Origin of the sequence: Butyrivibrio sp. WCE2006, assembly GCF_000701985.1 — a bacterium.
In the GTDB taxonomy this organism is placed as follows: domain Bacteria; phylum Bacillota; class Clostridia; order Lachnospirales; family Lachnospiraceae; genus Butyrivibrio.
The window spans coordinates 1-44,961 of the sequence record NZ_JNKH01000026.1; the positions used below are offsets into that span (position 1 = coordinate 1).

A 44,961-nucleotide genomic window follows, 5' to 3' on the forward strand; every position below is an offset into this window, starting at 1 on the left:
AAAAAATATATAGAAAGCCAGCGCACGGATGACCACAAAAGAAAATATGAAAAAACCGGGCGATACAGCAAAGTAAAGCGCTGAGGGTCAGCGATTCATCCCCCACCGACTATGTCGGAAGGAGTTTTCTCGCTGATACATCATAAAAATATAAGGCGAAATATCTTGTAAAATTAAATTATTCTTGCTACAATTTCTTGCATCAAACGTAAATATGTACCATAACTTTTTGGTACTTTTCACTATTATAGTAACAGGAGGATTTAAAATGAGCGAACAGATTATTAGCCCTGATATGCTTGTGGGTGAAATCATTACAAAGCACCCGCTTGCATCACAGTTTCTTATGGAGTGTGGTATGGGTTGCATCCACTGCCCTGCTTCTCAGATGGAATCATTAGCAGAAGCTTGTGCAGTACACGGTATTGATGGTGATGAGATCACCGATGCTTTAAACGATTATCTCGCTGAGCACAACGCCTAAAAGTATTAAAGGGCTGTCACTTTAGTGACAGCCCCTTTTTGATGCTCTGCCCCTCAGGCGTCTGCACTGAAATGCTTGTTTTACTCCACTTGAAATAAACCTTCTTACCATCTATTTTTTGTCTGTACGAATTATCACATAGAACTTTATGCCAGACTTTAGCTTTTTAATCGTCTTTGATGTTTTTGTATTCTTTTTAATGTTCAGAGATTTAACATTCTTCTTGAACTTCTTGTCAGAACTATATAGTATCTCTTATCCTCAATCAGAAATTGAATATGTATCGTGAAAAATGATATAATATTTAAAGCATTGGGGACATTATTGTCCCCTTTTTTGTTTTCTTATGAGGAAAGTAAAGAGGATTATCAAATGAATAAGAAAAATATTGTTACTCTGTTATTAGTAATAACGTTATTTGCGCTATTATTCATCAGGAAAGAAGTAATAGCTGCCAATGTCGTCGATAGTAAAACAGAAGGTACTATTACATGGACTCTCTATACTGATGGTACTCTTAATATTGTAGGAAGCGGCGAGATAACATCAAACTTGTCATACAATAATTTCAAGTCAAATGTAAAGGAAATTGTTATTGGAAACGGAATATCAATGATTGGTAGTAGTGCTTTTTCTGATTTCCAGAATCTCGAACATATTACAATTCCGTCGTCTGTAACAATTATAAAAGAGTATTCTTTTCATGATTGCAAAAGTCTTAAAAATCTAGTTATTCCTAATTCTGTTACTGACATTTTTTATGATGCTTTTTTGGGATGCAAAGCTCTCGAAACAGTAAGTTTATCGAATTCATTAACTTCTTTAGGTCATGGCATATTCCTCTCTTGCAGCAGCCTAAACAATATTACAATTCCTACTTCAATAAAATCAATAGAACAACGTGCGTTTGAGAGATGTATAAACTTAGACAACATTTCAATCCCTCAAAACGTTACTTCAATTGGAGATAGAGCATTTTACGATTGTCAGAAACTAAATACGGTCAGTATATCAGAGTCTCTTTTAAGCAAAATAAATATAGATGAGGTATTTTATGGTACTGCCTGGTTATTATCCAAGAAAGCACCTATTAAAGGTTCCATAGGAAGTAACTTCTATGAAATAGATAAGGATATGAATCTAATAATATATGGAAATAGTAAATTTGAAAGAATTATTGAAGGTGATTTATATTCGTTTCAAAACCTTATCAAAACCGTTACTTTTTCTGGAAATATTACAGATATATCATTAAGAGACAATACTGATTATTATTGCTTTGATAATATATTTATAAATCTAATGAAAATTACTAATAACACATCTCAAAGCATCCCCTTGTGTTCTGCCTTAAATCATGAGAGCTACCATGCTTTTTCTTGGTGTGATGTTTCCGATAAAACCGAACCTGTTTATTATATAAAGCCTAACAGCTCTGTTGTAAAGGTCTCACCGAAACTAAAAAAGCATTACAAGATTATTTTTGATGGTAATGGTGCTACATCAGGCACAATGAATCCTACAGAATATGAAGTAGATAAGCAAGTTACAATACCTAAGGAATGCCTTTAGTCTAGATAAGCATGAATTCGATAAGTGGGAAGTGTATAAGAAGTCAGAACCAGATAACGCCTTTATGACTTACTGGTATGGTGGTTATTTCGAATATTCCCTTGGTGAAGCAATAGAATGCGACGAACTCATCTTCAAAGCTATATGGAAGGAACTCCCTAAAGTAAATATTAACTTTATATCTATGGGAGGAACTGGGGTAATGGAATCTGTAATCGTATATCTAGGTGATAGTTATACATTACCTGTATGTACATTTACGTCTCCTATAAACAAGGAATTTGAGGGATGGTTAATCAACGGCGCACTGTATTCTCCTGGTGATGTAATAAATGTTGGTTATCCAAGAGTAGATGTATGTGCTGCATGGAAAGATGTAATATCTAAAAATGATGGCGAAGAAGTAACTTTAAGACCAGATGAAGAGATAAATCTATCCTCCGTAACATATAAAGCTTCTTCAAATGCCCAATATGTTTCTGTTACTTCTTCAAAGAATAATAAGAGTGTAAAGATTGCATCAACAATTAAAGTAAATAGAAAAGAATATAAAGTAACTGAGCTTGCTAAGAAATCAATTAGTGGTAAAAAAATCAAAAAAGTTACTATTGATGCTACAAACCTTAAAAAGGTACATAAGAATACTTTCAAAGGATCTAAAAAGCTAGAAAAGGTAACCATTAAAGGCACAAAGAAAAACTCCAAAATTGCTAAGCAGATCGAAAAAGCCGCTAGGAGAGTTAATAAAAAAGTGAAGATTGTATATATGAAGTAAATTATCTTATTAATTTAATGGACATATCATATTCCAAGGCAGATATGATAACTCAAACTAACATCTTTGTATACCCAGGGGCTGTGCCCTAAAAATATGTACACTGTTGATGTGCACTGTCATGCTGCCAATCATCTTAAAAACCATTTCTTCCATAGATTCTGTATTTGTAGTTCATTTACAAAGCTGGATTTTTATAGAAAAGAGACAACGAACTATGAAAAATTTTCGGTTACTTTCAGTTATTGTGGCTCTGTTTGTACTTCTCATTATTATGTTACCAGTACCAGCACAGGCAAAAGCAAAGAAGCCTAAACTGTCTGCTCAAACAGTAAAGATGATAAACGACAAGAATGATGAGCAGCAGGTAACATTAAAAAACCTGAACGGTGCTCCTGTAAAGTGGAAATCATCCAACCAAGATATTGTTAAGATAAAGAAGATCAAAACTACAAAGAATAAGAGTGTTGTCACGTTTTTCCCGAGAGATGAAGGGAATGCAACACTGACAGCTATAGTAGGAAAGAAAAAGTATAAGGTCAAAGTAACTGTATATTCCAAAGAAATAAAATTTAATAAATACAATACGTCCATATTCAGCCGCGAATCCATGACAATTACAGCAATCCATCCTTTGCTTAAAGAGCTTGAAACTGTTACTGTAAGTTCCTCTGTTGCAGAAGCGGAGTTAAAAGGAATGGACGTAAATATTTTTACACTTGAGCTTGGCAGTTTTAATTTACGTGTCACAGGAAAATACAGGACAAAAAAAGGTAAGGAAATCACCCTGACGGGAGAGACCAATTCTATCACAATAACGAATCGGATAATATCGGAATATTTTGATGATTCTGCATGCAGACAACCAAAAGACATGTCTGGATATTGCATGGATAACGTATTGGTTTCAGTAAGATACAATTACGAACAGGGCGCAACGAGAAGCTACATGCCGGTAAAGATTACTTTCCTTACATCGCTTTATAGCGGATATTCCAATGATATGGAAATGAGACCGCTCACTACTGCTGATGGGGTTCCGCAGAAAGTATTTATTGATATGATCCTTGACGGTGTGGTGATAGAAACATACTCAGCTACTGCCAACGAGGCTGGAGAGTATAATATGATGTACATTGAGTTTTCACATATAACACAGATAGATACAAATAAAAAGCATATAGTATCTTTTGATGTGAGAATCGGATAAAAACTGCTGATCCAGATCAATTCCAAAGGATAATCATATATCTAGAGGTAAGACATATTTAATGTTAGAGATGTATATCCATTATTATAAGGATCTAAATTATATCTGTGTTTTAATAGAATAGTTAGCGCACGAAGGTAAAATTTCCTTGTTCACCATGTCTTTGAAGCTAGTTGAGGCACTCCGCTATAGATGTGCACTCCCAAAATTTCGCAAGCGAAATTCTTATTCTATACCTCTTCTATGTAATTAACGTAATCAAGTTCATTAAACAGTTGGAGAATTTCGTTGTGAGATCTCTGTCGGTCAAGTTCTAAGTCTATGATAAGTCCTGCATCCGAGGATTGCAGCGTCTTTTCCTTTGTCTTGGTGAGGCTCATGATTATGAAGCCCTGTTCTGAAATCATCTTTGAAAGCTTGGTAACTCCATGATTTTTGGTAACTTCTATGTAAATACTCATGTACTGGCTGTGCTCTTCAACATTTTTACTGGCGCGAAGAAGTACCAGATTGGAAAAGGCGATAAGCAAAAACGAAACAAATCCCACAATCAGATATCCAGCACCAATAGCCATGCCCATGCAGGCTGTGACCCAAAGTGAAGCGGCTGTGGATAGTCCCTTTATCTGCTTCTTACCGGTAACAAGAATTGTTCCAGCTCCCAAAAAGCCGATGCCGCTTACCACGCTGGCAGGAATACGGCTCACATCAGCAGCAAAGCCCGGCATCATTGCCAAATACACATTAAGGGCAGTAGCAACGGCGGAACCAAGGCTTACAAGCGCAAAGGTCCTTATACCGGCGCTGTGATGCCTCATAAGGCGCTCCCAGCCCACAATACTTCCAAGGAATGTTGCCATGGCAAGTCTTATCGCCACCGCCAGGTCATTTGTACTTTGTAAAAAATCCTTAATTTCACTATAACTCATACTTTATACCCTTTAATGTGGTGTATTCAAAAAACATTTATTTCTCTCCCTTATTTTTTAGTAGTGAAACTACTGCGTCATAATTATCAGGTTCATGGGGAAAAGTACAGTTAATGCAGCTCTTTATCTTCCGATCACCTTTATCAACAATTTTAAAATTCCCCGGACACTTTAAATTATAAAGCGGGCAATAACAAAAGAGGCAGTTTATGTCATTTTCACTCTCATGACACGGGTAGTATTCACATTCTTTGTTCGCAAAAAATCTACTTGAGTTTTTCATCTTTTACCGCTCTCATTCTCCCTATAAATATTTTAATAAATTCCGGATTGGAATTGTAGTAAAAATGAGGAAATCCCCATATCCCATTATTTTGTGAAATCATGCAGTTCCACCTGATATCCTTACCGGGTTTTCGTGCAACTAAGGCATCTCCATTATTTGAGCTATCGTAATAATGAAATTCATGCCCCTTCATACCTACAAGGCTGCGTCTGAGAATATCTTCATCAAATTCATGCTCTTTCATACCTACATGGCTGCATCTGAGAATATCTTCGTCAAAATCACTTCCCTCTTCCTTTTTAGAAAAGGCTATATTATTTATATCGGAATCTGAGCCTGAATCATGACTCTCCGATTCAATTTCCATATATCCAAACCTCACAAGATGACCTGTGTAGTGGCATTCCCCATCTATTTCAGAAACCATCTCATAGCTGTTTCCATCTATATCAGTGATGGTTTTATGAAGATACATAAAACCGCCACATTCTGCCAGACTCGGAATTCCTCTATCAAGCGCAGCTTTTATAGATCTGCGCATAGACTCATTATGGCTTAATTCCTCAAGATGGTTTTCAGGATACCCGCCGCCAAGCAGGATTCCGTCAGCATCAGCAGGAAGCTCTTTATCTTTCAAGGGAGAAAACATTTTGAGTTTTACTCCGTATTCTTCAAATAGCTCAAAATTGTCTTTGTAATAAAAGCAAAAGGCATCATCATAGGCTATGGCAAGTGTCAGCCCTTCTCCAATCTTAGAGTCATACCGGGTATCATCTCCGGTGAAACCATCACTTTGTTTGTACTCTTTTTCAATTTCCCTATTGGAATCATTATTATGTTCTTCTGCAAGCTTAATTAACTCATTTAAATCAACGTTTTTTTGAAGGTTCTCTGCTGCCGCAGAAATTTTTTTCTTTATATCCTCCATTTCCTCAGGCAGCTTTAACCCCAAATGTCTGCTCTCTATAACAATGTCCTTATTCTTTGGAAAGAAACCGAGGAGCTTTACGTCGCTCCTCATGGAAGATATTTCTTTCTCAAAAACCGGCTTAAGGTTATTATAAAAATTCTCGCTTATCTTGTTTAAAATAACTCCTTTTATCAATTTATTCGTATCATCAATAAGCATGCCCTTTACCAGAGAAATAATTGTTCTCCCAACCCCTGATGCATCAACTATAAGGACAATTGGCAGGTTCAGGGCTTTTGCAATTTCATAAGAAGATCCTTCAAGTCCTCCAGCATTCATGCCATCGTAGAGGCCCATCACACCCTCCACAACAGCTATGTCTGCCTCGCACTTTGAAAATGAAGCTGCCACTTTCTTTGCACCTGCAAAAAAAGTATCCAGATTTCTTCCTTCAATTCCCAAAGCCTTTTTATGAAAAAGCGGATCGATATAATCCGGTCCGCATTTAAAGGACACCGTTTTCAGGCCTTTTTTCTTTAAAGCCTTCAAAAGTGCGCAGGTAATTGTAGTTTTTCCGCTGCCACTAAGAGGTGCAGCAAGCATTATACCTTTTGTTTTTTCTCTACTCATTCCCTGTTCCTCATCTATGTAGTAATAATATCCTCAAATAGTGAATGAGAAAATCCATATAGGATTTTGCCCTTGCAGCATATGGTAAGATGCGAGTTTTTTTACATCACTTATGGAGATCATTATCGTTTCCTCATCGGCAGGCTCATACTCATTTATGATTTCTCTGACTTCACACATTGTTTCAAGACTGACAGCGTTAATGACATATCTTATACCGCTTCCTTTAGCCTTAAGGAGTTCAATTATATATTTAAGTTTCCCGCCGCTTCCGCCAATGAAAACACAATCGGGCTTCTCCATGCCGGCAAGGACTTCCTCAGCTGCGCCTTCTATCACTGTCACATTAGATAATCTTTTGTTCAGAACATTTTTCCTGATAAGTTCTGCTGCCTGAGGCTTCCTCTCTATGGTGTAAACCTTAAGGCTTGGGCTTAGCTGCGCCGCCTCAATTGCGACTGAACCTGTTCCTCCTCCTATATCGTAAAAGACATCTCTCTCTTTCAAGTTAAGCCGGATAATGCTCTCATGGCGGATAACCTCCTTTGTCATAGGTATCTCACCTCTAATAAAATCTGTATCCCTCGCCACATTAATCAAAGGCCGCTTTAAGGGATTATAATTAACCACAAGAGCAGTCAGAACTCCATCAGCACAATATTCTTCTCCCTCTTTAAAGGTCATTTCACAGATTTTCTCACTTTCATAGGAAAAATCTGCTCCCACCACGATTTTTCCTTCAAGCCCTGACTCTTCCAGCCTTTTTGAAAGCCTCTGAACATCCTTAGAATCTGACAACAGAATGAAAACCTTTTTGCTGTATTTTATTTTCTCTAAAAGAGTTTCTAATTCTTCAGCATTCTTCCTGCCGTGTATGCTAAAAAGGCAGGCATCGTCGTAGCTCTCCCCAAGCTTTGCAGCAAAATATGAAATAGATGAAATTCCGGGAATCACCTTTACATCAGCATCATCTTTCCAGTTCTTAAGAGCCTTAAACATCTTTTTGGCGCCGCTGTAAAAACCGGTATCTCCCGAAAAGATAATAGCTGCTTTTTCTGGCTTTTTTCTTTCAAGAACAGGAATGATATCCTCAGCCCTGTACATCTCATATTTAACCGGCGCTTCAATATCCTTTATAAGCCGCTTTGCACCAAAGACCACATCAGAATTCGCAATAATATCAATGGCTTCTTTAGTCATAAATTCTGCCCTGCCCATGCCAAGTCCAACAAGAGATATCCTCATTGCAAATCTGCCTTCATCATTATTATCACTACAAAAAGGCTCTTCTGACAAAATAAGTTTACAGGCACCATCAAGGCTTATTCCCTTATCGTCTGGACGTTCTATCATATGAAGCTTTATTCCTGAAGTTTCTGCCGCTTCAACCTTTTTTGCAAATCCACCTGATGCCCCGCTTTCCTTTGTAATAAGATGCTTTATGTCATACTGTCTTATCACAGCTTCATTCAGCTCTTTGGAAAAAGGGCCTTGCATGGCTACAATATGATCCGGAGCAATATTCTCATCCTCACAAAGCTTAAGGCTTTGAACAGATGGCAAAACTCTGACATAGGTTCTGTTTTTGGTATCCTCAGATACATTTTCGCAGTATATATGAAGTTCTTTACTGCCGGTAGTAAGGAGTATATTTCCTTCAGTGCTATCCATTGAAGCTGCACATTTCTCAATATCATGATATACAACAGCATCCTTAGGGAGCCTGGCTTCAATGCTCCTGCTGACTCTGAGATATTTAACTCCAAGAGATTTTGCAGCCTTCCTGATGTTCTTTGTGACCTCAACAGCGTATGGGTGAGTTGCGTCAATTATGAGATATTTCAAGGATTTCTCTTCTGAATCCTTCCTACCGCCATCAAATACCTCTGACAAAAATAATTCCATTTCCTCAGCATCCATACGTCCTACATGGACTTTTGCATACTCATTTTCGTCCATCATTTCTTTTCCGTACTCTGTTGCAACACAGACGGTGTGCCGGATTTTTGCTTTGGAAAGTCGCTCAGATAAGGTTCTTCCTTCAGTTGTTCCTGAAAAAATAACTATATTACTCATAGCTCATATCCTCTGGGGGTTATAAGTTTGCCGTCCAATATTCTGGTCATTGAGTTGCCTATGAAAACTGTAGTAAACATGTCCACCTTCTCCTGTGAAAGCTCCTTAAGAGTGCAGACCTTTTTCTCACATCCATCTCTTCCGATGTTTCTGACATATCCGCAGGCAGTATCCTCAGGGAGTTTTTCCAGCAGGATTTCACAGGCTCTTTGCAAATAGTCTGCCCTCTTGTGGCTTGAGGGGTTATAAATGGCAATACAAAAATCTCCCTCCGCCGCACATCTTAGCCTCTTTTCAATCACTTCAAAGGGTGTAAGAAGATCACTCATACTTATTATGCAAAAATCATGACTTAAAGGCGCTCCAAGAACCGCTCCACCACTTAGGGCTGCAGTCACTCCGGGGATTACCTCCACTTCATGAAAATCTTCTCTGTCTGCGATTTCCAAAAGCGGTGAAGACATTCCATATACTCCTGCATCACCGCTGCAGATAAGCGCTACCGATTTTCCTTCTTTCGCAAGTTCAACACACTTTTCACAGCGCTGAATCTCTCCGCGCATTCCGTTTTCATAAAACTCCTTTTCAGGAAAGCTGCCCCTTACGAGTTCAATATAGGTCTTGTAGCCCACAATAATATCGCTTCTTTTAAGCGCTTCCATGGCTTCAATAGTCATCATTCCCATGCTTCCGGGACCAATTCCAACTACACATATTTTACCCAATTATATTCACCTCAAAATCCTATTCCAGGAGAGTTTCTCCTGGCGATTGCGATTGTCATACCATTATGAGCCTGCTTTTTAAGGACCAGTTCAGCCATAGGCCCTGCCCCTGCAACTGCCGCCCGCTCGCATACATTGTCCACACCGACTGTGTTTTTTACAAAATCAGAGGCTTCAAAATTCCCCTGCACCTTGTTTAATATTTCTTTATCAAAAGACAGCACAGGTATCCTGAATCTGTCCCTTAAATCAGTTATTGCTTCTTCATCTTCCTTCAGATCAATGGTGCAAATAGCGTAAACTTCGCTGGTTTCTATACCGATGTTTTCAAGGGTCTTAAGAAAAAAATCAAGCACCGCTTTCTTATCTTTATCTTTTTTCATCCCGAGACCAACTGTGTATTTTTTGGGTTTTAGTAAAAGTGAACACTCAGCATCCGTATCATCACTAACCGCCACGTCCACCTTTTCCTTTGGAGGATAATTCTTTATGGATAAGGTTACCTTCTTATTTTCAATCGCCTTTACTGAAACCCTTTTTATTCCGTCCCTATTGGCAATCGTTAGCCTGTTTTCCACAGCAAATGTATCAACTGAAAAAGAATCATTAACATCAGTTGAAGTGGTTATAACGGGTATGGCTCCAAGAAGCTCTGAAAGAATCACCGCAAGCTTGTTTGCACCGCCTGCATGCCCGGAGAGCAAGGGAATCACAAACTGACCGTTGTCATCTATTACAATAACAGGGCAGTCACCCAGCTTATCCTTTGGAAGACCTGAAATTGCTCTTACTGCAATCCCGGTGGCGCCAATGAAGATAAGTGCATTACTTGTCTGAAAAACTTCCCTGGTCCACTCACCTATCTTTTTCCCAGTCTTTTTGAATGACTTTGGAAAATCATCGGAGTCCATGCAGACATAGCAGTCCGGTGCTTCGATTCCATTCTTTACGCATCCTTCATTTATTTTTTCTAAAATACCCGCGCCGGGTTTCGTAAAGCATACAGCTATCTTCTTCATTTGTAATACCTGATTTTCTTTTCCTGAATTCCGTTGAGAACTCAGGATCATAAAGCTTTGATCTGTCATAACTGCTGTGGCTTATAGCATCTCCCACAAGAACTATTGCTGTCTTTGTGATATTTTCTTCGGATGCTTTTTCTGCAAGATTTTCAAGGGTACAGATAATCTTCTTCTCCTCAGGCCAGGTGGCCTTATACACGATTGCACAAGGAGTATCCTTGGAATAGCCGCCGCTTATAAGTCTGTCCGACAATTCCTTAAGCATTCCTGCACTAAGATAAATAGCCATGGATGCACCGTGTTGTGATAACAGCTCCATCTGCTCCTTTTCCGGGACCTTTGTTTTTCCTTCAAGTCTCGTTATTATTAAAGTCTGTGAAACGTCAGGAAGTGTGTACTCGATATTTAGAGCTGCAGCAGCGCCAAAACATGCACTGACTCCGGGGCAGGACGCATAGGGTATTTTCTCCTTATCAAGCTCGTCCATCTGCTCACGAACTGCACCGTAAATGCTGGGCTCTCCTGTATGAAGTCTCACCACTTCTTTGCCTTCTTTATGAGCATTTATCATCACCGCCATGACCTCTTCAAGGGTCATGACTGCGCTGTTATATATTTTGGCTTCCTTCCTGGTGTATGTAAGGATTTCAGGATTCACAAGGCTTCCCGCATATATCACAACATCTGCTTTTTTCAGAAGTTCCATTCCTCTTACAGTTATAAGATCCACTGCCCCGGGACCTGCTCCTACGAAATTTACCATCTATATATCCTCGTCTTAAAAAATATCCTTTTAGAAATCTTTGTTCTGAAAAATGTCCTCAGCATTTTCAGTTTTTCCCAAAAGTCCCTCTTTATTGGAATACATTATGCACTCTGTCTGAATCTGACCTGCTCCTCTTTTGCTTAGATAAAAAGCGATTTTCTCCATAATGTAATCAAAGCATTCTTTTTCTATGCCCTCTCTAAAATAAATATCAAGAGCCTCCTCGGTGGACACACAGCCAAGGATTTCCTGTAAAACTTCAGTTGATGCTCCGCACTTTATGGCAGCTGCTGCCAAAAGCTCCATTCTGCAGTCTGCCTCTCTTGAGTGGGTGTTCATGATACCACCGGAGACCTTTATCAGTTTCCCGATATGTCCGCAAAGCACCAGCTTTTCAAAGCCCAGTTCCTTTGCCATATCTATGGTCTCCCCGATATAATTCGAGCACTTAACCGCCGCATCGAGGTCATATCCATATTTTTCCTTCATAAACTCTCTGCCATAATTGCCGGGTGAAACTATGGCGCAGCAATCGCCCATGGCTCTCTTTTGCCGAAGCTCCACAAGGATAGTATCAAGAAGGGCTTTGGTACTCATGGGCTCCACAATGCCTGTGGTACCGATGATAGATATCCCGCCTTCGATTCCGAGTCTTGGATTAAAAGTTTTTTCAGCAAGTGCCTCACCATCAGGAACTGATATTTCTATGAAAAGTGAACCATCATAGTCATAAAGATCCATGACCTGCCTCACTTCTTTTTCAATCATTTGCCTGGGCACAGAATTTATCGCAGCATTACCTACAGGCTGATCAAGCCCCGGACGGGTTACCCTTCCGACACCTTTTCCGCCATCTATTAAAACTCTGCCTTCCTCATCCTTTGGATCAATGCAGGAAACTTTAGCATAAACCAGAATTCCGTTGGTGATATCAGGGTCATCCCCGGACTGTTTTCTCACCGCGCAGCTTGCATAGCCGCTATCAAGCTGTATGTCTTCAAGCTCGGGACTGTACTTAATTCCTGCAGGTGTCTCTATTTCAATTTGTGTTTTCTTTTTCCCTGATAAAAGCATGATTGCAGCGGCTTTACTTGCTGCTGCAGCACAGCTTCCCGTTGTAAATCCTTTTTTCATCTTATTCCCCGTGTCAAAGTAATATATATATCTTCTTTCCGGCAAAAGCGATAATGACCGAAAATCACAGGCTGTAAAGAACTGCGTTGCAGATAGCTGCCGCAATGTTGCTTCCGCCTTTCCTGCCTTTATTTATTATGTAGGGCACATCGGAATTAAGAAAAAGCTCTTTTGCCCAAACCACGTTCACAAAACCCACCGGCACACCTATGACAAACTTTGGTGTAAAAATCCCCTCTTCCATCATCTCGTAGAGCTTTATCAAAGCGGTCGGAGCATTTCCTATAGCAAAAATCACATCTTTGTCGAGCCTGGCTGCTTTTTCCATTGAAGCCTGTGCCCTTGTGGTTCCTCTTTTTGATGCCTCCAGAGCAACATCCTCATCAGCCATAAAGCAAAACGCCTCACCGCCAAAACTTGCAAGCTTCTTCTTATTTATCCCCGAAAGAGCCATGTTGGTATCAGTTACTATGCAGGCACCATTTCGTATAAGATTCTGTATCTTTTCCACTGCCCCTTTAGAAAATGTAAGAGTTGATGCATAGTCAAAATCTGCTGAAGTATGAATGCATCTTTTGGTGATAAAAGAAGTTTCTTCATCCAGGAAAATCCCGGCATCTTCCAGCTCCTTCGTTATGATCTCAAAACTCCTTTTCTCTATATCAGCAGGTTTTACATTTTCATAATTCATTCATAGCACCTCAAAAAGTTTATGTCTTTATATTTCGTAAACGCCATTCAAACTTTGCCTTAATTACTTCTAAAAACATCAAGACTTTCGTTCTCAAAAAGTGTGTAAAACATCTTCCAAAGCTTCCACAAGCTTTTCGTTTTCCAAATGTCCCTTAACAGCGATTCTGAAAAATCCCTTTTCAAGTCCGTAATAATCGCTGCAGTCTCTTATAAGTAATCCCTTTGAAAGCAGCGCATCATACAAATCAGTAGGTCCCTCAAACAGAATAAATGAACTGTCGCTTTCATAAACCTTAAGCCCAAGATTCTTAATTTCACTCATAAGGAAACTTCTTTCACTACTAATTAGATCATTCGTGCTTTTGATAAAATCCATCTCTCCTATAAGTCGTATTCCTTCCTTCATGGCTGCTTCGCTGCAGACAGAAAGGTTCCATTCGGGGAGCTGTCTTATCATCTTTTTTATGTTTCTCGGAGACGAAATTGCATAGCCCATTCTGATTCCCGGGAGCGCAAGGAGCTTTGTCAAAGACCTGATGATTATCAGATTTTCATACTTTGTAATGAGGTCTCTTACTCTTGCTTTAAGAAATTCATTTGCATTTCCTACTCTACCTGAATCGTCTGCATTCCAGAATTTTCCTATCTTTTCTGACATATAAAGGAAGCTCTCATCAAGGCATACAAAGATATTCTTATCCTTCGCGATATTTAAAATTCCGGTTAAAATCTCGTCACTGATATTTACTCCTGTTGGATTTGAGGGATCACATATAAAAATCATACCTGGTCTGTCACCTGATTCTTCACTTAATGCCTTTATATCCTCTTCCGAAAATCTAAAGCCATTTTCCTTGTTTAGCAGATGTCTCTTTATCCTGCAATCCACTGATAACAAAGCATGCTCATACCCTGAAAATCCCGGTTCAAATAGTAAAGCTGTCGCAGGTCGTACAGCCTTAACCGCAGCCATAATAAGCTCTGATGCGCCGTTACCTGCATACACAGATTCCGGCGAAACTCCGTTTGCATCCGCTATGATTTCTCTTATCTCCTGCTGCGTGATGTCAGGGTAAACACCTGCCCTTTCAACTGAATTCCTTACCGCTTCCATGACCTTTGCCGGTGTACCAAGAGGATTCAGGTTCACTGAAAAGTCCATATTCACTTTATTTCTGTAAATGTCACCGCCATGTGCCATATATTTATATTTCCACCAATAAAATCTGTTTTATGAGAAAAAAGGATTCTTGAACGCGTTTTCCTTAGTGCATTCATAAAATCATCGTAGTCTGTAATTAAACGCCTGCGAAAAATCCAACAAGGCACATAATGACCAAGAGCACTACTGCCGTGATTGCCTCAGTCATAAACATAAGGTCATTGGCTCTTTTGATGTCCTTTTTCTCCGGCTTTCGTATTTCGTCGCCGATTGTGGGCTTTTCAACAACAACTCCCTTATATGTATGAGTTCCGCCAAGCTTTAGTCCCAAAGCACCAGCGCAGACGCTCTCTGTCTGGGATGAGTTGGGAGACTTGTGATTAAGCCTGTCTCTTTTCCATATTTTAGAGGCTCTTTTCCCATCAATATTCTTTGAAAAAAGCTCTAAAATAAAGCTTGCTGCAATCATGAAAACTGCGCTGATACGGGCCGGAAGAAAATTGAAAAAGTCGTCTGCCCTTGCTGCAAAGCTTCCAAAATATTCGTATCTGTCATTGTGATACCCAAGCATGGAATCCATGGTATTTACAGCTTTATATGCCATCCCAATCACAGGTCCGAAAAGCGCCGTGTAAAGGAGCGGCGCAATTACTCCATCAGATGTATTTTCAGCCACAGTCTCGACTGCCGCCTTGATCACTTCCTCCTCGGACAGCTCTTTGGTGTCTCTCCCGACGATCATGGATAATGCATATCTTGCCTTCCCGATATCGCTCTTTTCAAGCTCTGAAGCTACCGCCATGCTCTCTCTGCAAAGGCTCCTTGCTGCAAGAATATAGCAGGTAAAAATCGCCTCAATAACAACGCCAATATACATGTTTAAAAAATATGCCGTGCCTACGATAACTGCCATAACCGCAATTACAATAAGCTCCACACTAAGCCACAGAAGGATTCCGTTTCTCTTTTCCCTTTGATATTCTCTCTTTTTATCCTTAAGATCGCCTCCCAGCAGCACTTTTTCAAAAAAGGAAATCAGGTTGCCAATCGCTCTTATTGGATGCGGGAGCCTGTGAGGATCTCCGATTATCTGGTCAAGTATTATGCCAAGTACCAGCCCTGCTATATGAAGTCTAAAAAACAATCCCATCCGTTAGTTTTTCCTTATCAAATAAATAATATGGCAAGCTCTCCTGCCAAAAACGCCATTTCCAACCTATCAATGCAGCCATATTTAATTATCCACATTGATAAGCCGATACTATCAATCTATCCACATAGGCAGGTGGATATTATAGGCTTTTTTACAAATAAACCACAATTGCCAAAACAGCGGCCGTGACAATCTCGCCCGTCGTTACAAAAAATCCTGCGGTATCTCCGGTGACGCCGCCAAACTCTTTATAAATCTTCCTTTTGTAATACAATGTATGCGCCAAAAATGCCAACACTGTAGCTGCTCCATAGAGCGGTTTAGCGTAAATCATTCCCCCGCAGCTTATAAGGAATATGAAAAGATTAAAAAATACCGTTCCCTTCTGATTATTCTTTGTTTCTTCGTAAAGCATTCCTTCCTTTTTTGCTTTCTTAAAGGTTAGTGAAGTAAAAGCACTGGCTGCCCTTGAAATAACAAAGGTCAATCCCAAAATAACAATAAGCCTTGTATCGCATTTGGGACTTAGCAAAATCGCTGTAACAGCAGCTGCATAAATCAGATACCATTTTAAAAGTGATATAACCGCAAATGCACCAATATGGGAATCCTTTAGGATTTCCAGTTTTCTCTCCTTTGATGCGTAGGAATTAAGGGCATCCTCCGTATCCATAAAACCGTCCAGATGAAAGCCGCCGGTTATAAGAATTGGAGTCAGAATCGTCAGGATAATTCTGACCGCCACGGGCAGTTTCATAAGCGGATCAAAACTATTTAAAAGCAGAACTACTGCCCCCATCACAGCCCCTACGAATGTGAAAAATGTGAGGCTGTGCGCCATATCATCTTCCTTCCACTCAAACACAGGCATAGGTATCTTACTGTACATGGAAAAAGTTACAGCGAGCCATCTAAATATTTTCAACTTTAGTTTCCTTTCCTCAGATCATATATCTTCTCTGAAAAAGCAGACAGCTTCTCATTTATCATGCTAAGGATATACACATATCGCCTTGTGGAAACGTCATATCCCTCATCATCTCTCTCGTACTCATTCGTGACAATAATGATATTATTAACTTTCTTCGAGAGCTGCTTTATCTCATCAACAACTTTGTCTATAAGTTCTATGGTCGTCAGATTTTTTCCTTCAGGATTCTCGAACATCTCATTTCCGGCTAAATTGGATACGCACTCCAGAAGCACCGTTGTCTTTTGTGGATCAGGAATTTGGGCTAAAGTCTCAGCTATTCCGTACTCTTTTTCTATAGTGACAAAGCCTTTTCCTTCCCGCTGTCTTCTATGCTTTTCCACACGCTCTTTTCCTGCATCATCATATATCTTCATGGTGGCGAGATATACTCTGTATGGGTCATCCGTCTTCATGGAAAGCTCCTCTGCAAGCACGGATTTTCCGCTGTTGCTGGTACCGATTACAAGATAAATCATCTGTCAAACCTCTCATACTGCTCTATTACGGTGTCGTTAAATTCCGTGCCGCTAAGATAAAGAGACATAGCCATATCAAGCATAGGAAAAAGCATAATAGCACCGGTTCCCTCTCCCAGGGCAAGGTCAGCATGGATTACAGGTTTAAGTGAAAGCTCACCAAGAACAATCTCCATTCCTTTCTCTCTCCCCATGTGTGATGGAATCATATAATCTCTGCTGCCGGGTACAAGCCTCTCAGCCAAAAGCCCTGCAACTGCACTAATCAGTCCATCTACCACTATCGGCACATGGTATAGCGCACCTCCTATAAAAACTCCGGTGAGTCCTGCTATGTCAAAACCTCCAAGGCGCATGAGTGCGTCAATTGCCTCTTCTTTTGTAACTATCTTTGAATTCTTTTTATCTCCTCTGTGAAGCTCCAGCCCCTTTTGAACAACCTCTGCCTTTTTCTTAAGTCCGCTGTCGGAAAGTCCTGCGCCTCTCCCTGTTACTCCCGCAGGATTAAGTCCCATCAATGCACAAAGAAGAGCTGTGCTGGTTGTCGTGTTTCCTATACCCATCTCGCCAGTGGCGATAATGCCATATCCGCCCCTGCTCCTGTTCTTTACTGCCTCAATTCCTGTTGTAATTGCCAGAAGGCACTCATCAAGCGTCATAGCAGGTCCTTTAACGAAATTCGAAGTTCCTTTTCTGACCTTGGCGGCTATAACTCCGGAAGGCGTATCCTCACAATTTATGCCTACATCATAGACGAAAAAGTCAAGCGGATAGCCCTTTGCCATGGTACCTACAGAACTCTTTTTTTGTCCCATTAGCTCAGCCACATCCCTCGTAACTTTCTGGTTTGTCTGGGATACCCCCTCTTCAAACACGCCATTGTCAGCGCACATTATTATGATGGCTTTCTTTTCTATGTCAGGACAAGTTTTCCTCTGTATCTCTGCCATGTGGCTTATCATCGCTTCAAAGCTCCCAAGACCGTCGATGGGCTTTGCAACCGCATCCCATTTTTCCTTGGACTTTATTCTGATTTTGCCATCCGGCTTATCTATTTTAATTGAAAATAATTCTTCTAATGTCATTCCGCTTCCTTACCTTTAATAAGCCTGTAATTTCCGTTCAGGACTTCATAAATATAATCCATATCAAGACTCTCTCTTAGCGCTTTTGCAAGACGGTCATACTCCCTGTCCTTGAATTCATCATAGTCTGAAATCTTATCCGTGACGATATCTTTTCCCCTTGCTTTTGCGATTTTTTTAATAACCAAAGAGGCTATCTCCTTCTTATCAAAAAAGCCGTGGATGTAGGTTCCGTACACATTTTTACTGCAAAATCCCGTTCTGCCAGATGTGAATTCTAAAGGCTCTTCGGCGGGTGTATTTTTTTCCATTTCTCCGTAGGTGACAGTATTCCCCATTTCACCATAGGGAACAGTTTTCCCATTTTCATCATAGGGAACGGTTTTTCCCATATGTATTTCATAACCCTCAACCAAAATACCCTCTAATCCGCTAAGGATTCCGGAAACTGAATTCACCTTTCCTTCATAACGGGTTCTCACCTTCTCATTTTCCAAAACCGTATCAACAGGTAAAAGCTCAAGTCCCTCAATGCTTCCGCCCTCTTCCACATGATAAGGGTCTTCTATTTTCCTGCCTAGCATCTGGAAACCGCCGCATATTCCAAAGACACATATGCCTTCTGCTGCCTTTTTGATGACTTCATCAAAAAGGCCGTTTTCCTTGATACTCCTTAGATCTGCGATCGTGTTTTTTGTTCCGGGCAAAATTATGAGGTCAGGATCCTTAAGTTCTGATGGCTCATAAACATACCTTACCGACACATCTTCAAGCTGTTCAAAGGTATCAAAGTCTGTAAAATTCGATATATGCGGAAGCCTTATAACAGCTATATCAAAAGTCTTCACCTCTTTTTTTGTAAATCTGTCAGAAAGAGAATCCTCATCATCAAGCTTGACATCAATATAAGGAACAACACCCGCAACCCTTGTTTTTCCTTTATCTTCAAGGATGCGTATACCATCATCAAAAAGCCTTATATCCCCTCGGAATTTATTGACTATAAGCCCTTTAACTCTTCTCCTCTCATCATCTTCAAGAAGGTCAAGCGTACCAAGGAGCTGCGGAAAAACGCCGCCTCTGTCTATGTCTCCAACCAGTAGAACGGGCGCATCTATCATCTCTGCAAGTCCCATGTTCACGATGTCATCCTTTTTAAGATTCATCTCCACAGGAGAGCCAGCGCCCTCAACAACTATCACATCTACCATGTCCGAGAGCCTGTTGTAAGCATCAAGAATGTCTTTTACATAATCCTTCTTGTGCCTGAAATACTCCATTGCCTTCATGTTTCCGATAACTCTGCCATTTACAATGACCTGGGAACCCACATCACTGGTAGGTTTTAAGAGTATGGGATTCATAATGGACATAGGCTCAATTCTGGCACACTCTGCCTGCATCACCTGGGCTCTGCCCATCTCGAGGCCGTCCTTTGTGATAAAAGAATTAAGTGCCATATTCTGAGACTTAAATGGCGCAACCTTATACCCATCATCGCTGAAAATCCTGCAAAGACCGGCTGCTATAACACTTTTTCCGGCATTTGACATAGTGCCCTGAATCATTATGACCTTTGCCTTTTTCCTCTTGAGAAAAGGCGCTTCATCTGAAGCATCAATTTTATTTTTATTAAATGAAGCTTCTTTTGATGATTCTTCTACAGGTTTCCCTATCACTACTGAACTTTCTTCATTATTATGTAAAGACGATTCGGGCGCGTTTGCCTGAGTAGATTCTTTTTCTTTCTCCCATGGCATCTCCCCAAGCAGCTCAATATCTATATTCTCAATATGATAAAGCTTTCTTATGAAGCTCTCCTTAAATACTTCTGAGGGCTTTCCTATTTTCAGGACTTTCCTCTCTCCGATTGCAACCACAATATCGGAGATTTTCCTGGCTATTTCCAGTTCATGAAGTGACATAAGCACGGCCACGTTTTTCTCCTGAACATAGGCTTTGATCTTTTGAAGAATGTCGATTTTATGCCTTATATCAAGGAAAGATGTGGGCTCATCAAGTACCAGAATCTCCGGTTCCTGACATATGGCTCTGGCCAGCAGGACTCTTTGTTTTTGTCCGTCACTTATTTTTTCAAAAAACTTATCCGAAAGTTCTGAAACATCAGTCCACCGCATGGCTTCTTCAACTTTTTCCCTGTCTGCTTCTGAAAGGATTCCAAGCCGCCCGGTGTAGGGATATCGCCCTATCTCCACAACCTCTCTGCAGGTCATAAGCTCAGGCTTAACCCTGTAGGTCATAAGGAGCGACATGCGCTTTGCAATCTCTGACGCAGATAACGCAGACTTATCCTCACCATTTAAATACACGGTACCGCCCCTTAATGAAAGCTCACCTGTCAGAGTCTTTAGAAGCGTAGTCTTACCACAACCGTTAGGACCTATAAGTGTGACGATTTTGCCCTTTTTCACAATTATTGAAATGTCTCTTATCAGGTCTTCCTTGTAGCCTATATTAAGTTTGTCAGTGCTTATCGCTTTTGACTTATCCATCAATCCTTCTTTTTCCTTTGAATCATCATAAAAATAACAACCGGCACCAGAAGCACCGCTGTCACGGAGCTGATGCTGACCTCAGTGGGGGCAAAAACAGTTCTGGCTATAAGATCGCAAAATAGTGTTATGAGCGCCCCTCCAAGGAAGCTGGCGGGGATCATCACATGAGCGCTGTCAGTTTTAAGGCTCATCCTTGCAAGATGAGGAACTGCTATTCCCACAAAGGATATGGGGCCTGCAAATGCAGTTACACAGGCAGCAAGAATGCTTGATATGAATATGAGCATAATCCTGAGGGCGATTATATTTACGCCAACGCTCCTTGCATAAGCTTCCCCAAGTCTGTAGGCATTCATGGGTTTTAAAATCGTAACCGTAAGTAAAAGTCCCAGAATCACGATCACGGTAAACACTCTGATTCCATCCCAGTTTATTCCGGAAAGACTTCCCATGGACCAGTTATGAAGATTTACAATATTTGAATCATCCGCAAATGTCACCACAAAATCAGTTATGGCTGAACATATATATCCTATCATTATTCCGCACACAACAAGAGTGCTCATGCTCTTAACTTTTGTGGAAATCATAAGTACAAAACTCATGGCAAGAGACGCTCCAATGAAGGCTGACAACACCATCATACTTAGTCCCATCTCTTTTCCCATATATAGAAATGAAATCATGAAAATGGCAACCGACAGCTTGGCTCCTGAAGATATTCCAAGCACAAATGGCCCAACGATAGGATTCCCAAAAAAGGTCTGCAAAAGATATCCTGACAGAGCCAGCGCTCCTCCCAGAATGATTGCAGACACTGCCCTCGGAAGTCTGATATTAAGAATGATGCTTCTTAGCATCTCATTGTCGGACTTACCGGAAATAATTCCGGACAAGTCCCACACGGATACGTAAGCGCTTCCAAGGATAATGCTTATCCAAAATACTACCACTATGAAAATTGTTATCAGGCTAAAGAATATGATGCTTCTTTTTCTATTCATATATGTTTCCTAATTCCATTTACGATAACTTATTCAGGTAAGTGTAGTCTCTGTCCACATCACTTAGCACATCACTTAAGTCTCGCATAAATTCAGCCATTCCCGTTATCTGCTGAAAAAGATTTCTCTCCGTACAATAAACTCTTTTTTCTTTTACCGCTTTAAAATCGCTAAACAGTTTATTCTTTGCAATGAGGTCATCGATAGAATGAATCTCGCCACCGATGGTGCTGTTGTAGATTATTATATCTGCCAAAGCCGCCTCTCTGTAAAAATCCTCCATCTGCATGTTCATGGTTGAGAGTGCATTTTCCCCTTCCCCTGCTCCAAGAAGGGCATACTTTCCGCCTGAAAGCTCAATCATCCTGGTAATATAATCACCGGATTTTCTTACATTGATAAGGCCATTTGCGGTTACATGGAAAAAGGCAACAGTTTTTCCTGTCTTCTTATTATCATCCATGATTGCGCTCATGGAACCAAGCTGATCATCAAAATATTGTTCTGCTTCTTTTTCCCTGTCAAAAAGTGCTCCGTAAAGCTTTATCCATTCAAGCCTTCCAAGAGGATGCTCCTCGTAGCTGGAAGTCTCAACAAGTACAGGTATGCCTAGCTCTGTAAGCTTTTCTTTAACTGCGGGCTCATGATATATCATAGTATTTTCTATGGCAAAATTGCAGCCTGCCCCAAGGATAACCTCGTAATCGGGAGCTCTGTATTTTCCCGCATATATTATTTTTCCATCCTGCATGGCATCCTTCGCAGCATCAATGTACCAGTCTTCCTTCTTTGTACCTGAAAGCTTTATCATATCAAGGGCGCCGCAGGTGTTAATAAGGTCCATTGCAGATGTTGATACAAGATAAGTCTTATCAAGAGGCTTTTGCAAAATCACAACATCCTTGCCTGCTTTTTCCAGGATATTACTTGTTATCTTCTCATCTGAACCTTCCGGTAAAACCAGATAGTTCCCGGAATTATCTATAGATATGAGAGAATAATCTCCGTATTTTTCTATTTCAAAACCTGTAGCATATTTAAGTTCTGTCTTGCCGGTAGAGGATAAACCTGCATCTTCAAGCGCAGCTTTTAACTCAGATAATTTCGCATCTGAGTTCTTATCTTTCCTTGTTGAAGGCTCCTCATTGCCTGCTTCTGAATTCTCTTCTACCGGGCTACTTTCATTTTCTGCTTCTAAATTTTCTTCTGCAGAAGTATTACCATCGTGTTTTTCGCCCCAGGTTATCGTATATTCAATTTCATGAGGGACACTCATTGCCACTGTATCCCCGATAACCGTCAGAGGTTCATCTATATTATCTATATCTACGGTAAAGGTCGATTCTCCACCGTTATTTTCATTTTCATATTTTTGCCCGTTTACGATCATGTAGTCATAATTGCTGCTGCTCCAGACAAATTTAGCAGAAAGCTTTCCATTATTATCAGTAATCTCTACCGGGGATTTGATGTAAGCTTTCCCTGTTCCTCCTTCAAAGCTTATATCAACAAAGTAATTATGTTCTGATATTACATTTATATTCTGATTAGTGGAAGTAACCTCCTGCGAAGCGCAGGAGGTTATGATAAATGTTGCTAATATTAAAATACATAAAGAGGTTATTGTTTTTCTAAAATTCATTAAATCCTCATTCTTTTGTGCCTGCCGGACTTTAGTTCTGCATTTTTCCTAAAACCAATTTGTAATTCTGATAAATACAATATTTCTTCGCAGGCATTTTATTACACTAACAGTATTGGCTTATGTTTTAAATTCCTGCTTTTTCTAAGAAAAACCCTATCAGTTATTACTTAGCAGGAGTTTCAACAACTACCTTGTGGTCATACCACTTTCCCTTTGTTCCTATCAGTGCAAGGTCGAACTCCTTATCAAGATAGGGAACAGGAACATCAAAACCGTTTACTGTTTCTGTTGTACCGTCACTGTAGGTAACTTCATCCTTTGTGGGCTCAAGAAGAACTGCACCATCCTTCATGGCATCCTCAGCTGTTCCGGGAAAAAGATTTACAATGTTCTCGGAAGGAAGGCTGATATGAATTACCATCTCACCATCTTTTACGGTTAAAGTTCCCATGTCCTCATAGGCTTCATTTATCTTAAACATTGAACTGTCAGTTGTGAATTTTGCCTGATACTCTCCGTTCTCAATTGCCTCAGCACTTTCTGCCTTTGCAGCAGTTTCACCTGCTTCAACACCTGATTCAGAGATTGCTGCTGCAGTATGAGCTACATATAAATCCTTAACTGCATCGATTCTTCCAAGACCTTCTATCTGGCAGTCTATTTTCTCAAAAGCTCCGGAAGCCTCAAACATGCTCTTCCAGGAATCCTCATCATCTCCAGCCATATCGTTGTTTGCATGATCACCTGCAACAACCATCAAAGGACGAAGAATAACCTTTGTATAGCCTGCTTCCTTGACATTCTCGATTACCTTGTCACAAGCAGTTTCTTCAGGCTCACCCTCAACTGTTCCAATGAAAACATTGTCATAGCCAAGTTCCTTCATCTGAGTTGCCATCTGAGAATAAGTAACTTTTGCAGTGTGTGCTGTTCCGTGTCCCATGAATACGAAAGCAGTCTGATCATCTGCTGCAGCTTTAATGCTTTCAAAACCTGCTGACTTTACAGAAGCTTCCACAACCGCCTCGGCAACAGCTTTCTTATCTTCATTTATTACACTTGCATCACTTCCTACTTCTCCAAGAAGGGGCTCTGCAATAACTACGCTGTCAAATTTATCTGCATAGTTGTCAATTGCTTCCTTGAGCTCATCGTACTCAGCACCATGCATAAGGTGTGTAGGCTGAACAACAAGATTTTTTACACCATTCTGGACTGCTCTCTCAAGAGCCTGCTCCATGTTATCAATTTTCTCACCATCTCTTGCCTGAACATGGTTGATGATAATCTGAGCAGTGAAAGCTCTTCTTACAGACCAGTCAGGATAAGCATCAACGATAGCTTTTTCAACTCCACTTATATCTTCCACCCTGCTGTCATTAAAAGATGTTCCAAAGCTGACAACAAGTATCTCATTTTCTCCGATGTTATCTGTATTAAGCGGATCATCCTTTGATGCATCACCTGTATCTCTTCCAAAGTAATCAGGATCTGCGTTTTCACCTTCTACAAGTTCCTTCTGCTCATCTGTAAGATTATCCCAGGCAGCCTTTGCTTTTTCACAAAGCTCATCTGTCTCGTCGGTCCTCTGCTGAACATAGATAGAATCTATAAGGTCAGCTACTTCCTTAGCTTTCTCCTCATCACTCATATCAGCATCATCCTCTGTCTCTTCTGCATCCTCTGCCTGCTCTTTAGCGGCATCCTCTTCTGCTTCAGCTTCGCTTACTTCCTCACTTGCTTCATCAGCCTGCTCTTGCGCTTCTGCTTCCTCAGATGCTTCATTTGAACTTTCATCAGAAACAGTTTCCTGCACTGCTCCGGATTCAGCTCCTGTTTTGCCGCATCCAACAACCAGTGACATTGAGGTTGCCATTGCAAGCACTGCTAACACTATTCTTCTTTTCATAATATAATGCCTCCTTTTTATATAGAAAAAACTCATTCCCAAAATCCGGAAATGAGTTTTTTGCACACAAAACTACAGGGTTCTATTTTTCATAAACCCTTCTATTCGGTACGGCCAATTACTCGTGGTCCGGATTACAATTTCCAAAAGGAAATCTTATCCTGTACCAGCTTCATGGCAGGTTTCCTGGCTCATGGATCATCATGCTGCTATCTGCCTTCCCGAGATTCCCCAGTGGTCATAAAATGCGATATCAGCACTCCCCATTTACAGTGACGAGTTCGCACAGGTTTTACACCTGTTTCCCTTTTACCCTCTGCAGTCAGATAAACTTCCCTGACTTAAGCGGCACCACAAAACTGTCTATATTCTATTTTGAAAAAGTCCTTTAATTACTATTCAGGCTTCTCTTACAGCCTGAATTACTCAAAACTAATTCCATATCAAATGGATGTATTCTTAAAAGCTTCAATATCAAGCTCAGGCATAAGCTCTTTGTTTATGATATCCAGCATTTCGTTAAGCTTTTTATAGTCCTCAGGAGAGAATCTCTTCTCGCACCTCTTCATAAGGATCTTCAGATAGTCCTGATTGATCTTGCAGAAATCAAGATACTTCTTGGTGGGACGAAGGTGAAATTCTCTTCCATCATCCTTGGACTGCACTTTTTCAAGATATCCTTTTTGAACCAGACACTTGATTCTGTGAGCAGCATTGGGAGAGGATATATTAAGCGTTTTTGCAAACTCAGCAATAGTTGGCTCATTCATAGCCATTATTATCTCCATACTGAAAGTTTCAACCGTTGTGAGTGTTGCCTCTCTGTTTTCATAACGCGAATAAACCTTCAGAAAAAAATGAAGGCGAAGCTTATCATATATTTGACTTATGGCATAATCGAGCATTTTATATATTCCTTTGAAAATAATGATGTAAGGATCAAAAGTAAATTTAGCCCATTACTGATGATAAAAGTTACTTTTTCCGAAACTTTCGCAATTCAAAACAATCGAAATCCGTTAATTTACTGTGTAATCTGCTACCTACTCACGTTTAACGGTTTAATATGTCATGATTCGATTTATGCAGGCATAAACGAATTATGGCCTTTGACCCTATTTTGTAACTTTCATCTAGTATAGCATACTTTGCAAAGATACCCATCACTGAAACCCGAAAAGGTATTAAGCCAATCTTAAAGTTTTCTAAAGAATGACTGACGACTTTCTGAAAAAGCGCATACATGAATCATATTTTCATGCATTATTAGCATTTTGAATACATCAAATGACCAATTTCATTGAATTTCTGATACTTCAATGTTCTTTTTTGAACAAAATAATCAGTCTAAAATAAGATTTTAATTAGTCAGACTCCTCATAAACGAAATAACGTCAACTTTCCACAGCAAAGGATATAACTTCACATTAATTCCATTTTGAACCTTCAAGATAATACATTTAGCACAACTCACCTGTCAAGCAGTAAAGGACATCTCAGCGCTCTGCTAATGTAAAAATCCGGAATTTCTGATAAAATTCCGGATCCTGTCACTATATTATGAGGTAAGGTACATTAAGTCATTATGCTATTTATGCAAGCATAATCTCATTATAACCTTTGCTCCTCGTATCATATTATTGAAAATGTAATTTCAGCCTTAGTGACAACTACTCCGTCCACAAGAGCCTCTGCTTCTGCTACTCCCACAGAGCCTTTGCATCTGACCATCTGACAGCGGAGCTCAAGAACATCCCCTGGAGTTACAGGCTTTTTGAAGCGGGCATTCCTTATGCCTCCGAACAAAGCAATCTTACCTCTGTTTTCAGGAAGAGATAGCGCTGCAACAGCTCCTGTCTGTGCAAGTGCTTCAATAATCAGAACCCCGGGCATTATAGGTCTTCCGGGAAAATGTCCCTGAAAGAACTGCTCATCCATACTGACGCACTTTCTTCCCACAGCCCATATTCCAGGCTCATGATCTATAATTCTGTCCACAAGAGCAAAAGGATATCTGTGCGGCAGTATTTCAGCTATTTCCTCTGCAGTAAGTGATTTCTTTTCAACTCTTTCTTCTATATTCATACTATTTATTTTCCTCTAAATGCGATGACAGAGTAACCCTATCTTCCCTATCATTGCAAAATAATCAATACGACTTTCCAAGCGCTACACAAAGAACGTTCAAAGAATCTTAAAACTTCTTAAAGATGAGACAAGCGTTGTGTCCGCCAAAGCCAAGGCTGTTACTAAGCACATACTTAAGATCAGATTCTATGCCCTTACCGGGAACATAATTAAGATCCAGTTCAGGATCAGTTTCCTTAAGTCCTACAGTCGGAGGAACGAAACCGTCTTCCAATGCCTTTACACTAAATATAGCCTCTACTCCGCCTGCGCCGCCGAGGAGATGTCCTGTCATTGACTTTGTACTGGAGACGTAGAGTTTCTTTGCATGATCGCCAAAAACTGATTTTATGGCTGCTGTTTCATATTTATCATTAAGGCTTGTTGATGTTCCGTGCGCGTTGATGTAGTCGATATCATTTTCACTGATTCCTGCATCTTTGATGGCAAGCTTCATGCAAGCTGCACCGCCGACTCCGTCCGGTGAAGGAGAAGTTATGTGATAAGCATCGCAGTTACTTCCATAACCAACTATCTCAGCATAGATATGCGCGCCTCTGCTGACAGCATGCTCGTATTCTTCAAGTACGAGGACACCGCTTCCCTCGCCCATTACAAAGCCGTTTCTGTCCTTATCAAAAGGAATGCTTGCTCTTGCAGGGTCTGTAGAATCTGAAAGTGCCTTCATATTCTGGAAACCTGCGATTCCAAGAGGAGTTATGCTGCTCTCAGTTCCGCCGCAGATCATCACATCCTCGTAGCCATCTCTTATTCTGAAAAAAGAATCTCCGATGGCATTACTTCCGCCTGCGCAGGCAGTAACAGGGCAGGTGCACATTCCCTTAAAGCCATGAGCTATTGCTATGCGGGCTGCTGCCATATTACAGATAGCCATAGGTACAAAGAAAGGGCTGACCATATTGTTACCTTTTTCCGTCATGCGGTTATGCTGTTTTTCAATCTCATCAAGTCCACCGATTCCGCTTGAAATAATAACTCCGCATCTTTCTGCTGCTATCTCGGATACAGGAGTATCAAATTTATACTCTCCGTCAGCAGACTTGCAGAGACCTGAATCCTCTATTGCCTCTTCAGCGGCATATAAAGCAAGCTGAGTAAATCTCGCCATATGGCGAATTTCTTTTCTGTCCAGCTTCTTTGCAGGATCAAAATCCTTGACCTCAGCTGCTACCTTGGTCTTATACTCTGTGGTGTCAAATACTGTTATTTCTCCGATTCCTATTCTGCTATTTTTTACACTATCCCAGCTCTCTTCTACACTGTTACCGATTGGATTGACTGTACCAAGGCCGGTTACGACTACTCTTCTCTTCATATCGTTCCTTTCTTACAACTTACATTCCCATGCCGCCATCGACCCCAAGTACCTGACCTGTAATATAGCTGCTCTTCTCGTCTGCCAGGAAAAGCACAGCATTCGCCACGTCTCCGGGCTCTCCCATTCTCTTGGCAGGAATTGAATTATTGATGTTATCCTTTTGTGCATCTGACAGCACATTTGTCATGTCAGTTTCGATCATTCCGGGTGCAACAGCATTCACGGTAATATTTCTTGAAGCCAGTTCTTTTGCGCTGCTCTTTGTCAGGCCGATAAGTCCTGCTTTGCTTGCACTGTAATTTGCCTGTCCCGCATTTCCGTGAACACCGACAACACTGGATATATTTATTATTCTTCCATAGCGCTGCTTCATCATGGGCTTTGTGACAAGCTTACTCATCAAAAATGCGCCCTTTAGGTTTGTAGACACTACGCTGTCAAAATCCTCAGGACTCATTCTCATAAGAAGTCCATCCCTTGTGATTCCGGCATTGTTTACGAGCACGTCAATTCTTCCGTACTTCTCAACTACTTTTTGAACAAGCTCTTCACAGGATTTTTCATCTGAGACATCTCCCTTGAAAAGAACGACATCCTCAGCACCTTTTTCTCTGCAGAGCTGCTCAGCTTCGGCAGCAGCTGCATCGTTTCCTGCATAGGTAATCACAACATTATATTTATTCTCTGAAAATGACAGTGCAATTTCCCTGCCAATACCACGGCTTGCGCCGGTTACAACTACTGTTCGTGCCATTTGTGTTTCCTCTACTTATTCATCTCACTGAGCTAATGCTACAAAATCCTCTATATCCTTAGAAGTTTCCAGGGTGATACACTCGATGTCATCAATGTTCTTTTCCTTGGCAGTTCTCTTTACAAAGCCTGTAAGAGCTTTTCCGGGTCCGATTTCAACAAAACGTCTTACACCCTTTTCAAGCAGATGCTCAATTGTCTGAGTCATCTTTACGCCGCTCTGAACCTGTTTTTCAAGAAGTTCTTTCACAGATTCATCACTTCTTCTTTCATCTCCCTTGACATTGAATACCACAGGAATCTGCTCTTCATTAAAGGTGATTCCTTCAAAGTATTCCTTCAATGCGTCTCCCGCAGGAGTCATGAATTTGGTATGAAAAGGGCCACTGACATTAAGATACATGCATCTTTTTGCGCCATTTTCCTTGGCGAGTTCTACTGCCTTATCAACCGCAGCCTTTTCACCGCCGATTACGATCTGTCCCGGGCAGTTGTCGTTACAAATGGATACGACTCCAACTGAAGATGCTTCATCAACTGATTCCTGAAGCTTATCTCTGGAAATGCCGATCACTGCTGCCATTTTTGACTCAACACCCTCTGCTGCCTTTGTCATGGCTTCTCCTCTGAAGGCTGCCAGATTAATTGCAGTCTTTGCATCCCATACTCCTGAAGCTTCAAGTGCTGAATACTCTCCCAGAGATAAGCCTGCAAGATAGTCAGGTTTTATTCCCCTTTTATTCAAAATCGCTGTTACACCGGAGGCAAAAGCAACCATGCAGGGCTGGGTATATTTTGTAAGACTAAGCTCCTCATCAGGATCCTCAAAACACATCTTTTTAAGGTCAAAAGACAGCTCCGCCTTATCAAAAATCTCTCTGAATTCCTCAAAATCGCGGTAAATATCCTCGCCCATTCCTTTATGCTGGCTCCCCTGTCCCGCATATAAAAATGCTGTTTTCATTCTCTTACTAACTCCTCAAAAATTTTTCTCAAAGGCCTGATCTCCTTGACCTGTCCGCAAGTCTGTCCTGCCATGAGACTTCCAGTTTCGGTATCTCCTTCAAAAACCGCTCTTCTAAGACTTCCAAGTGTAAATTTCTCAAGCTCTAAAAGATCAGCTCCTGCCTTTTCCTGCTTAATGTATTCACGGCTCATCTTGTTTTTAAGGATTCTTACCGGTGTTCCACCGATTCTTCCTGTGACGATAGCATCTGTTCCCTTCGCCTTGATGACCGCCTTTTTATAATTCTCATGAATAGGACATTCATCACTGGCAAGAAGACATGTTCCGACCTGAATGCCGCTGGCTCCAAGTGCATATGCCGCCTTAACCTGTCTGCCATCCGCAATACCGCCTGCTGCAATAACAGGAATGTTTACCGAATCAACGGTCTGCGGAACCAGAGTCATTGTGGTCATCTCTCCGATGTGTCCACCACTCTCACAGCCTTCAGCGATTATCATATCCGCTCCGCATTTCTCAAGAGCCTTTGCAAGTATAGGTGCCGCAACTACCGGAATCACAATGATTCCTGCTGCCTTCCATTTGTCCATGTACTTTGCAGGATTTCCTGCACCGGTTGTGACAACCTTTACCTTTTCCTCCACCACAATGTCAGCAAATTCGTCTGCGTCAGGATGCATGAGCATTATATTTACACCAAAAGGCTTATCTGTTTTGCTCTTGCAGATTCTGATCTCATCTCTTAGCATCTTGGGTGTCATACCGCCTACACCTATAATTCCAAGCGCTCCTGCGTTTGAACATGCTGCTGCAAAAGATCCGGTGGCAATGTTAGCCATGCCTCCCTGGATTATGGGAAATTCCGTTCCGAGTATTTCGTTAATCTTTTTCATTTTTTCATTCATCCTCTATTAACACCGATACTGCACTATCTTCCGGCATATCGTATGAGCGCTCCTGCCCATGTAAGTCCTCCACCAAAACCGACCAGCATTAAAAGATCCCCACTACTTAGCTGCCTACTTTCTGCAAGTTCATCAAGTGCTATCGGCACTGAAGCAGCACTTGTGTTGCCATAACGTTCCATGTTTTTGTAAAATCTGTCCGGATCAGCCTTCATCCTTCTGACAACAAAATCGATAATTCTTTCATTTGCCTGATGACATATCACCTTACTGACATCACCGTAAGAATATCCGCTCTTTTCTTCAAGCTCCTTTATACACAGAGGAATAATTGATGTTGCAAATTTAAAAACATCCTGCCCCTGCATTTTTATGTGGCTTGGCTCTTTTCCGGGTCCCTCTGCAAGAATTTCATATCCGCCTCTTGCCCCTAAAGTTGAGGCATAAGGCGCATCCTCCGAGAGCCTTACAACTGCTGCTCCCGCACCGTCTCCAAAGAGAACACAGGTGGAACGGTCAGTCATATCAAGTAATCTGGACAGCTGCTCACATCCAACTACAAGAGCGTATTTTTCTAAAGATCCATTTAGCATCCCTCTGGCAACTTCAAGCCCGTACAGAAAACCGCTGCAGGCTGCATTTATATCAAAGCTTGCGATGTTTTCCCTAAGCCCCAGCTCCCTCTGAACCATGCATGCCATACTTGGCGTTGCATAATCTCCTGAAAGTGTTGCACAGATACATACTCCTATATCCTGTGCATTAAGTCCCGAGGACTCTATCGCTTTACATGCTGCCTTTATCGCAAGTTTGTCCGCACTCTCATTTTCATCACAGAAATATCTCTGCCTGATACCGGTCCTGGTAGTAATCCACTCATCACTTGTCTCAACTATTTTGGCAAGATCATCATTGGTTACGACTTTTGAAGGAATCGCTCTTCCAGTTCCCAATATTTCAATATTTTTCATCCCTCTTATCCAATCTTCCTGTACTTCATCTGTCTGTTTTTCTTACATCCGGAGGGTGACAGTGCCATAAGCTCTTTCAGATTGGAATAAAGCTCCTTATCAAGGTTTTTAAACACTTCCTTATAATCCCTCTGGGCACCGCCGACAGGCTCTTTTATAACGCAATCGGCAACACCGTCCTTAAGGAGATCAGCCGCTGTAAGCTTCATAAGCTTGCATGCTTCCTTGTGTCTGTCAGCATCCTTCCAGAGAATACTTGCAAAACCCTCAGGACTGAGAATTGAATAGACTGCGTTCTCCAGCATAAGAATCTTGTTGGCAACGCCTATCGCCAGAGCTCCTCCGGAATTGCCTTCACCTGTGACAACGGCTATGATCGGCACATGGAACTGACTCATCTTGGCAAGGTTCATTGCAATCGCCTCACCCTGACCATGCTCCTCAGCCTCAAGCCCCGGATATGCTCCGGGAGTATCTATAAAGGTAATGATCGGTCTTCCGAATTTTTCTGCCTGATTCATAAGCCTTAAGGCTTTTCTGTAGCCCTCCGGGCAAGGCATTCCGAAATTATAGGCCATGTTTTCTTCCACGGTATGCCCTTTTCTGTGCCCAAGGACAGTGACAGGTATCCCGTGAAATCTGGCAATTCCGCCATATATGCTCTTGTCCTCATCAAAGAGGTGATCTCCCTTTTGCTCAAAGAAGTCTGTAAAAAGTCCCTCTATAAAATCTTCTATGTGCGGCCTTAAAGGGTGTCTGGCAAGAAAAACCTTTTCATCAGGAGACAGCTCCTCACATTCGGAAAGGAGACAGTCACGCATTTTTTTAAGCTTGCCTATCTCTATTCCCTGAGCTTCCCAGGCTTCGTACTCATCCTCAATGCCCTCGAGGATCTCGTCATATTTAAATGCTGTTTCGACAAGTTCGTCCGTCTCTCCTGCCGCTTTCTTTTCAAGTTCAGATATTTTCCGGTCGAGTTTTTCTACTGATTTTAAAACCTTCTCTATCATGGATTAATCCCTCCATCACCTCAAAACAAAACTCATTTTGAATGCAGCTCTATAAGTTGGATCAGTGTATCCCTCATCTCACTTCTTGGCACTATCTTGTCAACAAAACCATGAGCCTCCAGATATTCGCTTCTTTGGAAGCCCTTAGGGAGCTTTTTATGGATAGTCTGCTCAATTACCCTGGGACCTGCAAAGCCTATCAGCGCTCCGGGTTCGGCAAGAGTTATGTCGCCAAGAGAAGCAAAGCTTGCCGTGACACCACCAGTCGTTGGATGAGTCAGGAAGCTGATATAGAGCCCTCCTGCCGCATTGAACTCCTCAATAGCTGCCGCAGTTTTTGCCATCTGCATAAGGCTGAATATTCCTTCCTGCATCCTGGCTCCTCCGCTGGCTGAAAAGATGATCAGGGGCAGACATTTTTCAGTTGCATATTCAACTGCCCTCGTGACCTTTTCCCCTACGGTACTACTCATACTTCCCATGAAAAATCTGCTGTCAAGGACAATAGTTACAACCTTATGTCCATTGATTTTCCCGGTGGCTGTAACAGCCGCCTCGGGAAGTCCGGTCTTCTCTGTCTGGCGCTTCAATTTATCCTGATACTCCGGAAAATCCATGGGATCCTTTGCCTTAAGGTCTTCGTTCAACTCTTTGAAAGTTCCCTTATCAAGTATAATAGAGAGTCTGTAGTAAGCCCCTATCGGTCTGTAATTGCCGCAGACCGGACAAACATAATAATTCTTTTTCCACTCCTGTTTCAGAGCTCGTCTGTTACAGGCCTTACATGTTATAAAAACCGGCTCCTTGTCCTTTTTCAAAAGGACCTCGCCAATGTCCTTCCTCACTCTTGCAGGAAAGGATAATGAGTCAAGAAAAGTCCCCATTCTGCTGCCTCCTCTATAAACTGTTCCATAAGGCGCTGCCATCGTAACTTTATTATTTATGTGCCTCGATTGCGTTAAGTACGTCCTGAACTGTCTTAAGATTTGCAACTTCCTCATCAGGAATCTTTACACCAAGTCTCTCCTCGATTTCCATGTGAAGCTCAACAACGCTGAGTGAATCTGCACCAAGATCATCGATAAGGTTTGATTCCTTTGTAATCTTCTCCTCATCTACTGCAAGAATCTCTGCTATAAGTCCCTTAATTTCTTCAAAGCTCATTTTATTTTCCTCCGTTTTAACTAAATTCTTTTTAATTAAATTACTTTGAAATAATATCCTTAAAGTTTCCGTTTGTCAACGTAGTAATGAATGCCACCTTTTATAGTCCGGGCTTAGTTTCCACAGTTTTCTTGTCCCCTTCTGAATTTTCCAACATAATTAAGCCTAGTTGAAACTGTCTGATTGCGAACAATTTTTCACTATTTCCGGTGCTTTATGAAAGTTAAAAACATTTTATTTTCCTATAAACTTTTCCAAATTCCACTTCGATAATATTATTGAACACACAAAAGAACATGCAAAACGGCCGGTCGCATGAAACATAATTATTACTGACGGAGGAATAGGACAATGTATATGTATGAATTGTTTCTTGCAAAAGATATAAATGGGAAAAATGTTCACTTTATAGAGACTGATCACAAAGTAGATGACCTGGAAAAGTGGCTCAAGAAACTTGTTAAAGACAATACCATTACAGAAGATATCGCAAATGCTGTTACCTTCGTCTGGTAAGTAAAAAACAGAATATCAAAAATCCACAGCTCGACAAGTCAGCTACAATAAGATCAGTCCACAGAGCCGGGGACATAACACATAAAAACAGGGACTATGCTTGACGAAGCATAGTCCCTTTAAAATCTCATCCAATATTACTTTTTCTCATATTTTTTATTACGGAGCCTGTCCTCAAACTCCTCAACGGGCAGGGGTCTGTCGTAGAAAAATCCCTGAATCACAAAACAGCCTACCTTGTTAATAAAATCTATCTGATCCTGTCTCTCAACACCTTCAGTGATAATATCCATTCCAAGGCTTGTTGCTATGTGGATTATATCTCTGAGGATTATTTCATCCTTCCAGGAAAACTCCTCGGTATTTATAAAGGAGCGGTCTATTTTCAGAGTATGAACCTGGAATTCTCTAAGAGTTGCCAGTGATGAATATCCGGCACCGAAATCATCGATTGCCGTCATAATCCCTCTACTATCCAGATCACTTATAAATCTGGCGAGTTCTCCGTGCTCCTGCTCATCGACGGTCTCGGTAACTTCGATCTCGATAAACTTCTTATCGATTCCGGAATTGGTTATGATCCTGTCGATGTTTTCCGCCAGATCAGGATCCATCAGATCTTTTCTTGAAAAGTTGACTGAAATAGTTACAGGCTCTATTCCCTCATCAATCCATCTCTTGATATCAGTACATGCTCTTCTCAATACATAATAATCAAGAAGAACTATCTCTCCATTGGTCTCGAGCGGCGGAATAAATATTCCGGGAGATACCATCTCTCCCTTATGTTTCCAGCGCACAAGTCCCTCAGCTCCTACAAGCATATTGTTTCTCGAATCAACCTTTGGCTGATAGTACACAAGAAACTCATGGTTACTAAGCGCACTCTGATACCTCTGCAAAACAGATTTTTGTACTGCAACGCGCTCAACCATGGCATCTGTTACGCTCACCACGGGAACATGCTGAATATGCTTTGCGTACTGCAAAGCAATTGAAGTCCTTCCTATGGTCTCTCCGGGATCTGTAAATTCATCATTTATATCCCAAAGACCTATCGTAGAAGGTATGCGAAGTTTATAACTATGACCCTCTGTTTCCAGAATAATCTCTATTCCGTTTAGAAGACGACAAAATTTCTCTTTTCTCTCCTTCTTAACCAGCGCAACGAAATTGTCACCACCAAGATGTCCCAGCACCTCGTCATCCTCAAGAAAACCCTTGACCTTCCCGGAAAACTGAACAATTATCATGTCACCCTTTTCCATTCCATATCTCTGATTGATGTTGCCAAAGCCCTTGAGATTGAAATAAAAAGCAGTATAGTTCTGAATGGTTCCGTCCTTCATTTTTCTTATTATTTCATCCAGATAACCGCCGGCGTTAGGGAGTCCAGTCAGATAATGTATTTTTCGGTCTTCAAACATTTTTCCCCTCTCATCTTCTTTCATGCTCTAATAATCTCCATCTCGTAGCTTATCAAATATTTACCTGAGGAATCCATCTCTTTCCATTTATCTATAATTCTGTTAATAACTGTTTCGCTGTTAATTGCCTCGGTCTCAATAAGAATTACCCTGATATGGCTGTAGCCGTTTTGAGATACCACATCGCTTCCACGCAGGGATTCCTTTACAATCTGATAAAACTTCTCACCTGTCTCGGCATCAACCTTATCATTCTCCTTGTCTGAAGGACTTATGGTAAAAATTATATAGCGATTGCCAACCTGGTAATTATCCTCAACCCTGCACAAAAATCTGTATATCAGCTTAAACTGGTCTCCGTTCAGGGCGTAGGCACCTTTTCCCTTGCTTCTCTCGGAGAGTATCATCATATCCTGGACGATATCGGATGCAACAGCGGCTTCACCATAATTGTCCTTCTCAGACTCTACAAAAATACAATATCCGTGCTTTCCATTCTGTTTTACATTATAAAGTGCCTTATCAGCCTTTTTATAAAGCGTAAGGAAATCCGTTCCTTCTTCAGGAGCAATAACCGCCCCCACTGAGGCACCAAGGGGTATGTTCATATCCTCCCCCATAAATTCCTTCGCTGATTTTAAAAGTTCGTCATTTATGTACCTGGTTTTCTCCGCAATTATTTTTTCATCCATTGCATTCTGACAGAAGGCGATGAATTCATCTCCTCCCATTCGTCCTGCTACGTCATTGGTTCTGATAGCTGTTCTTATTATTTCGGCAAATCTTATGAGAACTTTATCCCCCATGCTGTGCCCATAAATATCATTGACCAGCTTGAAGCTGTCAAGATCGATCATCATAAGCACGCCTTTGGTTTCTCTGCACATGGCACCTATCTCTATCTGTGATGATGCCTTATTGAGCAGCCCTGTCATGGGGTCTGTCTCAGCCGCCGCCTTCAATCCCTTAATCTGTTCCACATTCTTAAGGATATTCTCCACGCGCTTGATAAGAACATCTGCCCGAAACGGCTTTCTTATAAAATCAACTGCACCGGCTTCAAATCCCTTGCCCTCTGTCTCTTCATCTGCATCCGCAGTCATAAACATCACAGGTATATGTTCAGCGTATTGATCCTGTAATGTATTCTGAAGCTCAAAACCTGACATTCCCGGCATGTGCAGATCAGTAAGAATCATGTCAGGACGTTCATGCTTATATTTCTCTATTGCTTCCGTACCGGAAGTAACACAAATAGTCTCATAATGAGGCGCGAGAATATGCTGTGTCATTCTAAGAGTAATTCTTTCATCATCTACTATCAGAATTTTCTTCATGAAAAACAACCTCTAAGAAGCTAAACCACCTGCTTACATTATACTCGCCAATAGTTCAAAATTGCGCGAATAAACGAATTTTTTAAACTTTTTTTATTTTTCTTCAGACAGAAGGCTGACGATGCCGTCGTAATTATATTGTGATGCAAGTCTCTTTATCTCATCGAACTTTTCCTTATCAGTCTCAGGAATCTCGTAATCTGAAAGCTCCAAAAAGGCTTCATCTATGGCATCACTGTCCATATCTTCCGCAGCCGCGGATATCGCTTCATAGACACTGTCCATAAGGAATGAATCTGCCATGGGTTTTAATGCTGCGGCGCTCTTTCCTTTACTCTTTTTACTGTATAAGTCTGAAAGCCTGTCCTTATATGAAAGATACTCTTCCATAAATTCATCATACTTATCCCGAATGTATACGATATTTTCTTCCTTACCAGCGGTTTCAAGGCTCTGAGCTTTTTCTGCAAGCGCGGTAGCACCTATAAGCTTACAAGAACTCTTAAGAGCATGAATTTTTATCGTATAATTCCCCCAGTCCTCCTCTTTATATGCAAATTCCAGTTCCCTTGCTCTCTCATCAATTGAATTATAAAAAATCTCCAGCACCGTTCTGAATGACTCCTCAGAACCGCTGTTTGTAATTGCAGTTTCGCCATCTATTCCTTCAATATTTGCATACCACGGTTTGTTATCATCTGCACCTTTAGGTTTAGTATTTCTGGTAAAAATATCCCTGCCGGCTTCATAAATCTCATTGAAGAAAAGTGCCTCTGACTTTGCTGTTTTCCCGGTATCTTTCTTATCATCAGGATCATCCGGCTCATTAAAATCAGTCCGAAGAGGCAGAATAGATGAAACATTGTAGGATTTATCCCCTTTAAGGAAATAAAGAAGTCCAAAGGAGCCCGGTCCGCAGTTGGAAGAAATAGCCGCAGAAGCCCTCTGGAAAACAATATGTTCAAAATCTACTATATTAGATACTTCCTTCCTGATTTTTTGAAGCATCTCTTCATTTAAATCGACATAGGTTATAAAAAGGACATCCGTATCCGGTATCTGCCCTGTTCGAAAAGCTGATCGGATATAGGTTTTATAGGCATCCCACTTACTTCCCACACAGATTGTGCCCAGTTTTACTTTATCATCTGATAATCTAAGGCACGGACGAAGACTAAGTGACTCCGCTACTCTGTGCATTCCTACACCTATGCGGCCGTTTCTTTTCATAAAATCAGTACTGTCTATGATAAAGCTGCACTTTATCTTTTTCTTTACCATCTCGAGTTCATCAATGATCTCTTCAACCGGCATATCCCTTTGAGCAAGCTTACATGCTATAAGAACCAGCAGACCTGTGGCGCTGGAAAGGGATTCAGAATTTATAACCGTCACATTATCAAACGCTTTGGAGGCTTCGATTGCACGGTTGTAATCCTCACTCATACTGGTTGTAAGTGCAATATAGATAACATGATGAGCTCTCTTTAAAGCTTTTGCGAAAAACTCAGTGTAAACAGCGGTCTCAGGCGGAGCTGACACTGCATTTTTCCCGTCATTTATATACCTTACCAGTTCATCAGAACCAATCTGGGTTCCATCTTTAAATACTCCATCCTCAGTCTTAACAACAAAGGGTAGGATAGGCAAACGTGGATCCCTCATAGATGCATCAGGAAGATCGCACATACTGCTGGTAGTGATAACAACAGGTATCTTCCTGTTATACCCGGCGGTGGCATTGGTCTGCCCCTGCATACGCCTTGTCTGGCTCTTTACATCAATCTTATCCCCCTGAATATGCCCCATCATCATCTCTTCCAGGGCCTCACCGGATACCGGTTTTACAAGATAACCGTCAAAACCTGCATGACTGTATAGTTCTTTGTTATCGCTTCCGGCATTTGCCGTAAGAATGATCACAGGGGTTTGCTGATTAAGTCCTCCTACCTGATTGCGGATCTGATTAAGACACTCAATTCCATCCATCTCAGGCATAAGATGATCCATCAGAATAATGTCGTACCTGGTATCAACTGTAGCTTCAAGAGCCTTTTCCCCACTGGTAGCAACATCTATGCGCATCTTTGTCCCAAGTAAAAGCTTTCTTTCTACTTCCAGGTTCATCTCATTATCATCAACGATGAGAACACTGGCTTCCGGAGCTGTAAAAGAGCATTCATAGGCATGCTTTTTAACTTTTCCGTAATTCTGTATACTCAGTTCTCCGATTGCCGTAGGGTCAGATACGCCCTGTTTTATAGTGACATTAAAGGTGGACCCCTCACCGTATACGCTATTTACAGAGATACTTCCATCCATCATCTCCACGAGCTGCTTGACGATACTTAGTCCGAGTCCGGTTCCTTCTATATGTCTGTTTTTCTCTTCATCCACTCGTTTAAAGGCATCAAAAAGATATGGAATATAGTCCTTCTTAATTCCCATGCCCGTATCGGAAACCGAAATCCGAAGCAATACAACATTTTCCCCTGCAGTCTCGCTTTCAATATGAAAACCTATGCTTCCTTCTCTGGTATATTTGACTGCATTATTCAGTATGTTGATGAGGATTTGTTTGATCCTGACTTCATCGCCGTAAAGGATCGAAGGAACACCCGGATCAACACTGACATTCAGGTCAAGACCTTTTTCCCTGGACCTTAGCCATATCATATTTACAATCTCGGAAACCAGGTCTCCCACGTTGTAATCCACGGGGACTATTTCCATGCTTCCTGCCTTCATCTTGGAAAAATCAAGAATGTCATTAATAAGCGCAAGCAGCATTTTTCCTGCACCCTGTATTCCAAGTGCATCTTTTGCCACTTCATCTGATATATTCTCTTCCCTTAAAATGAGTTCATTTAACCCCAAAATCGAATTGATGGGAGTCCTTATTTCATGACTCATGCTGGAAAAAAAGCGGTTCTGTGACTGGTTAAGTTCTTCAACTCTCTCTGCTTCCTTTTTAGCCTTTTCATTTTCCTTTCTGAACATACGAGTCTGATAGGAAACCATACCAAATAAAACAAGGCTCACCAGAATGAATGAAATGAATGAATCTATGAAAAATTCATTGCGATTCTGGTACAGCACAAGCTCAGGATAAAAATATTCCAGGCAATAACAGGAAAGCGCCAAAACCAGCATCAATGAAAGCATCACATTTCTTATGTGACCTGAAAGTACCATTCCAATATAAAAAAAGGCGAACAACAGCCAGAGTATTCCGCTGCCTTCCGCACCGCCCCCAAGGAAAAACTCCATTGGAAGTACAATAAATATTCCTCCGACAATTATTATCTTCGCAATCAGCTGGAACTTTCTATGATAGGCACAGAGCGTCATCAGTATAGGCGTAACTACAACCATTATGAGCAAACTTATGATTTTGAGTATATTTGCACCCATAATGACATCCACTATCAGGGCAATGGTTACCGCAACATTGGATATTATTGTGAGAAGTATGAACACTCTTTCTGAAAAGCTTCTGTTTTCACTATTTATGTTTGTCAGTATTCTTTGGATAAAATCTTTGACACTCATGATTTTGCACCTCCCTCAGCCATACGCACTTTGGAAAGTACACGTGACATAACACGTTCAAAATCCGGAAGACTTATGGGTTTTCCTATAAATCCGTCAAAGCCCTCTTTGACAAACATCTCCCTTGCACCTGATACCACATTGGCTGTAAGAGCAATAACAATTACATTTTTACCCATCACAGCTGCCTCAGATCTGATGCGATGCATCGCCTCAACACCATCCATCTCAGGCATCATATGGTCCATGAATACCAGGTCTATGTCGTCTGCTTTAAATTTACTTATAGCTTCCTTGCCGCTTCTTGCGGTTTCAACTATCATTCCGTAGTCTTCAAAAAGGCCTTTTGCAACCACGAGATTCATGGGTTCATCATCCACAACAAGCGCCCTTATTCCATCCAGTTCCGGAGGCTTGTAATTATCACCCAGTTCTATATTCTCGGCATTTAGTCCTTCGTTTAATATCTTTACGACAGGATAAGCGTAAATAGGCTTAGGCATAACCATTACACGGCTTCCGGCTTTGGGCTTGAATCCGTGATCTGCTGATACTACGAGGATGATATCACCTTTACTTAGTTCATCAAAATACTTTGAATTGGCTTTGTATTCTTCCTCTCCCATAAAGATAAAAGAGACATTAAGATTATCGCATAGTCTCTCGATATCTTTTATTGTCTCTGCAGGGTATAGCGGTATCTGCAGACCTGTAGCAAGATTTGTTGCCATATCACTGTAGAAATCTCTAACCCTGGCAACCTTATACTTGTCAGGTCTTACGTGGAACAAAATATCTCCGGAGAATGAATCATCCTTTTTAAGGCATGGCTTTGGATCAACAACCTTCTGAGGTATGGTTGCCCTCACGGTGGTTCCTTTTCCATACTCGCTCTCAATCTTGATAAATCCATTCATTCTGTGAACGAATCCATAAACGATAGAAAGTCCAAGGCCCACGCCGCCTGAGCTTCTGTTCCTTTGCTTATTCACCTGAAACAAACCATTGAATGCAGAATCCACATCCTTTTGCCTCATGCCTATTCCGGTATCTGTCACTTCAAGAATAAGGTTTACGCCATATTCCATTTTTTCCGCAGTCAGCTTTACATATACGCCGCCGTGCCTGGTAAATTTGAAGGCATTTGACAGCAGCTGATTGAAAATCTTATGAAGTTTTTTCACATCCCCACACATCATTGTAGGGACATCAGGGGACATATCGACGATAAGTTCGAGATCTGTTTTATCAGAAACCATGCGAAAACTTGTTACCACATCATTAATAAGAGATGTGCTCATATAGTTTTCTTCTTCAAGAATCATGGCACTTCTTCTGGTTTCCGTGTAATCCTGGATGTCTTCAATCTGATTAGAAAGACGAATACCGGCCTCTTTTATTGCATTTACTTCGCCGCCAAAACCTTTTTTCAGAAGAAGGTCAGACATTCCACTGACGACGTTGACCGGAGTTCTTAGCTCATGAGAAATATTGGAAAGGAAATCCTCCATATCCTGATCATATTCATGCATATGCTCCTGCATCCGGCTAAGGCGTTCCTGCATCTCGCTTCGTCCCTGAATAGCCTTGCAGCAGCCTGTATACACGTAAAGTACTGCGACAAAATGAAGCATGGTCCTTGAAACAGTCAGAAAATCGAAAGTCACTGACCCACCGATCATGCCAAGCCAGATCTGTATAAGCAGCAAAAAAATATATTCGGCAAGAAGCAGATGCATCATATAAAAGCGGTCCATAAGAGAATATGCGACCATGATGAAACTGATAACTATTGCGATATCTACATAACTTGTTTCATGAATTCCATGGTAAAAAGATGCCATCATGGCATAGATGAGATAGCACACTTCACGAATGTTTTCTTCAGGCCTCTCTGTGATATGCATGACCCACAGGGAGACTGTTCCAATTATGATAAGCGGTGAAACCCAAAACTCCCATTTGAGAACACTCCCCTCAAATACCAGGGCAATACATGAAATGGACACCAACGAGATAATATATATATTATTGTTTCTTCGATCCATAGGGTTCCCCCCGCCGGTCACTGACCAATCTTTTCATCAATAATAGCAAGAAGACTCTCACGTGTAGTGGATTTTAGCACATAACCTGCGGGTTTCAGTTCCATTACCCTCTCCACTCCTTCTCTTGTGCTAACGCCTGTGAGAAATATTACCGGAATATCTTTTGTCGTGGGTTCCTGCCGCAGCATCTGAAGGACCTGCGCCCCATCAACCACAGGCATCTCATAATCCAGCAGAATCAGATCAACCGGTTTTTTCAGAAGAAATGTGATTGCCTGCATTCCTGCCGTTACCACATCTGTCTTATAAAACCTTTTGATCCATGTCTTCACCATCATTGCATAGGAGGGATCATCATCAACAATAAGGACTCTTTTTCTTGTATCTGCGTCTTCGTCATTCGAAAGTGCTGCCTCATCCGGGTTAGGTCCACCGCTTTCCTCAACAGCTTTTTTCCTCATTTGTATCTTTTCGTAGTTTTCCATTACTTCATCAACTACGTTGCAGAACGCTTCAGGCTCCACAGGGCGGATCAGCCATTTGTAGGATGCAAATTCAGGAAATTCATTCACCAGAACTTCCTTATCCCCTGCATCTCCGATAAAAATGATAAAACCGTTATTGTCCACGATCAGGTCTTTGATATGAGCCATGTTCTTATGCCCATACTTGGCATAAAGAATATCCTGAGGATTATATATGATAAATACCCCTGCATTTTTTATGTAATTCTCCAGCCTGTCAAAATTACCGGATATAGAATATGTAGTGTAATTATCTGCTTTAAGTCTTTTTTCAAGTCCGCTTATGACAATACTTGATTTTTCCATTAAAAAAATAACTCTTTTAGACTGCTCAAGCATCTTAACCCCTCCAAAATACTGTATCACTGCCTAAGTCGTAAGGTTTGGTTTTTTTACAATTTTCAATACCTTATTTAACGTATTTTTATAAAATTTCCCACACCTTTTTTGGTGTGGGAAGCCTTTAAAACAATCTTAGCCTATTATTATTCTACAACGAAAATTACCCAAAATGCGTTTGTTTATGTTTTTTTTAGGAACTATTCAGAATTGATGTAACAAATGACAATGTACTAATAATCGGAGGCACCTTAACTCGATGCCTCCGATTACTCTTAAACTTATTTCACTGTAACTTTTGCTTTCTTTGCATAGCCATTCTTGGCGTAAACATATACATAGCAGGTGCCTTTTCCTTTGGCTGTAATCTTGCCTTTGCTGCTCACAGTTGCAACATTCTTATCTGTTGAAGCATATCTGAAGGTCGGTGCATGTGCATCACTAAGCATGCGTTTCTTAGGATCCACTAGCTTGCAGCTTGCCTTAAGAGTTGCGGTGCTTCCCTCCTTGAGAGAAAACTTCTTCTTACTAAGGCTTATACTCTTCACATTGGAGAACCTTGTATTCTTAGCGCCTACGATATGTGCCGTTATGCTCTTTGCTGTCTTTATATAAGCGGTTCCTGATGCCTTGTAAGCAACCACATAGACTTTATAATTCTTGGTAAGGTCAATCTTCTTTCCATTTAGCTTCTTGATAGTAACTGAGTCCTTGGAACCGGATACTGTCTTCACAGAATTCTTAAATTTTGATCCACAGTAAGTTGCATATACCTCGTACCTGCCTGCACCTTTTACTTTTCCCCATGCTACTTTTATAGTCGTTCCTGACTGGGATACTTTAAGTC

The 44,961-nt window shown here is 41.0% G+C and carries 38 protein-coding genes, 2 pseudogenes and 1 riboswitch; of the genes and pseudogenes, 5 read left to right on the forward strand and 35 right to left on the reverse strand.

From position 1 onward, the window contains the following. Positions 1-268 precede the first annotated feature (268 nt). From T501_RS13830 to T501_RS13845, 4 genes are all read left to right on the forward strand, one after another. Entirely contained in the window at positions 269-484 is a 216-nt protein-coding gene (locus T501_RS13830; protein WP_026510443.1) for a DUF1858 domain-containing protein, read from the forward strand. 372 nt (positions 485-856) lie between these two features. Then, positions 857-2,056, forward strand: coding sequence for a leucine-rich repeat domain-containing protein (locus tag T501_RS20355; RefSeq protein WP_050008319.1), 1,200 nt, complete (start codon positions 857-859; stop codon positions 2,054-2,056). 64 nt (positions 2,057-2,120) lie between these two features. Further along, positions 2,121-2,831 carry a hypothetical protein gene (locus T501_RS13840; RefSeq protein WP_044915441.1) on the forward strand — a complete coding sequence of 237 codons (711 nt, stop codon included), beginning with the start codon at positions 2,121-2,123 and terminating at the stop codon, positions 2,829-2,831. A gap of 217 nt (positions 2,832-3,048) precedes the next feature. Beyond that, positions 3,049-4,041: a hypothetical protein gene (locus T501_RS13845; RefSeq protein WP_044915442.1), complete on the forward strand. Its 993-nt coding sequence runs from the start codon at positions 3,049-3,051 to the stop codon at positions 4,039-4,041. Between the two features lie 230 nt (positions 4,042-4,271). Here the strand turns inward: T501_RS13845 and T501_RS13850 are convergent, their stop codons facing one another. From T501_RS13850 to acpP, 29 genes and pseudogenes are all read right to left on the reverse strand, one after another. After that, positions 4,272-4,970 carry an MgtC/SapB family protein gene (locus tag T501_RS13850; protein ID WP_026510442.1) on the reverse strand — a complete coding sequence of 233 codons (699 nt, stop codon included), beginning with the start codon at positions 4,968-4,970 and terminating at the stop codon, positions 4,272-4,274. A gap of 37 nt (positions 4,971-5,007) precedes the next feature. Further along, a complete protein-coding gene (locus T501_RS22710; protein WP_026510441.1) occupies positions 5,008-5,253 on the reverse strand; it encodes a cysteine-rich small domain-containing protein in 246 nt (81 codons plus the stop codon). After that, positions 5,237-6,796, reverse strand: a complete 1,560-nt coding sequence (locus tag T501_RS13855) for a cobyrinate a,c-diamide synthase (protein WP_050008320.1) — start codon at positions 6,794-6,796, stop codon at positions 5,237-5,239. The genes T501_RS22710 and T501_RS13855 overlap by 17 nt, the downstream gene beginning before the upstream one ends. 33 nt (positions 6,797-6,829) lie before the next feature. Next, positions 6,830-8,872: a bifunctional cobalt-precorrin-7 (C(5))-methyltransferase/cobalt-precorrin-6B (C(15))-methyltransferase gene (locus T501_RS13860; protein ID WP_044915444.1), complete on the reverse strand. Its 2,043-nt coding sequence runs from the start codon at positions 8,870-8,872 to the stop codon at positions 6,830-6,832. Continuing rightward, positions 8,869-9,597: a precorrin-3B C(17)-methyltransferase gene (gene cobJ / locus T501_RS13865; protein WP_044915446.1), complete on the reverse strand. Its 729-nt coding sequence runs from the start codon at positions 9,595-9,597 to the stop codon at positions 8,869-8,871. The genes T501_RS13860 and cobJ overlap by 4 nt, the downstream gene beginning before the upstream one ends. A gap of 11 nt (positions 9,598-9,608) precedes the next feature. Then, positions 9,609-10,616: a cobalt-precorrin 5A hydrolase gene (locus T501_RS13870; protein ID WP_050008321.1), complete on the reverse strand. Its 1,008-nt coding sequence runs from the start codon at positions 10,614-10,616 to the stop codon at positions 9,609-9,611. Further along, positions 10,555-11,382, reverse strand: a complete 828-nt coding sequence (gene cobM, locus T501_RS13875) for a precorrin-4 C(11)-methyltransferase (RefSeq protein WP_044915447.1) — start codon at positions 11,380-11,382, stop codon at positions 10,555-10,557. Before cobM ends, T501_RS13870 begins: the two co-directional genes overlap by 62 nt. 30 nt (positions 11,383-11,412) lie before the next feature. Continuing rightward, positions 11,413-12,519, reverse strand: coding sequence for a cobalt-precorrin-5B (C(1))-methyltransferase CbiD (gene cbiD, locus T501_RS13880; protein ID WP_044915448.1), 1,107 nt, complete (start codon positions 12,517-12,519; stop codon positions 11,413-11,415). Between the two features lie 64 nt (positions 12,520-12,583). Next, the gene (locus T501_RS13885; RefSeq protein ID WP_044915449.1) at positions 12,584-13,210 is read right to left on the reverse strand and encodes a precorrin-8X methylmutase; all 627 of its coding nucleotides are present in this window, start codon (positions 13,208-13,210) and stop codon (positions 12,584-12,586) included. Positions 13,211-13,303: 93 nt separating this feature from the next. Continuing rightward, a complete protein-coding gene (locus tag T501_RS13890) occupies positions 13,304-14,413 on the reverse strand; it encodes a pyridoxal phosphate-dependent aminotransferase (RefSeq protein WP_044915451.1) in 1,110 nt (369 codons plus the stop codon). A 97-nt stretch (positions 14,414-14,510) separates the two neighbouring features. Next, a complete protein-coding gene (gene cbiB, locus T501_RS13895; RefSeq protein ID WP_044915453.1) occupies positions 14,511-15,524 on the reverse strand; it encodes an adenosylcobinamide-phosphate synthase CbiB in 1,014 nt (337 codons plus the stop codon). A 154-nt stretch (positions 15,525-15,678) separates the two neighbouring features. Next, positions 15,679-16,416: an adenosylcobinamide-GDP ribazoletransferase gene (locus T501_RS13900; RefSeq protein WP_155994866.1), complete on the reverse strand. Its 738-nt coding sequence runs from the start codon at positions 16,414-16,416 to the stop codon at positions 15,679-15,681. 38 nt (positions 16,417-16,454) lie between these two features. After that, positions 16,455-16,976 carry a bifunctional adenosylcobinamide kinase/adenosylcobinamide-phosphate guanylyltransferase gene (locus tag T501_RS13905; protein ID WP_026510432.1) on the reverse strand — a complete coding sequence of 174 codons (522 nt, stop codon included), beginning with the start codon at positions 16,974-16,976 and terminating at the stop codon, positions 16,455-16,457. Next, a complete protein-coding gene (locus tag T501_RS13910; protein ID WP_044915456.1) occupies positions 16,973-18,061 on the reverse strand; it encodes a nicotinate-nucleotide--dimethylbenzimidazole phosphoribosyltransferase in 1,089 nt (362 codons plus the stop codon). The genes T501_RS13905 and T501_RS13910 overlap by 4 nt, the downstream gene beginning before the upstream one ends. Then, the gene (locus T501_RS22715; protein ID WP_044915479.1) at positions 18,058-19,629 is read right to left on the reverse strand and encodes a cobyric acid synthase; all 1,572 of its coding nucleotides are present in this window, start codon (positions 19,627-19,629) and stop codon (positions 18,058-18,060) included. The genes T501_RS13910 and T501_RS22715 overlap by 4 nt, the downstream gene beginning before the upstream one ends. Positions 19,630-20,076: 447 nt before the next feature. Continuing rightward, positions 20,077-20,574: pseudogene (locus T501_RS22720) on the reverse strand (ABC transporter ATP-binding protein); the annotation flags it as partial. Further along, on the reverse strand, positions 20,574-21,581 hold the full coding sequence (locus tag T501_RS13920; RefSeq protein ID WP_044915457.1) for a FecCD family ABC transporter permease: 1,008 nt from the start codon (positions 21,579-21,581) through the stop codon (positions 20,574-20,576). The pseudogene T501_RS22720 and the gene T501_RS13920, both read right to left, overlap by 1 nt. Before the next feature lie 19 nt (positions 21,582-21,600). Then, positions 21,601-23,223: an ABC transporter substrate-binding protein gene (locus T501_RS13925; protein ID WP_044915459.1), complete on the reverse strand. Its 1,623-nt coding sequence runs from the start codon at positions 23,221-23,223 to the stop codon at positions 21,601-21,603. A 580-nt stretch (positions 23,224-23,803) separates the two neighbouring features. Then, positions 23,804-25,135 (reverse strand): annotated as a pseudogene (locus tag T501_RS13930) (sirohydrochlorin cobaltochelatase); the annotation flags it as partial. A 159-nt stretch (positions 25,136-25,294) separates the two neighbouring features. After that, a riboswitch (cobalamin riboswitch) is annotated at positions 25,295-25,506 on the reverse strand. A 72-nt stretch (positions 25,507-25,578) separates the two neighbouring features. Beyond that, positions 25,579-26,040, reverse strand: a complete 462-nt coding sequence (locus tag T501_RS13935) for a MarR family winged helix-turn-helix transcriptional regulator (protein WP_044915463.1) — start codon at positions 26,038-26,040, stop codon at positions 25,579-25,581. Between the two features lie 727 nt (positions 26,041-26,767). After that, on the reverse strand, positions 26,768-27,220 hold the full coding sequence (gene fabZ / locus T501_RS13940; protein ID WP_044915465.1) for a 3-hydroxyacyl-ACP dehydratase FabZ: 453 nt from the start codon (positions 27,218-27,220) through the stop codon (positions 26,768-26,770). A 109-nt stretch (positions 27,221-27,329) separates the two neighbouring features. Next, entirely contained in the window at positions 27,330-28,598 is a 1,269-nt protein-coding gene (gene fabF / locus T501_RS13945; protein WP_044915466.1) for a beta-ketoacyl-ACP synthase II, read from the reverse strand. A gap of 19 nt (positions 28,599-28,617) precedes the next feature. Continuing rightward, positions 28,618-29,355 carry a 3-oxoacyl-[acyl-carrier-protein] reductase gene (fabG, locus tag T501_RS13950; protein WP_044915467.1) on the reverse strand — a complete coding sequence of 246 codons (738 nt, stop codon included), beginning with the start codon at positions 29,353-29,355 and terminating at the stop codon, positions 28,618-28,620. Positions 29,356-29,379: 24 nt separating this feature from the next. Next, positions 29,380-30,318 (reverse strand): ACP S-malonyltransferase, encoded by a 939-nt coding sequence (fabD, locus tag T501_RS13955; RefSeq protein WP_044915468.1) that lies wholly within the window; start codon positions 30,316-30,318, stop codon positions 29,380-29,382. Further along, on the reverse strand, positions 30,315-31,214 hold the full coding sequence (locus T501_RS13960) for a DUF561 domain-containing protein (RefSeq protein ID WP_026510422.1): 900 nt from the start codon (positions 31,212-31,214) through the stop codon (positions 30,315-30,317). The genes fabD and T501_RS13960 overlap by 4 nt, the downstream gene beginning before the upstream one ends. 35 nt (positions 31,215-31,249) lie before the next feature. After that, positions 31,250-32,197 carry a beta-ketoacyl-ACP synthase III gene (locus tag T501_RS13965; RefSeq protein ID WP_044915469.1) on the reverse strand — a complete coding sequence of 316 codons (948 nt, stop codon included), beginning with the start codon at positions 32,195-32,197 and terminating at the stop codon, positions 31,250-31,252. A gap of 5 nt (positions 32,198-32,202) precedes the next feature. Continuing rightward, positions 32,203-33,018, reverse strand: a complete 816-nt coding sequence (locus T501_RS13970) for an acetyl-CoA carboxylase carboxyltransferase subunit alpha (protein WP_442855610.1) — start codon at positions 33,016-33,018, stop codon at positions 32,203-32,205. Positions 33,019-33,239: 221 nt separating this feature from the next. After that, a complete protein-coding gene (gene accD / locus T501_RS13975) occupies positions 33,240-34,091 on the reverse strand; it encodes an acetyl-CoA carboxylase, carboxyltransferase subunit beta (RefSeq protein ID WP_026510419.1) in 852 nt (283 codons plus the stop codon). 52 nt (positions 34,092-34,143) lie between these two features. Beyond that, the gene (gene acpP / locus T501_RS13980) at positions 34,144-34,371 is read right to left on the reverse strand and encodes an acyl carrier protein (protein ID WP_026510418.1); all 228 of its coding nucleotides are present in this window, start codon (positions 34,369-34,371) and stop codon (positions 34,144-34,146) included. Between the two features lie 351 nt (positions 34,372-34,722). Between acpP and T501_RS21385 the strand changes: the two genes are divergently transcribed. Next, on the forward strand, positions 34,723-34,887 hold the full coding sequence (locus T501_RS21385) for a hypothetical protein (protein ID WP_155831440.1): 165 nt from the start codon (positions 34,723-34,725) through the stop codon (positions 34,885-34,887). 137 nt (positions 34,888-35,024) lie between these two features. Here the strand turns inward: T501_RS21385 and T501_RS13985 are convergent, their stop codons facing one another. The 6 genes from T501_RS13985 to T501_RS14010 form a co-directional block, all read right to left on the reverse strand. Next, positions 35,025-36,338, reverse strand: coding sequence for a putative bifunctional diguanylate cyclase/phosphodiesterase (locus T501_RS13985; RefSeq protein WP_044915470.1), 1,314 nt, complete (start codon positions 36,336-36,338; stop codon positions 35,025-35,027). Then, complete coding sequence (locus T501_RS13990) at positions 36,335-37,651, reverse strand: GGDEF domain-containing response regulator (RefSeq protein ID WP_026510417.1); 1,317 nt, start codon at positions 37,649-37,651, stop codon at positions 36,335-36,337. The genes T501_RS13985 and T501_RS13990 overlap by 4 nt, the downstream gene beginning before the upstream one ends. A 93-nt stretch (positions 37,652-37,744) precedes the next feature. Further along, positions 37,745-41,203: a DegV family protein gene (locus T501_RS13995; protein WP_050008322.1), complete on the reverse strand. Its 3,459-nt coding sequence runs from the start codon at positions 41,201-41,203 to the stop codon at positions 37,745-37,747. Beyond that, complete coding sequence (locus T501_RS14000) at positions 41,200-43,251, reverse strand: hybrid sensor histidine kinase/response regulator (RefSeq protein WP_044915471.1); 2,052 nt, start codon at positions 43,249-43,251, stop codon at positions 41,200-41,202. The genes T501_RS13995 and T501_RS14000 overlap by 4 nt, the downstream gene beginning before the upstream one ends. 17 nt (positions 43,252-43,268) lie before the next feature. Beyond that, positions 43,269-44,114: a response regulator gene (locus tag T501_RS20360; protein WP_050008323.1), complete on the reverse strand. Its 846-nt coding sequence runs from the start codon at positions 44,112-44,114 to the stop codon at positions 43,269-43,271. Between the two features lie 281 nt (positions 44,115-44,395). Continuing rightward, on the reverse strand, positions 44,396-44,961 hold a 566-nt coding region (locus T501_RS14010; protein WP_044915473.1), incomplete at its 5' end, for an Ig-like domain-containing protein.

Excerpts from the sequence above, each read along its gene's own strand:
- cobM (WP_044915447.1), bottom strand. The coding sequence starts at position 11,382 with ATGGTAAATTTCGTAGGAGCAGGTCCCGGGGCAGTGGATCTTATAACT.
- fabG (WP_044915467.1), bottom strand. The coding sequence starts at position 29,355 with ATGGCACGAACAGTAGTTGTAACCGGCGCAAGCCGTGGTATTGGCAGG.
- acpP (WP_026510418.1), bottom strand. The coding sequence starts at position 34,371 with ATGAGCTTTGAAGAAATTAAGGGACTTATAGCAGAGATTCTTGCAGTA.
- T501_RS13910 (WP_044915456.1), bottom strand. The coding sequence starts at position 18,061 with ATGACATTAGAAGAATTATTTTCAATTAAAATAGATAAGCCGGATGGC.
- fabD (WP_044915468.1), bottom strand. The coding sequence starts at position 30,318 with ATGAAAACAGCATTTTTATATGCGGGACAGGGGAGCCAGCATAAAGGA.
- T501_RS20360 (WP_050008323.1), bottom strand. The coding sequence starts at position 44,114 with ATGCTTGAGCAGTCTAAAAGAGTTATTTTTTTAATGGAAAAATCAAGT.
- T501_RS22715 (WP_044915479.1), bottom strand. The coding sequence starts at position 19,629 with ATGATTCAGGGCACTATGTCAAATGCCGGAAAAAGTGTTATAGCAGCC.
- T501_RS14000 (WP_044915471.1), bottom strand. The coding sequence starts at position 43,251 with ATGGATCGAAGAAACAATAATATATATATTATCTCGTTGGTGTCCATT.
- T501_RS13830 (WP_026510443.1), top strand. The coding sequence starts at position 269 with ATGAGCGAACAGATTATTAGCCCTGATATGCTTGTGGGTGAAATCATT.
- T501_RS13860 (WP_044915444.1), bottom strand. The coding sequence starts at position 8,872 with ATGAGTAATATAGTTATTTTTTCAGGAACAACTGAAGGAAGAACCTTA.
- T501_RS13990 (WP_026510417.1), bottom strand. The coding sequence starts at position 37,651 with ATGAAGAAAATTCTGATAGTAGATGATGAAAGAATTACTCTTAGAATG.
- T501_RS13885 (WP_044915449.1), bottom strand. The coding sequence starts at position 13,210 with ATGAATTATGAAAATGTAAAACCTGCTGATATAGAGAAAAGGAGTTTT.
- T501_RS13855 (WP_050008320.1), bottom strand. The coding sequence starts at position 6,796 with ATGAGTAGAGAAAAAACAAAAGGTATAATGCTTGCTGCACCTCTTAGT.
- T501_RS20355 (WP_050008319.1), top strand. The coding sequence starts at position 857 with ATGAATAAGAAAAATATTGTTACTCTGTTATTAGTAATAACGTTATTT.
- accD (WP_026510419.1), bottom strand. The coding sequence starts at position 34,091 with ATGGGGACTTTTCTTGACTCATTATCCTTTCCTGCAAGAGTGAGGAAG.
- T501_RS13965 (WP_044915469.1), bottom strand. The coding sequence starts at position 32,197 with ATGAAAAATATTGAAATATTGGGAACTGGAAGAGCGATTCCTTCAAAA.
- T501_RS13970 (WP_442855610.1), bottom strand. The coding sequence starts at position 33,018 with ATGCGTGACTGTCTCCTTTCCGAATGTGAGGAGCTGTCTCCTGATGAA.
- fabZ (WP_044915465.1), bottom strand. The coding sequence starts at position 27,220 with ATGAATATAGAAGAAAGAGTTGAAAAGAAATCACTTACTGCAGAGGAA.
- T501_RS13845 (WP_044915442.1), top strand. The coding sequence starts at position 3,049 with ATGAAAAATTTTCGGTTACTTTCAGTTATTGTGGCTCTGTTTGTACTT.
- T501_RS21385 (WP_155831440.1), top strand. The coding sequence starts at position 34,723 with ATGTATATGTATGAATTGTTTCTTGCAAAAGATATAAATGGGAAAAAT.
- T501_RS13985 (WP_044915470.1), bottom strand. The coding sequence starts at position 36,338 with ATGAAAGAAGATGAGAGGGGAAAAATGTTTGAAGACCGAAAAATACAT.
- T501_RS13890 (WP_044915451.1), bottom strand. The coding sequence starts at position 14,413 with ATGGCACATGGCGGTGACATTTACAGAAATAAAGTGAATATGGACTTT.
- fabF (WP_044915466.1), bottom strand. The coding sequence starts at position 28,598 with ATGAAGAGAAGAGTAGTCGTAACCGGCCTTGGTACAGTCAATCCAATC.
- T501_RS13870 (WP_050008321.1), bottom strand. The coding sequence starts at position 10,616 with ATGAAGAAGATAGCTGTATGCTTTACGAAACCCGGCGCGGGTATTTTA.
- T501_RS13995 (WP_050008322.1), bottom strand. The coding sequence starts at position 41,203 with ATGAGTGTCAAAGATTTTATCCAAAGAATACTGACAAACATAAATAGT.
- T501_RS13850 (WP_026510442.1), bottom strand. The coding sequence starts at position 4,970 with ATGAGTTATAGTGAAATTAAGGATTTTTTACAAAGTACAAATGACCTG.
- T501_RS22710 (WP_026510441.1), bottom strand. The coding sequence starts at position 5,253 with ATGAAAAACTCAAGTAGATTTTTTGCGAACAAAGAATGTGAATACTAC.
- T501_RS13905 (WP_026510432.1), bottom strand. The coding sequence starts at position 16,976 with ATGATTTATCTTGTAATCGGTACCAGCAACAGCGGAAAATCCGTGCTT.
- T501_RS13900 (WP_155994866.1), bottom strand. The coding sequence starts at position 16,416 with ATGTACAGTAAGATACCTATGCCTGTGTTTGAGTGGAAGGAAGATGAT.
- T501_RS13840 (WP_044915441.1), top strand. The coding sequence starts at position 2,121 with ATGACTTACTGGTATGGTGGTTATTTCGAATATTCCCTTGGTGAAGCA.
- T501_RS13925 (WP_044915459.1), bottom strand. The coding sequence starts at position 23,223 with ATGAATTTTAGAAAAACAATAACCTCTTTATGTATTTTAATATTAGCA.
- T501_RS13920 (WP_044915457.1), bottom strand. The coding sequence starts at position 21,581 with ATGAATAGAAAAAGAAGCATCATATTCTTTAGCCTGATAACAATTTTC.
- cbiB (WP_044915453.1), bottom strand. The coding sequence starts at position 15,524 with ATGGGATTGTTTTTTAGACTTCATATAGCAGGGCTGGTACTTGGCATA.
- T501_RS13960 (WP_026510422.1), bottom strand. The coding sequence starts at position 31,214 with ATGAAAAAGATTAACGAAATACTCGGAACGGAATTTCCCATAATCCAG.
- T501_RS13935 (WP_044915463.1), bottom strand. The coding sequence starts at position 26,040 with ATGCTCGATTATGCCATAAGTCAAATATATGATAAGCTTCGCCTTCAT.
- cbiD (WP_044915448.1), bottom strand. The coding sequence starts at position 12,519 with ATGAAAAAAGGATTTACAACGGGAAGCTGTGCTGCAGCAGCAAGTAAA.